47 protein-coding genes and 1 other RNA gene are annotated in these 48,884 nt (G+C 69.4%); 23 read left to right on the top strand and 25 right to left on the bottom strand.

Annotated features, from left to right (window positions below; genetic code table 11):
- The 3 genes from V7D28_RS02135 to V7D28_RS02125 all read left to right on the top strand — a co-directional run.
- Positions 1–1,457 (top strand): CpaF family protein (locus tag V7D28_RS02135; RefSeq protein ID WP_442957886.1); only part of this gene is annotated, 1,457 nt, incomplete at its 5' end.
- Between the two features lie 8 nt (positions 1,458–1,465).
- Entirely contained in the window at positions 1,466–2,440 is a 975-nt protein-coding gene (locus tag V7D28_RS02130) for a type II secretion system F family protein (RefSeq protein ID WP_333585706.1), read from the top strand.
- Positions 2,441–2,448: 8 nt separating this feature from the next.
- Positions 2,449–3,432: a type II secretion system F family protein gene (locus V7D28_RS02125; RefSeq protein WP_333585703.1), complete on the top strand. Its 984-nt coding sequence runs from the start codon at positions 2,449–2,451 to the stop codon at positions 3,430–3,432.
- 46 nt (positions 3,433–3,478) lie between these two features.
- On the opposite strand, the gene V7D28_RS02120 is transcribed toward V7D28_RS02125, so the two are convergent.
- Positions 3,479–4,288 carry a tetratricopeptide repeat protein gene (locus V7D28_RS02120; RefSeq protein ID WP_333585702.1) on the bottom strand — a complete coding sequence of 270 codons (810 nt, stop codon included), beginning with the start codon at positions 4,286–4,288 and terminating at the stop codon, positions 3,479–3,481.
- Positions 4,289–4,371: 83 nt separating this feature from the next.
- Here V7D28_RS02120 and V7D28_RS02115 point away from each other — a divergent pair, with 83 nt between their 5' ends.
- Both V7D28_RS02115 and V7D28_RS02110 read left to right on the top strand, forming a co-directional pair.
- Positions 4,372–5,748 carry a leucyl aminopeptidase family protein gene (locus V7D28_RS02115; RefSeq protein ID WP_333585701.1) on the top strand — a complete coding sequence of 459 codons (1,377 nt, stop codon included), beginning with the start codon at positions 4,372–4,374 and terminating at the stop codon, positions 5,746–5,748.
- The gene (locus V7D28_RS02110) at positions 5,745–6,578 is read left to right on the top strand and encodes a C40 family peptidase (RefSeq protein WP_333585700.1); all 834 of its coding nucleotides are present in this window, start codon (positions 5,745–5,747) and stop codon (positions 6,576–6,578) included. The genes V7D28_RS02115 and V7D28_RS02110 overlap by 4 nt, the downstream gene beginning before the upstream one ends.
- An 85-nt stretch (positions 6,579–6,663) precedes the next feature.
- On the opposite strand, the gene V7D28_RS02105 is transcribed toward V7D28_RS02110, so the two are convergent.
- Positions 6,664–7,305: a c-type cytochrome gene (locus V7D28_RS02105; protein WP_333585699.1), complete on the bottom strand. Its 642-nt coding sequence runs from the start codon at positions 7,303–7,305 to the stop codon at positions 6,664–6,666.
- A 159-nt stretch (positions 7,306–7,464) separates the two neighbouring features.
- Here V7D28_RS02105 and V7D28_RS02100 point away from each other — a divergent pair, with 159 nt between their 5' ends.
- Positions 7,465–8,202, top strand: a complete 738-nt coding sequence (locus V7D28_RS02100) for a 3-deoxy-manno-octulosonate cytidylyltransferase (RefSeq protein ID WP_333585698.1) — start codon at positions 7,465–7,467, stop codon at positions 8,200–8,202.
- Positions 8,199–9,044 (top strand): prephenate dehydratase, encoded by an 846-nt coding sequence (locus V7D28_RS02095; protein WP_333585697.1) that lies wholly within the window; start codon positions 8,199–8,201, stop codon positions 9,042–9,044. Before V7D28_RS02100 ends, V7D28_RS02095 begins: the two co-directional genes overlap by 4 nt.
- 21 nt (positions 9,045–9,065) lie before the next feature.
- On the opposite strand, the gene nudC is transcribed toward V7D28_RS02095, so the two are convergent.
- On the bottom strand, positions 9,066–9,992 hold the full coding sequence (nudC, locus tag V7D28_RS02090; RefSeq protein WP_333585696.1) for an NAD(+) diphosphatase: 927 nt from the start codon (positions 9,990–9,992) through the stop codon (positions 9,066–9,068).
- A gap of 60 nt (positions 9,993–10,052) precedes the next feature.
- Between nudC and ffs the strand changes: the two genes are divergently transcribed.
- The 6 genes from ffs (at position 10,053) to def (ending at position 14,817) form a co-directional block, all read left to right on the top strand.
- An RNA gene (gene ffs, locus V7D28_RS02085) (signal recognition particle sRNA small type) lies at positions 10,053–10,151 on the top strand.
- Between the two features lie 17 nt (positions 10,152–10,168).
- Positions 10,169–11,971 (top strand): DNA polymerase III subunit gamma/tau, encoded by a 1,803-nt coding sequence (locus tag V7D28_RS02080; RefSeq protein ID WP_333585695.1) that lies wholly within the window; start codon positions 10,169–10,171, stop codon positions 11,969–11,971.
- Positions 11,972–11,973: 2 nt separating this feature from the next.
- Positions 11,974–12,309: a YbaB/EbfC family nucleoid-associated protein gene (locus V7D28_RS02075; RefSeq protein WP_333585705.1), complete on the top strand. Its 336-nt coding sequence runs from the start codon at positions 11,974–11,976 to the stop codon at positions 12,307–12,309.
- Between the two features lie 9 nt (positions 12,310–12,318).
- Entirely contained in the window at positions 12,319–12,921 is a 603-nt protein-coding gene (gene recR, locus V7D28_RS02070) for a recombination mediator RecR (protein ID WP_333585694.1), read from the top strand.
- A gap of 55 nt (positions 12,922–12,976) precedes the next feature.
- Positions 12,977–14,275 carry a DNA recombination protein RmuC gene (gene rmuC / locus V7D28_RS02065; protein ID WP_333585693.1) on the top strand — a complete coding sequence of 433 codons (1,299 nt, stop codon included), beginning with the start codon at positions 12,977–12,979 and terminating at the stop codon, positions 14,273–14,275.
- 32 nt (positions 14,276–14,307) lie between these two features.
- The gene (def, locus tag V7D28_RS02060; RefSeq protein ID WP_333585704.1) at positions 14,308–14,817 is read left to right on the top strand and encodes a peptide deformylase; all 510 of its coding nucleotides are present in this window, start codon (positions 14,308–14,310) and stop codon (positions 14,815–14,817) included.
- Positions 14,818–14,924: 107 nt separating this feature from the next.
- Here the strand turns inward: def and V7D28_RS02055 are convergent, their stop codons facing one another.
- The gene (locus V7D28_RS02055; protein WP_333585692.1) at positions 14,925–15,191 is read right to left on the bottom strand and encodes a hypothetical protein; all 267 of its coding nucleotides are present in this window, start codon (positions 15,189–15,191) and stop codon (positions 14,925–14,927) included.
- 123 nt (positions 15,192–15,314) lie between these two features.
- Between V7D28_RS02055 and fmt the strand changes: the two genes are divergently transcribed.
- Positions 15,315–16,241, top strand: coding sequence for a methionyl-tRNA formyltransferase (gene fmt, locus V7D28_RS02050; RefSeq protein ID WP_333585691.1), 927 nt, complete (start codon positions 15,315–15,317; stop codon positions 16,239–16,241).
- Complete coding sequence (truA, locus tag V7D28_RS02045; RefSeq protein ID WP_333585690.1) at positions 16,241–17,011, top strand: tRNA pseudouridine(38-40) synthase TruA; 771 nt, start codon at positions 16,241–16,243, stop codon at positions 17,009–17,011. Before fmt ends, truA begins: the two co-directional genes overlap by 1 nt.
- Here truA and dapE read toward each other — a convergent pair.
- A complete protein-coding gene (gene dapE / locus V7D28_RS02040; RefSeq protein WP_333585689.1) occupies positions 16,975–18,141 on the bottom strand; it encodes a succinyl-diaminopimelate desuccinylase in 1,167 nt (388 codons plus the stop codon). The genes truA and dapE overlap by 37 nt on opposite strands.
- Before the next feature lie 336 nt (positions 18,142–18,477).
- On the opposite strand from dapE, the gene V7D28_RS02035 reads away from it, so the two are divergent.
- Positions 18,478–18,933, top strand: a complete 456-nt coding sequence (locus tag V7D28_RS02035; RefSeq protein ID WP_333585688.1) for a hypothetical protein — start codon at positions 18,478–18,480, stop codon at positions 18,931–18,933.
- 67 nt (positions 18,934–19,000) lie between these two features.
- On the opposite strand, the gene V7D28_RS02030 is transcribed toward V7D28_RS02035, so the two are convergent.
- The 14 genes from V7D28_RS02030 to V7D28_RS01965 all read right to left on the bottom strand — a co-directional run bounded on the left by V7D28_RS02030 (position 19,001) and on the right by V7D28_RS01965 (position 31,390).
- Entirely contained in the window at positions 19,001–19,375 is a 375-nt protein-coding gene (locus V7D28_RS02030; protein WP_333585687.1) for a hypothetical protein, read from the bottom strand.
- Between the two features lie 406 nt (positions 19,376–19,781).
- On the bottom strand, positions 19,782–20,621 hold the full coding sequence (gene dapD, locus V7D28_RS02025) for a 2,3,4,5-tetrahydropyridine-2,6-dicarboxylate N-succinyltransferase (RefSeq protein WP_333585686.1): 840 nt from the start codon (positions 20,619–20,621) through the stop codon (positions 19,782–19,784).
- On the bottom strand, positions 20,621–21,283 hold the full coding sequence (locus tag V7D28_RS02020; RefSeq protein WP_333585685.1) for a pyrimidine 5'-nucleotidase: 663 nt from the start codon (positions 21,281–21,283) through the stop codon (positions 20,621–20,623). The genes dapD and V7D28_RS02020 overlap by 1 nt, the downstream gene beginning before the upstream one ends.
- Complete coding sequence (argB, locus tag V7D28_RS02015) at positions 21,280–22,194, bottom strand: acetylglutamate kinase (RefSeq protein ID WP_333585684.1); 915 nt, start codon at positions 22,192–22,194, stop codon at positions 21,280–21,282. The genes V7D28_RS02020 and argB overlap by 4 nt, the downstream gene beginning before the upstream one ends.
- Before the next feature lie 83 nt (positions 22,195–22,277).
- Positions 22,278–22,937, bottom strand: a complete 660-nt coding sequence (gene yihA / locus V7D28_RS02010; protein WP_333585683.1) for a ribosome biogenesis GTP-binding protein YihA/YsxC — start codon at positions 22,935–22,937, stop codon at positions 22,278–22,280.
- Positions 22,934–24,733 carry a membrane protein insertase YidC gene (gene yidC, locus V7D28_RS02005; RefSeq protein ID WP_333585682.1) on the bottom strand — a complete coding sequence of 600 codons (1,800 nt, stop codon included), beginning with the start codon at positions 24,731–24,733 and terminating at the stop codon, positions 22,934–22,936. Before yidC ends, yihA begins: the two co-directional genes overlap by 4 nt.
- A gap of 12 nt (positions 24,734–24,745) precedes the next feature.
- On the bottom strand, positions 24,746–25,144 hold the full coding sequence (rnpA, locus tag V7D28_RS02000) for a ribonuclease P protein component (RefSeq protein WP_333585681.1): 399 nt from the start codon (positions 25,142–25,144) through the stop codon (positions 24,746–24,748).
- Between the two features lie 32 nt (positions 25,145–25,176).
- Positions 25,177–25,311, bottom strand: coding sequence for a 50S ribosomal protein L34 (rpmH, locus tag V7D28_RS01995; protein WP_333585680.1), 135 nt, complete (start codon positions 25,309–25,311; stop codon positions 25,177–25,179).
- A gap of 86 nt (positions 25,312–25,397) precedes the next feature.
- Positions 25,398–26,147, bottom strand: coding sequence for a type I methionyl aminopeptidase (gene map, locus V7D28_RS01990; RefSeq protein WP_333585679.1), 750 nt, complete (start codon positions 26,145–26,147; stop codon positions 25,398–25,400).
- A 17-nt stretch (positions 26,148–26,164) separates the two neighbouring features.
- Positions 26,165–27,148, bottom strand: coding sequence for an NADPH:quinone oxidoreductase family protein (locus V7D28_RS01985; protein WP_333585678.1), 984 nt, complete (start codon positions 27,146–27,148; stop codon positions 26,165–26,167).
- 50 nt (positions 27,149–27,198) lie between these two features.
- Positions 27,199–27,819: a TetR/AcrR family transcriptional regulator gene (locus V7D28_RS01980; protein WP_333585677.1), complete on the bottom strand. Its 621-nt coding sequence runs from the start codon at positions 27,817–27,819 to the stop codon at positions 27,199–27,201.
- Between the two features lie 101 nt (positions 27,820–27,920).
- Positions 27,921–28,313 (bottom strand): hypothetical protein, encoded by a 393-nt coding sequence (locus V7D28_RS01975; protein ID WP_333585676.1) that lies wholly within the window; start codon positions 28,311–28,313, stop codon positions 27,921–27,923.
- A 55-nt stretch (positions 28,314–28,368) separates the two neighbouring features.
- Positions 28,369–29,286 (bottom strand): SDR family oxidoreductase, encoded by a 918-nt coding sequence (locus tag V7D28_RS01970; RefSeq protein ID WP_333585675.1) that lies wholly within the window; start codon positions 29,284–29,286, stop codon positions 28,369–28,371.
- A gap of 151 nt (positions 29,287–29,437) precedes the next feature.
- Positions 29,438–31,390, bottom strand: coding sequence for a methyl-accepting chemotaxis protein (locus tag V7D28_RS01965; RefSeq protein ID WP_333585674.1), 1,953 nt, complete (start codon positions 31,388–31,390; stop codon positions 29,438–29,440).
- A 263-nt stretch (positions 31,391–31,653) separates the two neighbouring features.
- Between V7D28_RS01965 and V7D28_RS01960 the strand changes: the two genes are divergently transcribed.
- Positions 31,654–31,959, top strand: coding sequence for a hypothetical protein (locus V7D28_RS01960; RefSeq protein WP_333585673.1), 306 nt, complete (start codon positions 31,654–31,656; stop codon positions 31,957–31,959).
- Positions 31,960–32,074: 115 nt separating this feature from the next.
- Here the strand turns inward: V7D28_RS01960 and V7D28_RS01955 are convergent, their stop codons facing one another.
- Both V7D28_RS01955 and V7D28_RS01950 read right to left on the bottom strand, forming a co-directional pair.
- Positions 32,075–32,866, bottom strand: a complete 792-nt coding sequence (locus V7D28_RS01955; protein WP_333585672.1) for a DUF72 domain-containing protein — start codon at positions 32,864–32,866, stop codon at positions 32,075–32,077.
- A gap of 19 nt (positions 32,867–32,885) precedes the next feature.
- Positions 32,886–34,556 (bottom strand): M28 family metallopeptidase, encoded by a 1,671-nt coding sequence (locus V7D28_RS01950; protein WP_333585671.1) that lies wholly within the window; start codon positions 34,554–34,556, stop codon positions 32,886–32,888.
- A gap of 225 nt (positions 34,557–34,781) precedes the next feature.
- On the opposite strand from V7D28_RS01950, the gene V7D28_RS01945 reads away from it, so the two are divergent.
- Genes V7D28_RS01945 through V7D28_RS01935 form a run of 3 tightly spaced genes read left to right on the top strand, consistent with a single transcriptional unit; the run spans position 34,782 to position 40,520 of the window.
- Positions 34,782–36,227 carry an efflux transporter outer membrane subunit gene (locus V7D28_RS01945; protein WP_333585670.1) on the top strand — a complete coding sequence of 482 codons (1,446 nt, stop codon included), beginning with the start codon at positions 34,782–34,784 and terminating at the stop codon, positions 36,225–36,227.
- A 10-nt stretch (positions 36,228–36,237) separates the two neighbouring features.
- Positions 36,238–37,404 carry an efflux RND transporter periplasmic adaptor subunit gene (locus V7D28_RS01940; protein WP_333585669.1) on the top strand — a complete coding sequence of 389 codons (1,167 nt, stop codon included), beginning with the start codon at positions 36,238–36,240 and terminating at the stop codon, positions 37,402–37,404.
- Complete coding sequence (locus tag V7D28_RS01935) at positions 37,401–40,520, top strand: efflux RND transporter permease subunit (protein WP_333585668.1); 3,120 nt, start codon at positions 37,401–37,403, stop codon at positions 40,518–40,520. The genes V7D28_RS01940 and V7D28_RS01935 overlap by 4 nt, the downstream gene beginning before the upstream one ends.
- 79 nt (positions 40,521–40,599) lie before the next feature.
- Here V7D28_RS01935 and V7D28_RS01930 read toward each other — a convergent pair whose 3' ends face one another.
- Both V7D28_RS01930 and V7D28_RS01925 read right to left on the bottom strand, forming a co-directional pair.
- Complete coding sequence (locus V7D28_RS01930) at positions 40,600–41,586, bottom strand: threonine ammonia-lyase (protein WP_333585667.1); 987 nt, start codon at positions 41,584–41,586, stop codon at positions 40,600–40,602.
- Entirely contained in the window at positions 41,583–42,002 is a 420-nt protein-coding gene (locus V7D28_RS01925) for a VOC family protein (RefSeq protein ID WP_333585666.1), read from the bottom strand. The genes V7D28_RS01930 and V7D28_RS01925 overlap by 4 nt, the downstream gene beginning before the upstream one ends.
- 274 nt (positions 42,003–42,276) lie before the next feature.
- Between V7D28_RS01925 and V7D28_RS01920 the strand changes: the two genes are divergently transcribed.
- The 3 genes from V7D28_RS01920 (at position 42,277) to V7D28_RS01910 (ending at position 46,988) form a co-directional block, all read left to right on the top strand.
- Positions 42,277–43,566 (top strand): adenylosuccinate synthase, encoded by a 1,290-nt coding sequence (locus V7D28_RS01920; protein ID WP_333585665.1) that lies wholly within the window; start codon positions 42,277–42,279, stop codon positions 43,564–43,566.
- A gap of 72 nt (positions 43,567–43,638) precedes the next feature.
- A complete protein-coding gene (locus V7D28_RS01915; RefSeq protein ID WP_333585664.1) occupies positions 43,639–44,460 on the top strand; it encodes a response regulator in 822 nt (273 codons plus the stop codon).
- A gap of 143 nt (positions 44,461–44,603) precedes the next feature.
- Entirely contained in the window at positions 44,604–46,988 is a 2,385-nt protein-coding gene (locus tag V7D28_RS01910) for a TonB-dependent siderophore receptor (protein WP_333585663.1), read from the top strand.
- 75 nt (positions 46,989–47,063) lie between these two features.
- Here V7D28_RS01910 and rpoH read toward each other — a convergent pair whose 3' ends face one another.
- Positions 47,064–47,951: an RNA polymerase sigma factor RpoH gene (gene rpoH / locus V7D28_RS01905; RefSeq protein WP_333585662.1), complete on the bottom strand. Its 888-nt coding sequence runs from the start codon at positions 47,949–47,951 to the stop codon at positions 47,064–47,066.
- A gap of 195 nt (positions 47,952–48,146) precedes the next feature.
- On the bottom strand, positions 48,147–48,884 hold a 738-nt coding region (locus V7D28_RS01900), incomplete at its 5' end, for an RluA family pseudouridine synthase (protein ID WP_333585661.1).

Here is a 48,884-nt window from a genome sequence, read left to right as displayed (position 1 = left end):
CCCCGGCCCCGCCGCCCAAGGCCGCCACGCCCATCGCCACCCGGCCTCAGCGCACCGATCCGCCGCCGCCCACGACCGCCGAGCCGGCCCGTCCGCGCGCCGACGGACCTCGGCCCACCAGCGGCCTGGAGCAGCTGCGCGCCGCCCAGGGGCCGGCCCCGGCCACCCAGGTGGTGCGCGAGCAGTCGGACTACTACCACGCCACCAAGACGGCGATCTTCAACGCGCTGATCAACACCATCGACCTGGCGCAGCTGGCCCAGCTTGACGCCAAGGCCGCCGCCGAAGAGATCCGCGACATCGTCGCCGAGCTGGTGGCGATCAAGAACGTCTCCATGTCGATCTCCGAGCAGGAGACCCTGGTCCAGGACATCATCAATGATGTGCTGGGTTACGGCCCGCTGGAGCCCCTGCTGGCCCGGGACGACATCGCCGACATCATGGTCAACGGCGCCAGCCGCGTGTTCATCGAAGTGGGCGGCAAGGTCCAGCTGACCAATGTGCGCTTCCGCGACAACAACCAGCTGATGAACATCTGCCAGCGGATCGTCAGCCAGGTGGGTCGCCGGGTGGACGAGAGTTCGCCCATCTGCGACGCGCGCCTGCCCGACGGCAGCCGGGTCAACGTCATCGCCCCGCCCCTGGCCCTGGACGGTCCCACGCTCACCATCCGGAAGTTCCGGAAGGACAAGCTGACCATGAAGGACCTGGTGGAATACAATTCCATCACCCCGGAGGGGGCCCGGGTGCTGGGCGTCATCGGCGCCTGCCGGTGCAACATCCTGATCTCCGGGGGCACGGGCTCGGGCAAGACGACTCTGCTCAACACGCTCACCGCCTTCATCGACCCCACCGAGCGGGTGGTCACGTGCGAGGACGCCGCCGAACTGCAGCTGCAGCAGCCGCACGTGGTGCGCCTGGAAACCCGCCCCCCCAATCTGGAGGGCCAGGGCCAGATCACCATGCGCGACCTGGTGAAGAACTGCCTGCGGATGCGGCCCGAACGCATCATCGTCGGCGAAGTGCGCGGGCCTGAGGCCTTCGACCTGCTGCAGGCCATGAACACCGGCCACGACGGCTCCATGGGCACCCTGCACGCCAACAGCCCGCGGGAGGCCGTCAGCCGCCTGGAATCCATGATCACCATGGGCGGCTATGGCCTGCCGTCCAAGACCATCCGCGAGATGATCGTCGGCTCCATCGACGTGATCATCCAGGCCGCCCGCCTGCGTGACGGGTCGCGCCGTATCACCCACGTCACCGAGGTGGTCGGTCTGGAGGGCGACGTGATCATCACCCAGGACCTGATGGTCTATGAGATCACCGGCGAGGACGCCGAGGGCAAGGTGGTGGGCAAGCATCGCTCCACCGGCATCGCCCGGCCACGGTTCTGGGATCGGGCGCGCTATTACGGGCTTGAGCGTGAGCTGGCCGAGGCCCTGGACGCGGCCGAATGAGCGCGACCCTGCTCACCATTCTGGCGGCGGTCCTGGGGTTTGTGACGGTGGCCGGCTTCGGCTTCGCCCTGGCGGGGCAGAATCCGGGCCAGGCCAGGGCCGCCAAGCGCGCCCAGGCGATCATGGGCCGGGAATCCCGGGACGTGCGCAGCCGCCGCACCCAGGCCGGCGCCCAGGACCAGCGCCGCAAGCAGCTCCTCCAGACCCTGAAGGATCAGGAAAAGCAGCAGAAGAAGGCCGCCCTCACCCTGGAGGCGCGTCTCCAGCAGGCGGGCCTGGGGATCACCCCGCGCACCTTCTGGATCGTCAGCGCCGGCGTCGGCGTCACGGTCTTCCTGATGGTCACCCTGGTGGGCCAGGCCGCCTATGTGGCCCTGGGTCTGGCCTTCGCCGCAGGCCTGGGCCTACCCCGCTGGGTGGTGGGCGTTCTGGCTGGGCGACGGCTCAAGAAGTTCATCGAGGCCTTTCCCGACGCCATGGACATCATCGTGCGGGGCATCAAGTCGGGTCTGCCGGTGAATGACAGCCTGCGGGTCATCGGCGCCGAGGCGCCCGAGCCCCTGGCCAGCGAGTTCAAGAGCATGGTGGAGAACACCGGCATGGGCGTCTCCATCGATCAGGCCATCGAGAAGATGTATGAGCGCATGCCCGCCCAGGAGGTGCGCTTTTTCGGCATCGTGCTGGGCATCCAGCAGAAGACTGGCGGCAACCTTGCCGAGGCGCTGGCCAACCTGTCGGCCGTTATCCGCGCCCGCAAGCTGATGCGCGAGAAGATCAAGGCCCTGTCGGGCGAGGCCGTGGCCTCGGCCTTCATCATCGGCTCGCTGCCGCCGGCGGTGGTGGTCATGATCAGCCTGATGGCGCCGGAATACATGTCGCCGCTGTTCACCGATCCCCGGGGCCGCATCATCCTGTTGGGCGGCGCCCTGCTCATGGGCCTGGGCATCTTCGTGATGCGCCGCATGATCAACTTCAAGATCTAGGCTGCGCCATGAACCTCGCGGCCTTCACCGATCCCAACAACCTGCTGGCGGTGTTCGTCGCCGTGGTCACCTTCGCCACCCTGGTGACCCTGGCTGTTCCGCTGATGCGGCGGAACAATCTGGAAGCCCGCCTCAAATCGGTGTCCAGCCGGCGCGAGGAGCTGCGGCGCAAGTCCCGCGAGGCCATCTCCGCCTCCAAGAGCGGCGGCTCCCTGCGCCAGACCGACGAAAGCCTCTACAAGAAGGTGGTGGAGCGCCTGCAGCTCTCGCGCCTGCTGGAAGACCCGCAGGTGGTGGACAAGCTCGCCCAAGCCGGTTTCCGGGGGCCGCGGCCGGTTTCCACCTTCTACTTCTTCCGCTTCGTCCTGCCCTTCGTCTTCGCTGCGGCGGTGGCCTTCTACCTGTTCCTGATCAACGATTTCGGCCTCTCACCCATGAACCGGGTGGCGGCCTGCGTGGCGGGGCTGACGCTGGGCTTCTATGCCCCCAACATCTACATCAGCAATGTCGCCCAGAAGCGGCGGGAGTCCATTGTCGGCGCCTTTCCCGACGCCCTGGACCTGCTGCTGATCTGCGTGGAATCGGGCATGTCCATCGAGGCGGCGATCCAGAAGGTCAGCCAGGAGATCGGCGGCGCCTCCATCGAACTCGCCGAAGAGATGACCCTGCTCCTGGCCGAGCTGTCCTATCTGCCCGAGCGCCGTCAGGCCTATGAGGGCCTGGCCCGGCGGACCAATCATCCCGGCATCAAGTCGGTCTCCACCGCCATGATCCAGGCCGAACGCTATGGCACGCCCCTGGGCTCGGCCCTGCGGGTGATGGCCAAGGAAAACCGCGACCTGCGTCTGGCCGCGGCGGAGAAGAAGGCCGCCCAGCTTCCGGCCAAGCTGACCGTGCCCATGATCGTCTTCTTCCTGCCCGTGCTCTTCCTGGTGATCCTGGGACCTGCGGTCCTGCGGGTCATGGACATGATGGGGCCGGGCGGCTCCTGAGGCGCGCCTGCGTCGCCCGGGCGAGCGGCGAAACTTCCTGCGAAACTCACTGAGCGCGGCTGACCGCGTCCCAGGACCGCCCCGCCCCGGCGGCCGGGGCGTCGGCTGACGCGGCGCGCAGATAGGCCAGGTTGGCCGCCACGGCCTGGGGCGGCAGATCGCGACGGGCCAGGGCCTCGGCCTCATCCAGCCGGCCTTGCAGACCGAGAATCAGGGCCAGGTTCTGCCGGGTGGCCACGCTGGCGTCCGGGCGGCTGGCGGCATGGCGCAGCAGGGCCTCGGCCTCCGCGGTCTGGCCGCGGGCGGCCTGGAAAAGGGCGAGGTTGGACAGGACGGCCGGATTGTCCGGCGCCAGCTGCACGGCGCGCCGGTGGGCGCTCAGGGCCTCGGCGTCCCGGCTGGTTTGCTCATAGGCCATGGCCAGCAGGAAGGGGCCGCGCCAGTCGCCCGGCGCCAGGGCCTGGGCCCGCTCGGCCGGGGCCACGGCGAAGAAGCCTTCGCCTCGGGCCAGATGGGCGCGGGCCAGCTCCAGCAGAACCTCGGTATTGTCCGGCGCGAAGGCCAGCAGCCGCTCGGCCGCCACGGCGGCGTCGGCGGGCTTGCCCATATCGCGCAGAGCCTTGGAGAGCCGCAGGCCCGCCTCCACGTCGGCGGGGTCCAGCTGGGCCTGCCGGGCCCAGAAGGCGGCCCGGGCCAGAGGATCCAGCCGCTCGGCGATGGCGCGCTCCTGGGCGTTGGCCAGGCCTTCGACAGCCGCCGGCGCGGCGCTGCGTCCGCCGAGGCTGAAAGCCCAGGCCGGCAGAGGGGCGAGGATGAGCGCCAGGGCGGTTGCGGCCAGCCACGACTTGCGACACATCAGAAGGAGCCTCCGAGGGTTTGGTCGACCATCGTCCCGGCGCCTTAAAGGAAGCGTTAAGCATAACAGGAAGCGAGCGCCCCATGTCCGACGTCCTCCTCGATTCCGCCCCCGATGCGCCCGCCGTCCGTCTGGTCAGCGAGGCCGAGACGCCCGCAGCGCTCGCCGCCGCCGGCGCCCTGGCCGAAGGCCTTGCCCGCGCGCAGGACTTCCGCGGCAAGCCTGGCCAGGCGCTGCTCGTCCCGGCCGCCGACGGGAGTCACGGCCAGGCCTTGTTCGGGCTGGGGGCGGAGGGCCGGTTCTCCACTCTGCGCGCCCTTGCGGCCCGTCTGCCCCGCGGCCACTGGCGCATCGAGGGACGGCCCGGCGATCTGAGCGCCGATGACGTGGCCCTGGCCTTCGCCCTGGGGAGCTACCGGTTCGACCGCTACAAGAAGAAGCCCGACGAGCGGCCGCGCCTGTGGGTGGAGGGCGCCGATCTGACCCGGGTGAGGGCCATGGCCCATGCCTGCAACCTGGCGCGGGACATGATCAACACCCCGCCCAACGACATGGGGCCGCTGCAGATCGAGACCATCGCCCGGGAGATCGCCGAACAGCACGGGGCCAGCCTCACCGTGGTCGCCGGAGAAGGCCTGCTGGAGGCCAACTATCCGGCCGTCCACGCGGTGGGGCGCGCCGCGGCGCCGGGGCGCGAGCCGCGGATGATCGAGATGGCCTGGGGCCAGGCCGACCATCCCCTGGTGGCGATCATCGGCAAGGGCGTGGTGTTCGACACCGGCGGCCTGGACATCAAGCCCTCGGCCGGCATGCGGCTGATGAAGAAGGACATGGGCGGCGCCGCCCACGCCCTGGCGCTCGCCCGGATGATCATGGCCGCCCGCCTGCCGGTGCGGCTGCTGGTGCTGACGCCCTCGGTGGAGAACGCCATCTCCGGCGACGCCATGCGTCCCGGTGACGTTCTGGACTCCCGCAAGGGCCTGACCATCGAGGTGGGCAATACCGACGCCGAGGGGCGGCTGATCCTGGCCGACGCCCTGACGCGCGCGGAAGAGGCGACGCCGGCCCTGACCATCGACCTGGCCACCCTCACCGGCGCGGCCCGGGTGGCGCTGGGGCCGCAGCTTCCCCCCTTCATGACCGATGATGAGGAACTGGCCGGCCAGATCGCCGCCGCCGCCCTGGCGGTGGAGGACCCCCTGTGGCGGCTGCCCCTCTGGAAGGGCTATGCCGAGGCCCTCGACAGCGACGTGGCCGACCTCAAGAATGATCCCGACGCCTGGGCCCAGGCCGGCGCGGTGACCGCGGGCCTCTTCCTGCAGCGCTTCGCCCCGCCCGGACCCTGGGTCCACCTGGACATCTTCGCCTGGAATCCCAAGGGGCGGCCGGGCTTTCCGGCGGGCGGCGAGGCCATGGCCATCCGCGCCCTCTTCCGCATGATCGAGGCGCGCTTTTCTTGAGTCTCGACAGCCGCATCACCCTGGCGCGACCGGACCTGGCCAGCGCCTCGCTGCAGGGCCTGGTCCGGGCCGAACGCTTCGTCGCCCCGACTCCGTTGGCCTGCGGGGTCGCCGCCACGGCGGTGCGCAAGGCGCCTGACGCCGAGGCCGAACAGGTGGACCAGCTGCTGCTGGGCGAGGCTTTCGACATCATCGAGGAGACGGCGGGTTTCGCCTGGGGGCAGGCCCGGCGCGACGGCTATGTGGGCTATGTCGCCCGCGCCGACCTGGGGGACCGGGCGACGCCGACCCACCGGGTCCGCGCCCTGCGCACCTATGCGTTCGCCGCTCCCAGCATCAAGGCGCCGGCCCTTGGGCCGTTCAGCCTGGGCGGCCTGGTGCGGATCGTCGCCGAAGAGGGCCGTTTCCTGGGCGACGGCGCCGGCCGGTGGTTCGTGGGCGAGCATCTGGCCGAGGTCGGGCGCGGCTTCGCCGCCGACCCCGCCGCAGTGGCCGAGGCCTATCTGGGAGCGGCCTATCTGTGGGGCGGCCGCGAAAGCCTCGGCCTGGATTGCTCAGGCCTGGTGCTTCAGGCCCTGCTCGCCTGCGGGCGAGCCTGCCCGCGCGACACCGACATGCAGGAACAGGCCTTCGCCGAAATCCCGCGTACGGCTCTGCGGCGCGGCGATCTGGTCTTCTGGCGCGGACACGTGGCCATGATGGTGGACGCCGACCAGATCATCCACGCCAACGCCCATCACATGGCCGTGGCGATCGAGCCCCTGGACGCCGCCATCGCCCGCATCGAAGCCGCCGGCTCAGGCCATCCCACCAGCTTCCGCCGGCCCTGAGGAGGCGCACCGACGAAAAAGGCCCGGGGGCGAACCCCCGGGCCTTGATCTTGTCTGCTCGGTCGAACCGTTCGGCGCGTCTGGATCAGACGGCGGCCTCGGGCGCGGGCGCGTCCTCGGCGGGCGCTTCGCCTTCGGCGGCGGCTTCACCCTCGGCCGGTTCGGCGGCGGCCGGTTCGGCCACCGGATTGGGCGCGGGGATGGCGATCTGGCCGCCCTGAGCGTGCAGATAGGCGATGACGTTGATCAGTTCTTCGCGGCGCTTGAGGCCCACGAAGGTCATCTTGGTGCCGTTGATGTAGCGCTGCGGCGCTTCCAGGAAGTGGCCCATCTCTTCGAAGGTCCAGACCGGAGCTTCCGCCGCATGAGCCTGCATGGCCGGCGAGTAGGAATAGCCCGCATGGGCCGCCGGGCGGGCGCCCATGACGCCCCACAGATTGGGACCGGTGCCGTTGGCGCCGCCCTGGGCGATGGTGTGGCAGCTCACGCACTTGGCGAAAGAGGCCTGGCCCGCGGCGATATCGGCCGCCGGGATCACCGTACCCCAGTCGATGGGGGCCTCGGCCTCGGCCGCGCCGCCCGTGGCTTCGGGGACGTCGATGGCGTAGCCCGGCTGCTCGGCCCGATCCGGCGCGAAAACGATCGTGGACGCTTCCCGCAGACCAACGATGGCCAAACCCGTCGCCAGCACCGCGCCGGCGACCTTGTTGAACGTAAGGTCGCTCATAGTTTTAGAATCGGCCCTCTTTCAGGCCGGTCGTGGAAACCGGCATACGCGCGGGAATATCCCCGCCCCTTATTGCGCCCGCGTCTCTTACACGCTACCGGCGCTCGTGCAACCGGCCAGTTCGTCGCTGGCGCCTGGGTTGGACCACGGCGAACTTCCATGAACCCCATTGTTCTGATCCCCGCCCGGATGGCCGCCACGCGCCTGCCGGGGAAGCCCCTGGCCGACATCGAAGGGGAGCCCATGATCGTCCGTGTGCTGCGCCAGGCGCAGGCCGCGGGCGTCGGCCCGGTGGCGGTGGCGGCCGGTGATCCCGAGATCGTGGCCGCGGTGGAGGCCGCGGGCGGCCGCGCCGTGCTCACCGACCCGGACCTGCCGTCCGGCTCCGACCGGACTCTCCGCGCTCTGGACGAACTGGACCCTGGCGGCGCTCACGATATTATCGTGAACCTTCAAGGGGATATCCCCTTTGTAGAGCCCAGCGTGGTGCGCGCCTGCGTCGATCTTCTGGCCCGCGAGCCGGCCTGCGACATCTCCACCATCGTCGTGAGCGAGCGCGAGGCGGCCGAGCGGACCAATCCCGACATCCCCAAGGCCGTGCTGGCCATGGCCGGCGATGGCCGCTCCGGCCGGGCCCTCTATTTCACCCGTTCGGTGCTCTATGGCGAGGGCCCAGTCTGGCTGCATCACGGGGTCTATGCCTATCGGCGCGAGGCCCTGGCGCGCTTCACCGCCGCGCCCCCGTCGCCCCTGGAAATCCGCGAGCGTCTGGAACAGCTCCGGGCCCTGGAGATGGGCATGACCATCTGGGCGGCGGTGATCGATTCGGCGCCGATCTCTGTGGACAACCCCGGCGACCTCGAGCGGGCGCGGGCTTTTGCGAGGGGCTTGAGATGAGCCAGGGACGAATCGCCTTCCAGGGCGAGCTGGGCGCAAACAGCCATGAGGCCTGCGCCACCTACTTCCCCGACTACGCGCCCGTGCCGCATCCCACCTTTGATGAGGCGTTCGAGGCCATCAAGACCGGGGACTGCCAGCTGGGCATGATCCCGGTGGAGAATTCCATCGCCGGCCGGGTGGCCGACGTCCATCACCTGCTGCCCAATTCCGGCCTGAAGATCATCGGCGAGCGGTTCAAGCCGATCCGCTTCCAGCTTATGGCCAATCCCGGGGTGAAGCTGGAGGACGTCCGGACGGTCCAGTCCATGGCCATCGCCATCAGCCAGTGCAAGCGCACCGTCAAGCGGCTGGGTCTGAGGGCCGAGACGGTGGGGGACACCGCCGGCGCCGCGCGCATGCTGGCCCAGTCCCCCGATCCGGCGCGGGCGGCCATCTCGCCGGCCCTGGCCGCCGAGATCTACGGCCTGAACATCCTCCTGCGCGACATCGAAGACGAGCGGCACAACACTACCCGCTTCCTGGTGATGACGGCGGAGGCCGATCCTGAGCCGCCGCCCTTCACCAGCCCCTGCATCACCAGCTTCGTCTTCCGGGTGCGGAATCTGCCGGCCGCCCTCTACAAGGCCCTGGGCGGGTTCGCCACCAACGGGGTGAACATGACCAAGCTGGAGAGCTACATGGAGGACGGCGCCTGGACGGCGACCTTCTTCTACGCCGAGGTCGACGGCCGGCCGGAGGATCGCGGCCTGGCGCTCGCCTTCGAGGAACTGGCCTTCTTCTCCGAGCGGTTCGAAGTGCTGGGCGTCTATCCGGCCGACCCTTTCCGCGCCCGGGTCTGACCGCGTCGGCCCAGGCGAGGGCTAGCCTTCGTCGGCCCAGGCCTTGATCAACTGGTGGGCGATGGCCATTGGGCCGGGGGCGAAGGTCCCGTCTATGCGGCCCTCCAGCAGGTCGCGGGCCTCGGCGCGGGTGAACCAGCGCACCTCCGACAGCTCGGTTTGGTCGGGGGCGGCCTGGTCGTCCTCCACCTCGGCGATCAGGCCGATCATGAGGGACGAGGGATAGGGCCAGGGCTGGGTGGAGTGATAGCGGACGCTGCGGGTCTTCAGCGCCGCCTCTTCGGCCAGTTCCCGGGCGCAGGCCTCTTCGATGGACTCGCCCGGCTCCACGAAGCCGGCCAGGGCCGAAAACATGCCCGCCGGCCAGGCGGCCTGGCGTCCCAGCATGCAGCGGTCCTCCAGGTAGGGCAGCATGATCACCACCGGATCGGTGCGCGGAAAGTGCTCGGCCTTGCAGGCCGGGCACTGGCGCTTCCAGCCGCCGTCCACCACCAGGCTCGGCTCGCCGCAGGCGGCGCAGTGCCGATGGCGGCGGCGCCACTCGAACATGGACTTGGCCGTCGCGGCCATGGCCGCATCGGCCGGCGGCAGGCGCATGGCCACGGCGCGGAGGTCCTCGAAGGCGCCCAGGCCGCGCAGAGGGCCTTCGGCGGGGTCGACGCCGCCTTCGATATCGATGGCGAAGACCGCGGTCTCTTTCCAGAGCCCCATGAACAGCAGCCGTTCGGCGCCCCCGGCCAGCTCATCGGACATGGTGGCCGGCAGATAGGCGATCTGCAGCCCGCCCTCGGGGGTCTTCTCCACCAGGGGGCGGCCGTTCCACAGGGCGATGGCCAGCGATTCGGGCGAGGCCTGCATCTCGGCGAGCCAGGATGCGTCGCCCCGGCGCTCGCTGGCGCGGTCGAGAGGGTTGCCGGCGAAGGTGTTCTGGAAGGCGTTCAGAGGCATGAACGCGGTTCTATCTTCGCCCGAGCTTGCACGCATCCCTTTCCATCGCGATATTGGGGGCGGAGATCGGCGGCGGACGAAGTCCTCGCCAACCCGGTCAGGTCCGGAAGGAAGCAGCCGCAACGAGTTTCGCTTCGGGTCGTCGTCCGGTCTCCACCCGACCCCCAGCTCCGCCGATGTCAGACCAAGACCTCACGCTCGATCCTGATCCGCCCGAGCGTGACCCGAACACGTCGGACATGTTCGGCGAGCCCGCGCCTGCGCCCCCGCCGCCCGCCCCTGAGGCGGGCGAGAGCGCGGCCTATACCGTCATCGCCCGAAAGTACCGGCCGCGGACCTTCGAGGATCTGTTCGGCCAGGAGGCGATGGTGCGCACCCTGCGCAACGCCTTTGCTTCGGGACGGATCGCCCACGCCTTCATGCTCACCGGCGTGCGGGGGGTGGGCAAGACCACCACCGCCCGCCTGCTGGCCCGGGCCCTGAACTACGAATCCGACAGCGTGCACGGCCCGACCCTGGACCTGGCGACGGAAGGGCGACACTGCCGGGCCATCGTCGAGGGCCGGCATATGGACGTGCTGGAGCTGGACGCCGCCAGCCGCACCGGCGTGGGTGACATGCGCGAACTGCTGGACGGCGTGCGCTACGCCCCGGTGGAGGCGCGCTACAAGGTCTACATCATCGACGAAGTGCACATGCTCTCGACGGGTGCGTTCAACGCCCTGCTCAAGACCCTGGAAGAGCCCCCGCCGCACGCCAAGTTCATCTTCGCCACCACCGAGATCCGCAAGGTGCCGGTGACCATCCTGTCGCGCACCCAGCGGTTCGACCTGCGCCGGGTGGAGCCGGAGGTGATCGTCAAGAACCTGGAGATGATCTGCGAGCGCGAGGGCGCCCGGGTCGAGGCCGAGGGGCTGATGCTGATCGCCCGGGCCGCCGAGGGTTCGGTGCGCGACGCCCAGTCCATGCTCGACCAGGCCATCGTCCAGGCGGAGTCCGGCCAGACCGTGGCGGCGGCCTCCATCCGCGACATGCTGGGCCTGGCCGACCGGGCCCAGACCATCACCCTGTTCGAGCAGGTCATGAAGGGCCAGGCCGGCCCCGCCATCGAAACCTTCCGGGGGCTCTACGGCTATGGCGCCGACCCCGCCCAGGTGGTCATGGACCTGCTGGAGCACGCCCATTCGGCCTCGGTGGCCAAGGCCGTGGGGCCGCAGGCCCTGGTCATGCCCAAGGAGCAGGCCGCCCGCCTGACGGCCATTGGCGCGGCCCTGTCGGCCGGGACCTTGTCGCGGGTCTGGCAGATGCTGCTGCGGGCTCACGACGAGGTGCGCCGGGCGCCTGATCCGGCCGCAGCGGTGGACATGGCCCTGGTGCGCCTGGCCTATGCCGCCGACCTGCCCGGCCCCGAGGAGGCGCTCAAGCGCCTGCAAGCCGGCGATGCGCCCTCACCGGCGCCCAGCGGGGGCGGTTCGGCGGGCGGCGGGGCCTCAGCGGCCGGCGGCGGCGCCAGCGCCGTGGCCCGCCAGATGCCCTCGGCCTCGCCCGCGCCCAGCAGCGAACCCCAACTTCGGCGCTTCGAGGACGTCCTGGCCCTCATCGACCAGAAGCGCGACATCTCCCTGAGGCTGGATGTGGAGCGGTTCGTGCGCCCCATCGCCTTCCGGCCAGGCGTCATTGAGTTCGAGCCTGCGCCAGGCGCCCCCAACACCCTCATCCAGCGTCTGGCGGGCCGGCTGCGGGAATGGACCGGCCAGCCCTGGATGATCGTCGCCCAGGGCGGCGGCGGGGCCGAGAGCCTGTGGGAGCAGCAGAAGCGCGAGGAAAAGGAGGCCCGGGGCCGCATCGAGCAGGACCCCTTCGTCCGCGCGGTGATGGAGGCCTTTCCCGGCGCCGAGATTCTCAGCGTCCGCGCCCTGCCGCAACCGGAGGCCCAGGCCCCCGGCGAAGATGAAATCGAGAGCGAAGAGGACGAATGACCATGAAGGACCTTGGCGCCCTGATGAAGCAGGCCCAGGCCATGCAGCAGAAGCTGGCCGACGCCCAGGCGCAGCTGGCCGAGGCCAAGGTGGAGGGCTCCTCCGGCGGCGGCATGGTCAAGCTCACCCTCACGGGCGCCGGCGAACTGGCCGGGGTGATCCTGGACGAAAGCCTGCTGGCGCCGGGCGAGGGCGAGGTGATCTCCGACCTGATCGTGGCCGCCCATGCCGACGCCAAGCGCAAGCTCGACGAGATGCAGGCCAAGGTGATGCGCGAGGCTGCCGGTCCCCTGGCCGGCATGGGCGGGCTGGGCCTGCCTGGCATGCCCAAGTTCTGACGCCGCCCCTTGGCCGCCTCCGCCGGACCTGAGATCGAGCGCCTGATCGCTCTGCTGGCCAAGCTGCCGGGCATGGGACCGCGCTCGGCCAGGCGGGCGACGCTGGCCCTGCTCAAGCGCCGCGAGCAACTCCTGTCGCCCCTGGCCCAGGCCCTGGCCGAGGCCGCCGAACGGGTGAAGACCTGCTCGGTCTGCGGCGCCCTCGACACCCGCGACCCTTGCGCCATCTGCGCCGACCCCGGGCGGGACGGCGGCCTGATCTGCGTGGTGGAGGAGGTGGGCGCCCTGTGGGCCATGGAACGCGGCGGCGCCTTCCGCGGGCGCTATCATGTCCTGGGCGGGCTTTTGTCGGCTCTAGACGGCATCGGCCCTGACGCCCTGCGCATCGGTCCCCTGGTCAGCCGGGCCAGCGCGCCCGAGGTGACCGAGGTGATCCTGGCCCTGCCGGCCACGGTGGACGGTCAGACCACCGCCCACTACCTGGCCGAACGGCTGGCCGGGGCCTCGGTGACCATCACCATGCTGGCCCGAGGCGTGCCGGTGGGGGGCGAACTGGACTGGCTGGACGACGGCACCATCGCCCAGGCCCTGCGCGCCCGGCGGCCGGCCTGAGGTTGCAGCCGCAGGCTGGCTGGCGCGGCGGAGCGATTCCCCCTAGGAACGGACCATGAACCTGGATCCGACATTGATCGCCCTCCTCGCCTGCGCCCTGGCGGCCTTGGGCGGTTTCGCCTGGGCGATCCTGGAGCGCCGCCGCGCCGATCAGGCCCAGGCCGCCTTCTGGGCGCTGCGCGATCGCAGCGCCGACGCCGAGGCCGAGCTGCGGGCGTTCAAGGCACAGGCCGAGGCCCAGGCCGAACTCCTGCGCGCCCAGGCCGCCGAACAGGCGGGACGGGTGGCCGAGGAACTGCTCAAGCGCACCGACGAGACGTTCAAGAACCGCGAGCAGCTGGCCCAGGCGAGGCTCGAGGCGCAGCTGAAGCCCGTGGCCGAGACCCTGCTCAAGTTCCAGGAACAGGTCACCGCCGTGGAGAAGACCCGGGCGGAGGAGACCGGCGGCCTCAAGGCCCAGATCGAACAGCTGATGAAGGCCTCGGCCGCCACCCAGGATGAGGCGCGCAAGCTGTCGGCCGCCCTGCGCCGGGGCGCCGGCGTCCAGGGGCGCTGGGGGGAGCAGACCCTGCGCAATGTGCTGGACGCCGCCGGCCTTGCCCATCGCTACGACTTCGAGGAGCAGGCCCAGACCGACAGCGAGGAGGGACGCCGCCGCCCGGACGTGGTGGTTCGACTGCCCGGCGGCGGGGTCTTCGTCATTGACGCCAAGTGCTCGTTGAACGCCTTTCTGGAGAGCCTGGAGGCGGTGGACGATCAGGCCCGGGACGCCTGCCTGATGCGTCACGCCCAGAGCGTGCGGACCCATATGATCGGCCTGTCGGGCAAGGCCTATTGGGACCAGTTCGACCGCTCGCCGGACTTCGTGGCCATGTTCGTGCCCGGAGATGGGTTCCTGGCCGCGGCCCTGGAGCGCATGCCCGAACTGCTCAGCGAGGCCATGGATCGGCGGGTGATCGTGGTCACCCCCACCACCCTCTTCGCGCTCTGCAAGGCGGTGGTCTATGGCTGGCGGGTGGAGGATCAGGCGGCCAACGCCCGCCAGATCGCCGACCTGGGCCGCGAGCTCTACAAGCGGGTCTCGGTCATGGGCGCCCATGCCGCGGGCGTGGGCCGGGCGCTGGAACAGGCCGTGGGCAAGTACAACCAGTTCGTCGGCTCGCTGGAGAGCCAGGTGCTGACCCAGGCCCGGCGCTTTGCGGAGCTGAAGGTGGACCACGAGGGACGGGAGATGGCCGAGCTGGCGCCGGTGGAGAGCGCCGTGCGGCCGCTTACCAAGCTCCTCCCGGAAGGTCCGTCCGAGCCGGACGGCCTGCCGGACCCGGAGGCCCGAGGCGCCGCGCCGCGACCTTGACGCCCCCCATGGGGGCGCTTACCTCGCATTCCATGGCTATCCGCGAAATCCTGACGGTCCCGAATCCGATCCTGAAACAGGTCTCCCAGCCCGTGGAGGCGGTGGACGACGATCTGCGCGCCCTCATGGATGACATGCTGGAGACCATGTACGACGCGCCGGGCATCGGCCTGGCCGCCATCCAGATCGGCGTGCCCAAGCGGGTGATCGTCATGGACATCTCCGGGCCCGAGGAGGAGCCGCAGCCCCGCTACTTCGTCAATCCGGAGATTCTCTGGGCCTCCGACGACACCGCCCCCTATGAGGAGGGCTGTCTCTCCATTCCGGAGATCTATGACGAGGTGGACCGCCCGGCGCGGGTCAAGCTGCGCTATCTCAACTATCAGGGCGAACCGGTGGAAGAGGACGCCGAAGGGCTGTTCGCGGTCTGCATCCAGCACGAGATGGATCACCTGGAAGGCGTGCTCTTCATCGACCATCTGTCCCGGCTGAAGCGCGATCGCGCCATCGCCAAGGTCAAGAAACACGCCCGCGCGGCGTAAACACCTGCGCCCCCTACCTGAAGGCTGAACGCGACCCGACCGCGTGGTCTGATCGCGGCCTGTGCGGTCTCTGGAGTCGAGGCCGGGCGCAGAGCCCGGCCTCAGCCTCAGTTCGTGGCGTCGTGGGCGGCTTCGCTCATCTCATCGCCGGCCCGTTCCATGGCTTCCCCGGCCTCATGAGCGGCCCGCTCAGCCATGGCGGCGGCGTCGGAGGCCGCCTCCCGAGCCGAGGCCGCAGCTTCGGAGGCCGCCTCGCTCGCCTCGGCGGCGGCGTTGTCCATATTGGCCTCGGCCTCGTTCTGCTCGGCCTGGGTGCAGGCGGCCAGGGTCAGCGCCGCCACGGCGGCGATGGTCGCGGTCAGGGTGTTGCGCATGGATGTCCCTCCTTCGGATCCTGAGGTCTCTGGAACGGCCAAGCTTCTCTACGGTTCCGCTTGAACCGCGTCTTGAAGGTGGGCGACCTAGGCGGGGCGGGCGAGGAGCGCTAAACCGCGCCCATGCGTCTCGCCTTTCTTGGAACTCCGGACTTCGCCGTCGCCGCCCTTTCCCGTCTGGTGGCCGATGGCCATGAGATCGCCTGCGTCTACGCCCAGCCGCCGGCCCCGCGGGGGCGGGGCCAGGTTCTCAGGCCCTCGCCCGTCCATGCCTTCGCCCTGGCGCACGATCTTCCGGTGCGCACGCCGGCCTCCATGCGCGACCCCGCCGAGGTCGAAGCCTTCAAGGCGCTGGACCTGGAGGCCGCCTGCGTGGTGGCCTATGGCCAGACCCTGCCGCGGGAGGTGCTGGAGGCCCCGCGCCTGGGCGCCTTCAACCTTCATGGCTCGCTGCTGCCGCGCTGGCGGGGCGCAGCGCCTATCCAGCGGGCGGTGATGGCCGGCGATCCGGTGACCGGCGTCCAGGTCATGCGCATGACCGAAGGCTTGGACGAAGGCCCCGTCCTGGCCACGGCGACGGTGCGCATCGGCCCCCTGGACACCGCCGGCGACATTCACGATCGGCTGGCCGCCGCGGGCGCAGCCCTGCTGGCCGAAAGCCTGCCCGCCATCGCCGCCGGCGCCCTGCCCGAGGTTCCCCAGGCCGAGACCGGCGTCACCTACGCCAAGAAGATCCGGCCCAGGGAGGCGCGCATCGACTGGACGCGACCCGCCGCCCTGGTGGACGGTCAGATCCGAGGCCTCTCGCCCTTTCCCGGCGCCTGGTTCGAGGCGCCCTCGCCCAAGGGACCGGTCCGGGTCAAGGCCCTGGGGTGCCGGCTTGAGCGCGCCGTGGGCCACCCGGGCGAGGTGCTTGACGACGACCTGCTCATCGCCTGCGGCGAGGGCGCGGTGCGGCTCCTGCGCTTGCAGCGCGAAGGGCGCGGCGCCCAACCGGCGGAGGAGTTCCTGCGCGGCTTTCCCCTGCCGGCAGGATCGCGGCTCGCCTGATGCCCCGCTACAAGCTGACGGTGGAGTATGACGGGCGGCCCTATCGAGGTTTCCAGGCCCAGGAGGGGCTGGCCTCCGTCCAGGGGGCCATAGAGCGGGCGGTGAAGGCCTTCTGCGGCCAGGAACTCCGGCTCCAGGCGGCGGGGCGCACCGACACCGGGGTCCACGCCACGGGCCAGGTCGTGCATGTGGACCTGGACAAGCCCTGGAAGCCCGACGTGGTGCGCGACGCCCTGAACGCGCACCTGATTGAGGACTCCGTGGTCATACTGGCGGCGGAGATTCCCGAAGACCCGCGCTGGCACGCGCGCTTCTCGGCCACCGAGCGACGCTACATCTACCGCATCCTCAACCGCCGGGCGCCCCCGGCCCTGGACCGCGGCCGGGTCTGGCACGTGAAAAAGCCCCTGGACGCCGAGCGTATGCACCGGGCCGCCCAGGCCCTGGTCGGCCACCACGACTTCACGACCTTCCGCGACCTGCAATGCCAGGCCAAGTCGCCGGTGAAGACCCTGGATGTGGCCAGCGTCCGCCGGGAGGGTGAGGAGGTGGTGCTGGAGTTCGCCTCGCGCTCCTTCCTGCACCGGCAGGTCCGCTCCATGACCGGCACGCTCGCCGAGGTGGGCCTGGGGCGCTGGGCGCCTGAGCGGGTGGGCGAGGCCCTGGCGGCGCGGGATCGTCGGGCCTGCGGGCCCGTGGCGCCGGCCGACGGGCTTTACCTCGTGGGCGTCGCCTATGACGAGGCGGTCGAGCCGAACCGTTCGAAATAGCGGGCGATCAGCCGCTCATAGACGGCCTGCAGGTCGCGGATTTCGGCCACGGGGGCGCGCTCGTCCACCGCATGCATGGTCTTGCCCACCAGGCCCAGCTCCACCACCGGGCAGAGGGCGCGGATGAAGCGGGCGTCCGAGGTGCCGCCGGTGGTGGAGAGCTCCGGCGCCTGGCCAGACACGTCGCGCACGGCTTCGACGATCACGTCGGTGAAGTCGCCCGGCTCGGTCAGGAAGGCCTCGCCGCTGATCGCCGGGGTGACGCGGACGGCGCCGTCGAATCCCGCGGCCGCCTTGGCCGCCACGGCCTCAATCCAGGCCGCCAGGGCCGCGCCCGTATGGGCCGGGTTGAAGCGGATGTTCACCCGAGCGCGGGCCGCCGCCGGGATCACGTTCGTGGCGGCGTTGCCCACATCGATGGTGGTGATCTCCAGATTGGACGGCTGGAAGCCGGTATAGCCGTCATCAAGGACGTGGGCGTCCAGGGCGGCCAGGATGCGAACCAGCACCGGCACGGGGTTGGCCGCCCGGTGCGGATAGGCCACATGGCCCTGCCGACCCTCCACCAGGATCTCGGCGTTGATCGAGCCGCGCCGGCCGATCTTGACCATGTCGCCGAAGCGCTCGGCGCTGGTGGGCTCGCCGACGACGCAATGGTCGATGACCTCCCCCTCGGCGGCCAGGGCCTCGACCACCATCTTGGTGCCGTGCGTGGCCACGCCTTCCTCGTCGCCGGTGATGAGGAAGGAGAGGGAGCCCGAGACATCACCGCGTCCCAGCGCGGCGGCGGCGGCGGCGGCGAAGGCCGCGAGCGCGCTCTTCATGTCCACCGCGCCGCGTCCGATCAGCACCTCGTCGATGATCTCGGCGGCGAAGGCGTCCTGGCTCCAGGCTGAAGCGTCGCCCACCGGAACCACATCGGTATGGCCGGCGAAGCAGAGGTTGGGGGAGGTGGTCCCCCAGCGGGCATAGAGGTTCTCGATCTCACCGAAGCGCATGCGGCGGCAGGCGAAGCCCAGGGCGCGCAGCTGGTCTTCCAGCACGTCCATGGCGCCCGCATCGGCGGGGGTGACGGACGGACGCCGGATAAGGTCCTGGGTCAGGCGGACGGGATCGATGGTGTGGCTCATGGCCAAGCACCTAGTGGCCCGGGGCTCTCAAGGCAACGATCGACGTTCCGCCCAAGATGAGATGATTAATCGGCAATAATCATCTCAGTATAAGCAGGTCAAAACTTTGAATAACCTCGATATTGTGGCTCTATTTCTATCGCACAACGGAGATGGAAAATGTTCCTGTCGCGAGCATTCGGAGTTCGAAGCGGTGAAAGGGGTGGCGCTCGGCCGCCCCGTCTATTGAATGACTCGCCGCGCCCGAAGGTCGCCAGCCCTCCGACTCAGTTTGGCAGGCGAGGTTTGCGCCGGCGTGACTTTGGAGCAGATCGAATTTACTTCGCTGTCCGGTCCATGGGCGTGCAAGGGCGCGACCACATTCTGCAGTACGCCTTCGCCGACGATCGGGGAAATGTGGTGATGAGCGCTCTGACACGCAGCGAGGCGCCGGCGGCGATCATGTTCGGCGCGTCCCCGGACGATCTGGCCGCCAGCCCCCTTCCGGCCGAAGCCTTCGAGCCCATGGCGCAGGCCGTGTGTCACGGGGCGACCCTGGTGGCGTTTCAGCGGGTGCTGCAGGGCGGCCTGCTGCCGGCCTCCGGCCTCGCGGCCGCGGCGGGGGTGGAGTGCGCCTGGCGACGGTTCGCCAGGCTGGCGCGGGACAAGGGCCTGCCTGCGCCCAGCGACGGGGTGCTGACCCTTCATGACTGCCTGGCCCTGGCCAATCTGCCGGTCCCGGCCTCGGAAGACGCCGCCCTTCGGGCCCTGGCGATCCGCGATCTATGGTTGTGGATGGAGGCTCAGGGCTGACCCTTCTGGTCAGCCCGCAGCCGGCGGCGCGCGGGTCAGGCACAGGACCTGACGCGGGCCTTGGGGATCAGCCGCGGTCGGTGGGCGTCCGCACAGCTTCCCAGAACAGGGGCTTCAGTTCGGCGAAGAAGGCGTCCAGGCCGTAGCGGTCGCCCAGGGTGAACAGGCCGTCGGCGTCACGGTTGAGATAGCCGTTGGCCGCCAGGATCAGCAGCTTGCGCCGGGCGCTCTCCCGCGGAATGCCGGTGATCTCCGACAGGCTGAGCGCATTCAGGCCGCGCGGCGGGCGCTTGGCGGCGCCTTCGTTGTTGATGGCCGCGGCCAGATCCGACAGCAGGAAGGTCAGATAGAGCACATACTGGTCCAGATCGCCGTCGAACCGGGCGCGGATACGCACCAGGGCCGCAGAAAAGTGACCGCCCCATCGGTAGAAGAACCGCATGGCGTCCTGATCCAGATAGCCCGGCGTGGGCTCTGTCCAGAAACGCGGCTCGGAAGCGACGCCGGACTCTGTGGCTGGAGAGTCCTTAGGCTCTTCCGGGAGTCGTCCAGAAGTTAACGAAAGCATAACCCTAACCTCGCTGCCTGCCGACTCCGGTAGAGCCGTCAAGTTGTCGCTAATATGTGGCGAAGCGGTGGCCAAACTATTCAGCTTACAGGGTCAGCTGAGGGGGAAGACTTTGTTAACCTAGAATAGAGTGGTCGCCGCTTCTGACAATTAGACTAATCTACTCGCCCATAACGGGAAACGAGGCTCGCGCTCAAAATGAGCGGGCGCCCTCTGGATAGGCGTTATGGGCCGGGTTGACCCGGCCCTTGTCGCATAAGGGAGCGCGAGGCGCGGCGGGTCAGTCGCGGAGCAGTTCGTTGACGCTGGTTTTCGACCGGGTTTGGGCGTCCACGGTCTTGACGATCACTGCGCAATAGAGGGACGGCCCCACCCCATGGGGGTCGGGCAGAGAGCCTGGCACCACCACCGAATAGGGCGGCACCTCGCCGCGATGAACCGCGCCGGTCTTGCGATCGACGATCTTGGTGGAGGCGGTGATGAAGACGCCCATGGAGAGCACCGCGCCTTCACGCACGATCACGCCCTCGGCCACCTCGGACCGGGCGCCGATGAAGCAGCCGTCCTCGACGATGGTGGGATTGGCCTGCAGGGGCTCCAGCACGCCGCCGATGCCCGCGCCGCCGGAAATGTGCACATTCTTGCCGATCTGGGCGCACGATCCCACCGTGGCCCAGGTGTCGACCATGGTCCCTTCGTCCACATAGGCGCCGATGTTCACGAAGGAGGGCATCAGGACCACGTTGCGACCCACAAAGGCGCCGCGGCGCACCACGGCGCCCGGCACCGCGCGGAAGCCGGCCGCCTGGAACTGGGGCGCGTCCCAGCCGTCGAACTTGGTGGGGACCTTGTCCCAATAGGGCCCGGGCGGACCGGCGTGCATGACGCCGTTGGGATTGAGGCGGAAGGACAGGAGGATGGCCTGCTTGGCCCACTGATGGACGGTCCACTGGCCGTCCTCACCCCGCTCGGCCACCCGCAGACGGCCTTCGTCCAGCAGGCGCAGGGTTTCGTCCACCGCCGTGCGCACGGGCCCCTTGGTTTCCACCGACACCCCGTCCCGGGCGTCCCAGGCGGCCTCGATCTCGGTCTTCAGGTCGTCGAAGGTCAGGGTGGTCATCAGCGTGTCTCCCTCAGGCGGGCGCGCGTCAGGAACGGCGCCAGCTTTTCTGTGCGGTGTTGGACGAAGGGGGCGGCCGAGGCGGGCGCATGGGCGCCCACCAGGACGGTGGTCATGCCAAGCTCGGCGGCCGGGGCGAGGTTGCGCTCGGAATCCTCGAAAAAGGCCGTGCCCACGCTGTTCAGTCCGTGATCGTCGATCATCTGCCGGAAAGCGGCCGGATCGGGCTTGGGGCGGAAGCCGAACGAATCGATGTGGAAGACGTCGTCGAACAGATGATGCAGGCCCAGATGCGAGAGCACCCGTTCGGCGTGGACGGCGTCGGCGTTGGTGAAGATCAGCCGCCGGCCGGGCAGGCGCTCCAGGGCCGCCAGCATGTGCGGGTCGTGGGCCAGCGCGTCGAGGGACAGATCGTGGAAGAGGGCGTGGAAATCCGCCGGGTCCACCCCGTGATGCTCCATCAGCCCGCGCAGGGTCAGGCCATGTTCGGCCAGATACTGCTTCTGCAGGGCGAAGGCCGGCTCCCGGGCGAGGCCGGTCACCCGCATGACGAAGTCGGTCATGCGCTGTTCCACCTGGCTCATGAAGCCGGACTCGGCCGGATAGAGGGTGTTGTCGAGGTCGAAGAGCCAGGTGTCGATATGGACGAGGTCAGGGCTCATGCGGAAATGAGGGTGCCCGCGCCGTGTTCGGTGAACAGTTCCACCAGCATGGCGTGGGGGCGCCGTCCGTCCAGGATCACCACCGCCTCCACCCCGGACTCCACCGCATTGATGGCGGTCTCCAGCTTGGGGATCATGCCGCCGGTGGCGACCCCTGAGGCGATCGCCTCCCGGGCCTGGGCGACGCTCATCTCGCGGATGAGTTCGCCGTTGGCGTCCAGCACGCCCTTCACATCGGTGAGCAACAGCATCCGCTTGGCCCGCAGGGCGCCGGCCAGGGCGCCGGCCACGGTGTCGGCGTTGATGTTGTAGGTCTGGCCGTCCTGGGAGACGCCGATGGGCGCCACCACCGGCACATAGTCCTCGTCGGCGTAGATCAGGGCTTCCAGCAGTTTGGGATCCACCTGGGTGGGTTCGCCCACAAAGCCCAGATCCACGGTCTGCTCGATCTGGCTGTCGGGGTCCTTGCGGGTCCGCACCGCCTTTTCCACGGTGATCAGCCGGGCGTCCTTGCCCGAAAGGCCCACCCCGCGCACATCGGCCTCGGCGCCGGCCAGGGTGATCCAGTTGGCGATTTCCTTGTTGATGGCGCCGGACAGGACCATCTCGGCCACCTCCATGGTGGCCGCGTCGGTGACCCGCAGGCCGTCCACGAAGCTCGACTTCACGCCGGCCTTGTCCAGCATGCGCGAAATCTGCGGCCCGCCGCCGTGGACCACCACGGGGTGGACGCCCAGCATCTTCAGCAGGACGGCGTCGGCGGCGAACAGGCGCGCCACCGATTCCTCGCCCATGGCGTGGCCGCCATATTTGATCACCACGGTTTCGCGGTCGTAGTGCTGGATGAAGGGCAGGGCCTCGGCCAGGGTCTTGGCGGTGGCCCAGCCTTCTTCTTCGGGCAGGTCGGTCACGTGGCGCAGGCTCCCTCGAAACTGAGCGCTCCGATAGCCGACCGCGCCGGCCCTGTCACGGGCGGGCGGCGCCCGGGCTTCGCTCAGATTGCCTCGATCTCGCAGGCCGCGGCGATCTCGGCGCGCAGTTCGGCCAGGCCCAGGCCTTTTTCGGACGAGGTGGCGATCACGCGGGGAAAGGCGGCCGGCCGCTTGCGGATGGCGTTCAGGGTCCGCTCGCGCACCGCTTCGACCTCGGAGGGCTTCAGCTTGTCGGCCTTGGTCAGCACGATCTGATAGGAGACCGCGGCGGTGTCGAAGGCGTCCATGGGCTCGGCGTCCACCGCCTTCAGACCGTGGCGGGCGTCGATGAGCAGATAGGCGCGCTTCAGATTGGGCCGCCCGCGCAGATAGTCCCGGCCCAGGTTCTGGAACTTCTTCACCTCGGTCTTGGAGGCCCGCGCCCAGCCATAGCCCGGCAGGTCCACCAGACGCAGTCGGTCGTCCAGGACGAAGAAGTTCACCTCCCGGGTTCGCCCCGGCTCATTGGAGGCCCGCGCCAGGTGCTTCTGCCCCACCAGGGCGTTGATCAGCGAGGACTTACCCACATTGGACCGCCCGGCGAAGGCCACCTCGGGCAGGTCTGGCGCGGGCAGGCCGTCGATGGCCACGGCCCCCATCATGAACTCCGCCTTGCGGGCGAAGAGGATGCGGGCCTGCTCCAGGCGTTCGGCGTCGAACAGGTCGGGGGAGGGCGTGCTCACCCGGCGGCCTTCTTGCCGCCCAGCCGGGCCAGGAGGCTGTCGATGGGGTTATCCACCTGGAAGCGGCGCATGATGATGTACTGCTGGATGATGGTGAGCACGTTGTTCCAGGTCCAGTAGATCAGCAGGCCCGCGGCGAAAGGGGCCATGATGAAGGTGAACATGATCGGCATCAGCTGGAAGATGCGCTGCTGAATGGGATCGGTGGCCGGCGGGTTCATGGCCGTGGTCAGCCACATGGTGAAGCCGTAGAGCAGCGGCAGCACCCCCAGATGCAGAGGGCCGTTCAGGATGCCGCCGATCAGCGGCGCCGCGGCCGGGTTCCACGGGATCAGGCCGAACAGGTTGAACACCGTCGTCGGATCGCGGGACGACAGATCCTGGATCCAGCCATAGAAGGGCGCGTGACGCATCTCGATGGTGACGGTCAGCACCTTATAGAGGGCGTAGAAGACCGGAATCTGCAGCAGCATGGGCAGGCAGCCGGTCAGCGGATTGATCTTCTCCCGCTGATACAGGGCCAGAAGCTCCTGTTGCTGCTTGGCAGGGTCTTCCTTGTACTTCTTGCGCAACTCTTCGACCTGGGGCTGCACCTTCTTCATCTTGGTGAGCGACTCGTAGCTCTTGTTGGCCAGGGGGAAGAAGATGAGCTTCACCACCACGGTCAGGGCCAGGATCGCCAGGCCCACATTGCCGATGTGCTGATAGATGAAGTGCAGGAAGCTGAAGAGCGGTCGGGTCAGGAACCAGAAGTTCCCCCAGTCCACGGCCGAATCCAGCCGCGGAATGTTCAGGTCGGTCTCATAGGCCTTGAGCACCGGCACGGTCTTGGCGCCGGCGAAGAAGCGGGTGGTCTCGGTGATCTGCCGGCCGGGGGCGATGGTGCGCGCCTGACCCACATAGTTGGCCTCGAAGATCTCCGTGCCTGCGGCCCGCGTCACGCGGAACTCGCCCTTGATGGCTTCGTCCTGGTTGGGGATGAGGGCCGCCAGCCAGTACTTGTCGGTGATGCCCAGCCAGCCGCCCTGGGAGGAGACCTCCGGGCCGCCGTCCTCGGCCCACTTCTTGTACTTCACCAGGCGCAGTTCCTCGCCCAGCCAGCCGATGGCGCCTTCATGGACGATCTGGTTGCGGCCCAGGTCCTTGGGCACGCCCTGGCGCTGGACCGAGGCGTAGGGGGCCACGGTGGCGGCCGCCGCGCTGGTGTTGGCCACCGTGTCGGTCACGGTGAACATGTAGCGGTCGTCCACCTCGATGCGCCGGGTGAAGGTCAGGCCTTCGCCATTGTCGTAGGTCAGGGTCACCGGGGCGCCCGGCGCCAGACGCTCGCCGTCCGACAGGGTCCAGCGGGTCTCCGGGGTGGGCAGGCCGGGCAGGTTGGCCCCGGTCCAGCCGAACTCGGCGAACCAGGCGAACTCCGCGCCTTCGGGGCGCAGCAGCTCCACGGCGGGCGACCCCGCCTCCACGTCGACGCGATAATTGTTGAGGAACAGGTCGTCGATGCGGGCGCCGCGCAGGGCGATGGAGCCGGTCAGGGAGGGCGTGGCCACCGGCACGCGGGCGGTTCGCGCGACGATGTCGGCCCGGTCGGCCAACTGGGCGGGACCCGATGGCAGGGCCGGGTCGCGGCCCACGGGATTGGTCCCCGGCGCCACCGGCGCCTCGGCGGCGGCGCGCTCAGCCTCCACCTGCCTGCGCTTGGCCGCCGGCTCCAGGACAAGGAACTGGTAGGCCAGCAGGATCAGCATCGCGCTGACCACGAAGATGATCGTGTTGCGGGAGTTGTCGTTCTGCATGGAGACGCGCGCTCAGGCGGGAGGAGAGGGGGAGGTCGCAGACGCTGTCGCCTGCCGCTCGCTTTCGGTCGCGAGGCTTATCAGCGCGCTTTTCACATCGTCAAGCAAACGCGCCCACGGACGGGTGGGCGCGCCGCTGCGAGCGATGAGCACATAGTCGCAGCCAGGGGCTCCGAATTGCGGAATGAGCTGCTGAGCGGCGGCCCGCAGACGGCGCTTGGCCCGGTTGCGGACCACCGCCCCGCCGATCTTTCGGGTGGCGGTGAAGCCCACGCGGACGCCCGCATCGTCGTCTCCGCGCCGCCGCATCTGAACGACCACGGCGCCGCGCGCAAACGAAGACGCCCGCGCCGCAGCCAGAAAATCCGGCCGCTTGCGCAGGCGTTCGATCTTGAAGGGGGCGTCGGTCACGCCGACACCTCGCATGTCCCGGGCGAAAGCCCTTAGGCGGTCAGGCGCTTACGGCCCTTGGCGCGGCGGCGTTGAACCACCTTTTGGCCGTTCTTGGTGGCCATGCGCGCGCGGAAGCCGTGACGGCGCTTACGCACGAGTCGGGACGGCTGATATGTCCGCTTCACGGTGAGGCTCCAGGTCAGAAAAACGAGCCGCGGTGGATACTGGAAAGGCCGGGGGGCGTCAACCGCTCGGCGCCGATTATCTCGCCTCAGTTCGCCAGGGTCAGGATGATCGGCCCGTTCCGTGTGGCCACCAGGCTGTGTTCATACTGCACGGCCGGTCCGCCCCCGGTGGGCCGCAGGGTCCAGCCGTCGTCCAGTTCGTCCACCCAGTCCTCGCCCAGGGTCAGGAAGGGCTCGATGGTGAAGACCAGTCCTTCGGTGATCAGCCGCCGGTCCTGGGGCTCATACCAGGTGGGCAGGCTTTCGGGCTCCTCGTGCAGGGCGCCGCCGACCCCGTGGCTGGCCAGATTGCGGATCAGGCCATAGCCGTTCTTCTGGGCGAAGCCCTCGATGGACCGGCCGATGGCGTTGAGCGGGGCGCCGGGCCGAACGGCCCGGATGCCGCTCCACATGGCCCGGCGGCCGTCCCGGCAAAGGCGCTCGATCCGCTTGGCGACCGGCGGAACGGCGAAGCTCGCCCCGGTGTCGCCGAAATAGCCGTCCTTCTCGGCCGAGACGTCGATGTTCACCAGGTCTCCGGCCCGGATCACCCGATCCCCCGGAATGCCGTGGGCCACATCGGGTCCGACCGAAATGCAGGTCGCCCCGGGAAAGCCGTAGGTGAGCTCGGGTGCGGGCCGGGCGCCCTCGCTTTCCAGCAGGGCGCGGCCGATATCGTCCAACTCCCGGGTGGTCATGCCGGGCTCCAGGGCCTTGCCCATGGCCTCCAGGGTGCGCGCCACGATCCGGCCGATGACCCGCAGCTTCTCCAGGTCGTCTTCACTGTTGATGGTCATGCGGCTTCCTTCGGGATTCAGAGATCGGGACGGATGATCGCCTTTCCGACCACCTTGCGGTCGGCGAGGCTGTCGAAGGCCGCGCGCCATTCGGCCAGGGGATATTCGGCGTGCACCCGCGGCGTCACCAGCCCCTCCCGCGCCAGCCGCCAGATGGCCTCGTGGTTCTCCCGGCCGCGGTCGGGGAAGCGGCGGCCATACTCGCCGGCGCGAACCCCCATCACCGAGATCCCCTTGATCAGGGCGATGTTCACCGGCAGCACCGGATGGCGTCCGGAGGTGAAGCCGATGGAGAGAATGCGCCCGTCGAAGGCCATGCAGCGCAGGCTCTCGTCAAAGACGTCCCCGCCCACCGGGTCATAGACGATGTCGGCGCCATGGCCGCCGGTGATGGTCTTGACCGCCTCCCGGAAGCCCTCGGTGACGTTCACCGTGGCGTGGGGCGCGTAGGCTTCGCGCACCACGGCCAGCTTGGCGTCCGAGGCCGAGGCCGCGATCACCTTGCAGCCCAGGTGTCGGGCCAGGTCCACGGCGGCCAGTCCCACCCCTCCCGCGGCTCCATGCACCAGGACCCAGTCCCCCGCCTGGGCCTGGGCGCGCCGCACCAGGGCCACATAGGCGGTGAGATAGGCGGTGGCGAAGCCGGCGGCCTCGGAAAAGCTCATGCGGTCGGGCTTGGGCCGCAGGCCTGCGGCCGGGGTGATCGCATACTCCGAAAACCCGCCCAGCCGGGCCCCGCCCACCACGGCCTGGCCCGGCGCGAAGCTCGTGACCTCGGAGCCCACGGCATCCACCTCGCCGGCGATCTCCAGGCCGGGAATGAAGGGCAGGGGCGGCTTGTGCTGATATTCCCCGCGGGTCTGCAGCAGGTCGGGAAAGTTCACCGCGGCCGCCCGGACCCGGACCCGCACCTCGGCCGGGCCGGGTTCCGGCGTGGGCACATCGCGCAGGGCGCAGCCCGCATAGTCGGCGGCCAGTTCTTCGACCAGGAGGGCGCGCATGGGCGTCTCTTTCTTCAGAGGGGCCGCGGCCGCCCAAAGGGTCGCCGCTCTCAGGCCCCGGCCCGCGGCAGGCCCTTGAGGCCCGACATGATGAGGGCGGTGGAAAACTCCGTGGCGCCTTCCACGTCCACGGGGCGGCGGTTCAGCATCTGGTCGCCCACCTCGCGGGCGATGGCGATGCAGGCGCCGGCCAGATAGTCGGCGTCGGCGGCAGGCGCCCCGCCGCGGGCGATCTCGTCGAGGATGGCGGCGCGCACCTCGTGGAACACCGCCTCCATTTCGGGGGTCTGGCCATGCACATAAAGGTGCTCGCCCGCCGGGCGTCGGTCGGCCCAGTTCTGGTGCTCGTCGGCCAGGAAGCGGAAATAGGCTTCAAGGGCCGCGCGGACGAAGCTCTCGAAGTCGGTGTTCTCGGTTCTCAGAGCCTTGAGTATGGGGGCGAAACGCTTGGCGCCGTCGTCGGCGAGGGCGGCGAACACCTCCTCCTTCGACTTGAAATAATTATAGAAGGTGCCGGCGGCGAGACCCGTGCGCCGGATGATGTCGCGCACCGTGCAAGGCTCGTAGCCCAGTTCCCCGAACACCTCGCGGGCGGCGTCCAGAATGGCGGTGCGATTCTGGACCTTGGTCCGGGCCCGTTTACCGGTCGAGAGAAGGGCGACCTGAGACATGCGACTCCATACGCAAACCTGACGGGCGTCATTCTAGAGGCAGGGATGGCCGAGCGCCACCGCTCTGTGTCCGGACAGCCGTGCGCCTGGGGGTCGAGCCCTTATCTTGAGCAGCCCAGCCGGCATTGGCCCCAGCCCTGGGCGCACTCATCGGCCTCTTCGCCGGCCAGGCAGAAATAGTAGGTCTGGGCGCAATCCAGGCGGCACCGGTCGGCGACCTGGGCCGGACGCATGAGCAGGCTCTGCGTCCGCGGGGCGGCGCTCAGGGCTGACGGCGCCGCGGGGTCCGACGCTGGCCGCAGCAGGGGCGCAGGCCCCTCCGGATCGGCCGCCGGCGCCGGGGCGGGCGCCCCCAGGCCCTGGCCGCGCAGGCCAAGCTCGCCGGCGCCGGGGCGCTCCAGGCGCAGGCGGCCGGCCTCCTGGGCCTGGACCGCGCCCCCCAGGACCAGCAAGACGGCGAGGATGAGGCCTGAGCAGATCCCGGAGCGAACCATGAGCCAGAGCCTCAGGCGCCAGCCGTTAAGTCCTGGTTAACCCTGTTGGCCCGGCTCACACGGTGCGCTGGGCGCGGTCCTTGGCGTTGGTCTGCGAAATCGCCGCCCGGGCGGCCTGCCATTCGGCGTCGCCCCAGGCCCGCAGCCGCGCGAAGTTGCCCCCCGTGGCCTGCCAGGCGGCGCCGTCGATGGTGATGGTCTGGCCGTTCACATAGGCCGAGAGGGGGTGCAGCAGATAGACCGCCAGATTGGCCAGTTCCCGCATCTCGCCCACCCGGCCCATGGGGTTGCCGCTCATATCGCCATAGGCCCCGCCGCTCTGCTCCTGCGCGTTGGGGTTCAGCCGCGCGCTCATGCCTTCGGTGGGGAAGGGACCAGGCGCGATATTGTTGAAGCGGATTCCATAGGAGCCCCACTCCACCGCCAGGGACTGGCTCATGGCCGCGATGCCGGCCTTGGACATGGCCGACGGCACCGTGTAGGGGCCGCCGTTCCAGATCCAGGTCACCAGGATTGAGACTACCGAAGCCTTGCGACCTTCGGCGATCCAGCGTTTGCCGCAGCCCTGGGTGACGAAGAAGGCGCCCCGGAAGACAATGTTTGAGATGGCGTCGAAGCCCCGGGGGGAGAGGTCTTCGGTGCGGCTGATGAAATTGCCGGCCGCATTATTGACCAGACCGGTCAAGGCGCCCCCGTCGGCCCAGATCTGGTCGAGCATGGCCTCGATCGCCTCAGGCACGCGGATGTCGCAGGCCAGGCCCACGCACCGGCCTCCATGGGCCTCCATCAGCTCTCGGGCGGTCTCCTCCACCACCCCGCCGCGCCGCCCGCAGATATAGACATCGGCGCCCAGCATCAGGCAGGCCTCGGCCATCACCTTGCCCAGGCCTGTGCCGCCGCCGGTGATCAGGATCCGTTCGCCCTGCATCAGGCCGGGGCGGAACATCAGGTCTTCCATTGCAAGTTCGGCCACGGGTCGTCCTCCTGGGTTCTTGTTGCTTCCCAAGAGTGCGCCGCCATGCCGCGGCGGAGGTCAAGTCTGCGGGGCGGGAGTCCGAACGCAAGAACGGCGCGCGACCCTGGCCGCGCGCCGTCCCTGTCACCTCAAGTCTTTGAATCAGGTTCTAGAACTCTTCCCAGCCCTCCGGGTCGGCGCTGGGCCGCATGGCCAGCGCCGTGGCCCCCTGGCTGACCGGCGCGGCGGCCGCGCGGGCGGCGGGCCGGGCGGCGGGCCTGGCCGGGGCGGCCTGGGACCTCTGGGGCGCGCGGCGCTCGTGGGCGGCGCTCACCTGGAAGCGGGCCACCAGGCGGGCCAGCTCCCGCGCCTCGTCGGCCAGGACCCGGCTGGCGGCGGTGGACTGCTCCACCATGGCCGCATTCTGCTGGGTCACATGGTCCATCTCGTTGACCGCGGTGTTCACCTGGGCGAGGCCCAGGGCTTCCTCCTTGGCCGAGGCCGCGATCTCGGTGACCAGGCCGTTGATCTCGGTCACCTGGGCCACGATCCGTTCCAGGGACTTGCCGGTCTCGCCCACCAGATCGACCCCCTGGGCCACCTGGTCGGTGGAGGCGCTGATCAGAGCCTTGATTTCCTTGGCCGCCTCGGCGGAGCGCTGGGCCAGCGCCCGCACCTCGGAGGCGACCACGGCGAAGCCGCGGCCCGCTTCGCCGGCCCGGGCAGCCTCCACCCCGGCGTTGAGCGCCAGCAGATTGGTCTGGAAGGCGATCTCGTCGATGACCCCGATGATCTGGCCGATCTGCTGGGAGGACTGCTCGATCTGGCCCATGGCCGAAACGGCGCGGCGCACCACCTCGCCTGAACGCTCGGCGTCGGCCCGGGCCGAGGTGACCGCCTCGCGGCCGCGATCGGCCCCGTCGGAGGTCTTCTGGACCGTGGCGGTGATCTCATCGAGCGCCGCGGCGGTCTCTTCCAGGGTCGCGGCCTGGTGCTCGGTGCGGCGCGACAGGTCGTCAGCGCTGCTGGAGATTTCCGTGGCCCCGGATGTGATGGCGCTGGTGGTGGCCGAAATGGCGCTCATCGCCTCTTCCAGCTTGGCCACGGCGGCGTTGAAGTCGTCGCGCAGCTTCTGGTACTCGCCGGGGAAGTTGGTCTCCAGGCGGTAGGTCAGATCGCCGTCGGCGAGCCGGTCCAGAGCCTGCGCCAGGGCGCCGACCACGCTGGCCTGCTCCTCGGCCACGGCGGCGGCGGCCTCGGCGCTCTGGCGGCGGGTTTCCTCGGCCGCGGCCCGCGTGGATTCCTGCTCAACCCGCAGGCGCTCCATCTGGATCTGGTTATCCCGGAACACGGTGAGGGAGCGGACGATGGCGCCCAGCTCGTCCTTGCGGGCCAGGGCGTCCAGATTGACCTCGTTGTCGCCGCGAGCCAGCTGCTCGGTGGCGCCGGCGATCTGTTGCACCGACCGGCGGGTCGTCAGGACCGAGAGGGCGGCGATGGCGCCGGCGGCCAGCAGGGTCAGCAGAACGGCGCCGATGGTCAGGTTGCGCGCCGTGGCCGCCTTGGCCTCCATGGCGGCGGCCCGCTCATCGGTATAGGCCTGGGTGGCGGCGACGATGCCGCGCAGATTGGCGGCCATCTCGGCGTATTGCGCCTCGAACGGCGCGGCGAAGCCGGCGGCGGTGGTGAAGTCCACCGAGAGCATGGCCACGATGATGTCCAGGGCCTCGTGAGTCTCCTTCAGGTCGGCCACGAGGGTGTCGAAGGCCGCGTGCTGAGAGGCCGGCGCGGCGGCCTTGGCCTCTTCGGCCTCGGCGCTGATCGCCTCCACCTCGGCCAGCATGGCCTGGGCGCGGGACTCGATCTGATCGGTCTCGATTCCCGCCGCCTGGTTGGTGAGCAGGAGATAGAGCTCCCCATGCACATTATTGATGCGCGCTGAAATCTGTTGGATGCGCAGGCTGTTGGGCATGTCGGTCTCGACCACCTGCTCCAACGCGCTCGTCTGCGCATTTTGCATGTAGATCGTGCCGCCCGCCAGAACCGCGAGCATCACCAGGGCGAAGGCCGGCGCGACGCCGATCTTCACCATCAAAGGCAGGTCCACCAGCCTGAGCCGCATTAGCCCAATCCCCCAACAATGGCTAACGACCGTGACAATCGGTCGCTCTCATGATGAACCGGAGGTTGCTAACAGAACCTGACCAGAGGTTGCGCGGGCGGGCCCATTCAGCCCAAGGGCCCCCTCATTTCGTGTAACGCAAGGGAAAGAGGCCGCGAAAACAGGGTTGATTTCTGCTCACCATTCTTTCTGCGCGCGCATTAGACAATTTTAACCTGAATCCCCGATGGTCCCCTCACTTCCGTTCTAGAAGGAGTGGGTAGGTGAAAAAGATCATCGCAATGGGTGGGGGCATCTTCGTCAGCCTCGTCCTGGCCAACGCCACCGCGGCGGCCTCTTTTGAAGAAAGCATGGCGCGCTGTCTGACGAAGCACGCCAACATGCGCGACTCGGCGACGGTCATGCTGGAATGCAATGCTGAGGGCGGCAAGCTCTCGGGTTGCAAGGTCCTGCAGGACAGCGCCGCCGGCAAGGGTTTCGACAAGGCCGCGCTCTGCGTCGCCGACGCCCTGCCGATGGGTTCCAAGTCCGGCCAGGTCAAGGTGCCGATGCGGTTCCCCGGCTCCTGATCCTCAAGCGATCAGGACCACCAAGAATCAGTATTCTTGCGATCCGACACCCCTGCGCCTCGTGCGCGGGGGTGTTTTCGCACGTGGGCTGACCCCTGGCGGCCCCAGGCTCGGCTCAGACGCGGCTCATCAGGGCCTGGGCCGCGGCCGGGGCGCGGACCTTTCCCTCGCTGATGAAGAAGGCGAACACCTCCCGCGGCGCGGCGGCGGGCGGCGTCGGCCCGACCAGCGGCAGGTCCTGCGGGACCGCCCCTTGCGCATAGGCGTCCAGCCGTCCCGCCCACAGATCGAGATCCTCAGCCCCGTAGCCGGTCTCCACCTCGTCAGAGCCGCACATCAGCCGGGCATAGACGAAGTCGGCCGTGGGGTCGGCGATCAGCGGAAACTCAGCGTGATGGGTCAGGCAGACGGCCACGTTGCGCGCCCGGCACAGCTCCAGAAAGGCGGGATCGGCGAAGCTCTCATGGCGGACCTCCACGGCGTGGCGCAGGGCCAGGCCCTCCTTCTGCGCGGGCAGGAGGTCGAGGAAGGCGGAAAAATCGTCCGGATCGAACCGCTTGGTCGCCATGAACTGCCAGAGGATGGGGCCCAGACGGTTCCCCAGCTCCACCAGTCCCTGGTCCAGGAACTTGGTGATCGACTCCCCGGCCTGCGCCAGCACCTTGCGATTGGTGCAGAAGCGCGAAGCCTTGAGGGTGAAGATGAAGCCCTCCGGCGTAGCCGCCGCCCACTTGGCGAAGCTCTCCGGCTTCTGGCTGGAATAGTAGGTGGCGTTGATCTCGATGACCGGGAGGCGGGCGGCGGCATAGGCCAGCTCATCGGCCTGGCGCAGGCCCTTCGGATAGAAGACGCCGCGCCAGGGTTCGAAGGTCCACCCGCCGATCCCGGCGCGCACCCGTCCGGTCATGACCAAGGCCCCGCCCCGTTCAGCGCCGCGCCGCAGCGCTGGCCTCGCGGCGGGCCTTGAACTCCGAGCCGTCCTTCCAGGCCGGCCAGGCCTCGGAATTGGCCAGGTTCAGGCCAAGCGCGTGCAGCATCTCGGCGTCCTGCGCGATGCCGTCCAGATTCCAGTCGGGGCCATACTCGTCGGCCTGCTGATGGTACTTGCGGGCGGAATAGGCCTCGCCCCAGGCCAGACCCGCCGGGATGCCGCCCTCGATCAGGTCCAGGCCCGAGCGGTAGGACACCGCGGGAACTCCGGCCCGCACGAAGGGGAAGTGGTCGGAGCGGAAGAAGCTGCCCGCCTCAGGACGGGGATCGGGGGCGAAGCGGCGGCCCCGCTCGGCGCCCATGGCGATCAGCATGTCCTGCAGGTCCGAGGCGGCGTCGCCGGCGGTGGAGAAGTCCCGCGCCGGTCCGGCGGGCGAGGGGGCGTCCAGGTTCAGGATCGCCACCGTGGTCTCCAGGGGATAGAGCGGCGCCGAGGCGTAGTACTCCGAGCCCAGCAGGCCCTTCTCCTCGGCGGTCACCAGCAGGAAATTCACGCTGCGCTCCGGCGCCGGGCCTTGCGCGAAGGCCCGGGCGATCTCCAGCACCGCGGCCACGCCGGCGGCGTTGTCCACCGCGCCATTATAGATGGTGTCGCCGCTCGCGTCGGGAGCCCCCACCCCCAGATGGTCCCAATGGGAGGTGTAGATCACCCGCTCCTGCGGCCGCCGCGTCCCGGTGATCTCGCCCACCACATTGCGGGTGATCACCTGCTGCTGATCCACGTCGAAGCTGGTGGAGAGGGTGACGCCCTCCAGCGCGCGGGGCCGGAAACCGCGCTTCTGGGCCTCAGCCTTGAGGGTTTCGAAGTCCAGGCCGGCGGCGGCGACCAGATCGACCGCCAGGTCCCGCTGAACCCAGCCCTCCAGGGCCGTATGGGCGGCGGCCGGGTCGGGCCGGACGATGTCGAGAATCTCATTGGTGTTGGAATTGGCCACGGTCGCCCAGCCATAGGAGGCCGGCGCGGTCTCGTGGATCACCAGCAGGCCGAGCGCCCCCTGACGGGCCGCCTCCTCGTACTTGTAGGTCCAGCGGCCATAATAGGTCATGGCCTTGCCGCCGAAGTCGCCCTCGCCGCTCTCGAAATCGGGGTCGTTCACAAGGACCAGGGCGATCTTGCCCCGCATGTCCAGGCCGGCGAAGTCGTTCCAGTCGCGCTCGGGGGCCACGACGCCATAGCCGGCGAAGACCAGGGGCGCATCGGCGATGCGGATCTCCCGCTGGCCATTGGCCGAGGCCCGGATGGCGATCTCCTGGCCCTGGGTCAGGACGACGGTCTTGCCGCCGGCCGCGTAGCTGGCCGCGATCGGCCCCTTGATCTCGAACCGCGACAGGGGAACGTCCTGGGTCCAGGCGCGCACGCCGTCCTTCAGATCCCCGGCGGGGGCGACCCCTGCGGCGGCCAGTTGCTCTGAAAGATAGGCGATGACCTTTTCCTCGGCGGGCGTCGCGGGGGCGCGGCCCTCGAAGGCGTCCGAGGCCAGCACCTCCACATGGGCGCCGATGCGCGGGGCGGAGATCTCTGCGCCGGCCGGGCCGGCCAGCAAGGCCAATGAAACAGCGGCGGAAAGAGCCAGGCCGCCGACGCTCGACAACAGAAGGGGTTTCATAGGGGCCTCGACGCAAGGGGGGTCCGACGGGCCGCGAACCTAACGCTGGCCGTGCGCTTTCGCCACAGGCCTTGTGACCTCTGTGACAGGGGGCTTGCGTGAATGTATCGGCCCTGCAATCGAAGCGTCGTGAAGCTGTGGTCTTGGAGCGTCGGCTGTCAGGCCGCACAGTTGCGACCGAACAGCGATCTCCGTGATTCGCGGCACGAGGCCTCCAGGGACCGCATGCGCCTGAGCTCCCCCTTCGCCCTTCTGGCCTATGTCGCCCTGGCGGGCCTGAGCCTCGCCGGCTGCGCCGGGCCGCGTGCGGCCCAGGTGGAGTTGCCGCAGCTCTATCCCCAAGGCGCCCTAGGCGGCCCGGAGGCCGAAGCCCTGGACGCCTGGTGGCGGCTGTTCGACGACCCGACCCTCACCGCCCTGGTGGAAGAGGCGCTGGAGCGCAATCCCGACGCCCAGAGCGCCAGCGCCAGGCTGCGCGAGGCCCAGGCCACCGCGGCGAGCGCGCTCACGGCCTTCCTGCCCCAGGGCCAGCTCACCGGTTCGGCTCGCCGCACCGAGACCGAGCAGATCGACGGGGATGAGATCAACTTCCCGGGGCTCTCCACCTCCGGGACCAGCGAGACCTATCAGGCCAATTTCAATGTGAGCTGGGAGCTGGACCTGTTCGGTCGGTTCTTCGCCGCCCGGCGCGGCGCCCAGGGCGACATGGCCGCGGCCCGCTTCGCCTATGAGGGCGCGCGCGCCAGCCTGGCCGCCAATGTGGCCGACACCTACTTCCAGGTGCGCGGAACGGCCATCCAGCTGGCCGACGCCGAGGAGACCGCGCGCATCCAGACCGCCCTGCTGCAGCTCGCCGAGCGCCGTACGGCCCTGGGGCTCGCCGCGGCCTCGGAAAGCGATCGGGTGGCCGGGGAGCTGGCCCAGGCCCGCGGCCAGGTGGAAAGCCTGTCGGCCGAACTCCAGGCTCAGCAGCGCACCCTGATGGTGCTGGTGGGGCGCGGCACAGCGCCGCTGGAGGCGATGGCGACCCCCAGCCTGGCCTCGCCGCCGCCGGTTCCCATCACCCTGCCTGGCGACCTTCTCGCCCGCCGCCCCGACGTCCGCGAGGCCGAGGCGCGGATCAGCTCGGCCGCCGGACGGCTGGCCTATGCGCAGCTGGCCTTCTTCCCGACCTTCACGTTGACGCCTGGCCTGGGCCTGTCGCGCAACGACCAGCCGGGCTATTCGGCCACCACCCAGAACTGGAGCATCGGGGCCAATGTGTCCCAGCCGGTGCTCAACATTCCCCGCCTGCTGCTGGACCTTCGCGCTCAGGACGCCCGCACCGAGCAGGCGGTGATCGCCTATGAAAAGGTGGTTCAGACCGCCTATGCCGAGGCCGAGAGCGCCCTGGTTCGCCTGGGCGCCGATCGCCGGCGGGTCGCCCTGCTGGACGACGGCGCCCGCCGCGCCGAACGGGCCTATGAGGCCGCGCGCACCGGCTATGGGGCGGGCCTCACCGATCTTCAGACCGCGCTCGGCGCCGAACAGTCCTGGCGCGCGGCCAGGTCCCAGCTCACGGCCGCCCAGGTGCAGAGCCAGCGGCGGACCGTCCAGGCCTTCAAGGCCCTGGGCGGCGGCTGGCCGTCCCAGACGCTGCCGCCCCGTTCCACCCCCGTCGAAGCCCGTTGAGGCCGTTGGCATGATGCGAAACTCGTCTCTCTCCGTCGCCCTGCGCCGAGGGCTCCAGGTCGCGGCCTTTGGGGCCGGCCTGCTGGCCCTGGCCGCCTGCGGTGATCAGCCGGAGGCGGAGTCGCCGGAGGCTCTGGCTCGTGCGGTGACGGTCGTTCCCGTGGCCAACCGGTCTCTCACCGGCTCGCTGAGCGCCGCCGGCCCCCTGGTCCCGCGGGAGGCGGCCGCCGTGACGCCGGAGATTTCCGGCTATCGGGTGGCCGAGGTGCTGGTGGAGGCCGGCGCCTATGTGCGTCGCGGCCAGCCCCTGGCGCGTCTCGACGGAACCCTGCTGCAAGGTCAGATCGCCCAGCAGGAGGCGGCGCTGGCCCAGGCCGAGGTGCAGGCCGAACAGGCCGAGCGCCAGGCCGCCCGGGTCGATGGCCTCCAGGGCCAGGGCGTGCTCTCCGAAGAGCAGATCGAGCAGCGACAGTTCCAGGCCCGCTCGGCCCGCGCCCAGGCCCGCGCCCAGGCTGCGGGTCTGCAGGACCTCCGCGCCCGGCAGGCCAGGCTCGCCGTCACCGCGCCGGTGTCCGGCCTTGTCCTGGAGCGCAATGTCCGCCCCGGCGACGCCGCGGCGGCCGGCGGCGCCACCCCCTGGTTCGTCATCGCCCGGGACGGGCTGATCGAGCTTCAGGCCCAGGTCTCCGACGCTGAACTGGCCCGCATCCGTCCTGGCCAGTCCGTCCAGGTCCAGCTGCAGAGCGGCGAGGTGGTCCAGGGCTCGGTCCGCCTGGTCAGCCCCCAGGTGGACACCCAGACCCAGCTCGGCCGGGTGTGGATCGCCCTGCCGTCGCGGCCCAGCATCCGGGCCGGCGGGTTCGCCCGCGCAAACTTCGCCGCCGTGGGTGAGGGCGTGCGCACCGTTCCCGAAGCCGCCGTGCGCTACGACGCCGACGGCGCCAGTGTCATGGTGGTGGACGCCAACAACCAGGTCCGTCGCGTCCGCGTCCGCACCGGCGCCCGGGGCGATGGGCTGGTCGAACTTCTGGAAGGCCCGGAGGTGGGCGTGCGCGTCGTGGCCAGCGCCGGCAGCTTCCTGCTGGACGGCGACTTCGTGCGTCCGCGCGAGGCGGGCGCGGCTGAGCCGACACCCGCCGCCGCGGCTCCCGTCGCCAAGACAGGTCCCGCCCGATGAGCGAGGCCCGCCCCCTCGGCATTTCCAACTGGGCGATCCGCAACCCCGTCCCTGTGGCGGTGCTGTTCCTCGCCCTGACCCTGGCGGGGCTGGTGGCCTATACGGGCTTGCCGGTGAAGCTCTTCCCGGACGTACAGTTCCCCGCCGTCTCGGTGACCGTGACACAAAGCGGCGCGGCGCCTGGCGAGATGGAGACCCAGATCACCCGGCCGGTGGAAGACGCCCTGGCGGGCATCCCGGGGGTGAACAACATCCACTCGAACGTGACCCTGGGCGCCTCGGTGACCACGGTCGAGTTCGTGATGGGAACCGATCTGCAGAAGGCCACGGACGACGTCCGCGCCCGGATCGACCAGACCCGGGCCGTGCTGCCGCGGGAGATCGACGAGCCCACGGTCCAGCGGATCGAGCTCGATTCCCAGCCCATCCTCAACTACGCGGTTTCGGCCGAGGGCATGTCCCAGGTGGAGCTCTCCTGGTTCGTGGAGGACACGGTGGCCCGGGCGCTGCAGGCCGAGGACGGCGTGGCCCAGGTGGTGCGGATCGGCGGCGTCACCCGCGAGATCAATGTCATCCTCGATCCTGACCGGCTGGCGGCCCGCGGCCTGACCGCCGCCCAGGTGAACAACGCCTTGCGCGGGTTTGATCTCGACGCCCCCGGCGGTCGCGTGGCCATCGGCGGCCAGGAGCAGACCCTGCGCATCCTGGGCGCGGTGGACACCATCGAAGCCCTGCGCGAGCTGACCATCCCCACCGGCCAGGGGCGGTTCGTCCGGCTCACCGACATCGCCGAGGTGGGGGACGGCTCGTCCGAAGTCCGCGGCTTCGCCCGACTGAACGGCCAGCCGGTCATCGGCTTCTCGCTCATGAAGACCCGCGACTCCAGCGATGTGGAGGTGGAGGACCGGGCCCTGGCGGCCATGCAGCGCCTGGAGGCGCAGTACGAAGGGGTCCGCTTCACCAAGATCTTCTCGTCGGTGGACGAGACCCGGGCCAGCTTCACCGCCACCCAGCACGTCCTGATGGAAGGCATGCTGCTGGCGGCCCTGGTGGTTTTCGTCTTCCTGCGGGACTGGCGCTCCACCCTGATCGCGGCGGTGGCCATGCCTCTGTCGCTGATCCCCACCTTCCTGGTCATGAACTGGCTGGGCTTCTCCCTCAATGTGGTGACCCTGCTGGGCCTGACCCTGGTGATCGGCATCCTGGTGGATGACGCCATCGTCGAGGTGGAGAATATCGAGAAGCGGGTGGCCACGGGGGTGCGCCCCTACCGCGCGGCCATGGAGGGCGCCGACGCCATCGGTCTGGCGGTGGTGGCCACCACCGCGGCCATCGTCGTGGTCTTCGCGCCGGTCTCCTTCATGACCGGCATGGCCGGTCAGTTCTTCAAGGAGTTCGGCCTCACCGTCTCGGTGGCGGTCATGTTCTCCCTGCTGGTGGCGCGCCTGCTGACGCCGCTCATGGCGGCCTATCTGCTGAAGCCCAGCGTCCACCCCACCCCGCGCAAGCCGTTCAAGGGACCCTATCGCCGGGTGTTGGAATGGGCCCTCGACCACCGGATCGCCGCCTGCGTCGCCGGCGGCGTGCTGTTCATCGCCTCGGTGGCCCTGGGGCCGCTTCTGCCCACAGGCTTCCAGCCGGCGGGCGACCCCGACTATCTGCGGGTCAATATCCAGGGTCCGCCCGGCGCGACGGCGGCGCACATGGACCGCGTCGCCCGGCAGATCAACAACGTGTTCCAGGATCGCCCGGAGGTGACCGGCGTCTTCGTCCAGATCGGCTCCACCGCCGCTGGCGGTGGTCCGGGCTCGCTCGGCAGCGGCGGGGGCGGGGACCTGCGCAGCGGGTCGGCCACTATCCTGCTCGAGGACAAGCGCAAGCTCAGCGGCGCTGACATCCGTCGGGAGATGCGCCAGGCCCTGCGCGAAATCCCTGACGCTCGCGTGAGTTTCCTGGATTCCGAAGGCGGGGCCGGCCTGCAGATCGTCCTCACCGGCAATGATCCCGAGGCCCTCAACGACGCGGCCCTGGAGCTGGAGCGCCAGATGCGCACCGTCTCGGTGATCGCCGAGCCGCGGCCCTCGGTGCCGCCCATCGGGCCCGAAGTGGTCATCCGGCCGCGCGCGGCCGAGGCCGCCCGCTTGGGCGTCAGCGTCGACCAGATCGCCGCCATCGCCCGGGTGGCCACGGTGGGCGACATCGACGCCAATGTGGCCAAGCTCACCGACGGCGAGCGCCGTCTGCCCATCCGCATCCGCCTGCCGGCCGACGCCCGTGGCGACCTGGAGGCCATCAAGGCCCTGCGCCTGCCCACCGCCTCGGGCGGGGTGACCACGCTGGGCGCCGTGGCCGATGTGGAGTTCCAGGCCGGCCCGGCCCGCATCCAGCGCCTGAACCGGCAACGCCAGCTCACCGTCCAGGCGGAGCTGAACGGCGTGGAGCTCGGGGTGGCCAACCAGGCGGTCCAGCGCCTGCCGATCATGCAGAACCTTCCCGAGGGGGTGGCGCCGGCCGACACCGGACAACTTGAGGCCATGCGCGAGCTCTTCGCCTCCATGGGCATGGCCCTCTTCGCCGGCATCTCCATGATCTATGGCGTGCTGGTCCTGCTGTTCCGCAGCTTCTTCAAGCCGGTGGTGATCCTCTCGGCCCTGCCCCTGGCGGTGGGCGGCGCCTTTCTGGGACTGCTGATCTTCCAGCTCTCCCTGTCCGTGCCCTCGATGATCGGCTTCCTCATGCTCATGGGGCTGGCGGCCAAGAACTCGATCCTCCTGGTGGAGTACGCCATCGAGCGCGAGCGGGAGGGCATGTCCCAGCGCGACGCCATCGTCGACGCCTGTCGCGAGCGGGCGCGGCCCATCGTGATGACCACGGTGGCCATGGCCGCGGGCATGCTGCCCACCGCCCTGGCCCTTCAGGACGGGGCGGAGTTCCGCCAGCCCATGGGCGTGGCGGTGATCGGCGGCCTCATCACCTCCACCGTGCTGTCCCTCGTGCTGGTGCCGGTGGTCTATGAGTTCGTGGACGACTTCGAACGCTGGCTGAAGCCCAAGCTCGGCCGCTTCGTCACTCCGCGGGAGGCGCCGGAGGACGCCGTTCCGGTGGACCGGCTTTAGAGCGCGTTCCGATCCGTGGGAACCGGCCATCGGATCGAAACGCGCTCAAGTCTCTGAGTTCAGAACCCGATGCGCCACCTCACGAGGCGGCGGGCTCGGCCAGGATCTGGGCGAGCAGGGCGGGATCGATATTGCCGCCCGACAGGATGACGGCGACCACGGCGCCTGGGCGAAGGCTGATCTTGCCCGCCAGAAGGGCCGCCAGCCCCGCCGCGCCGCCGGGCTCCACGACCAGCTTGAGGTCCAGGGCCGCGCACCGCACGGCGCGGGCCACCTCGGCGTCGTCGACCACCGCGACGCCCGCCATGTGCGCCTGCAGGATGGGGAAGGTGATCTCCCCGGGGAAGGGCGATTCCAGCGAATCGCACAGGGTCCGGCCCTGCGGCTTCAGAACCTGGCGCGCGCCGGCGGCCAGGGACTGGCGGGTGTCGTCGAAGCCCTTGGGTTCGACCCCCCAGATCGCGGTGGCGGGCGAGCGCGCCTTTACCGCCGTGGCGACGCCTGCGGCCAGGCCGCCGCCGCTCACGGGGACGACGACAGCGTCCAGGCTCAGGCCCAGGGCGGCCGCCTGGGCCGCCAGCTCCAGCCCCGCTGTGCCCTGGCCGGCGATGATGTGCGGGTCGTCGAAGGCCGGGACGATGATCGCCCCGCGGGCCTGGGCCAGTTCGGCGGCGATGGCTTCGCGGCTCTCGGTCAGACGGTCATAGAAGCGCACCTCGGCGCCGTAGCCGCGTGTAGCGGCCACCTTCACCTGGGGGGCGTCGCTCGGCATGACGATCACGGCGGGCATGTCCAGCAGGCGGGCCGCCAGGGCCACCCCCTGGGCGTGATTGCCGGAGGAGAACGCCACCACCCCGGCCTGACGTTCCGCCGGCGAGAGCTGCACCAGCCGGTTATAGGCGCCGCGGAACTTGAACGCGCCCACCCGCTGCAGGGTCTCGGCCTTGAACAGCACGGTCAGCCCCAGACGCTCGTCCAGGGCCGGGTTGCGCAACAGCGGCGTCTCCAGGGCCTGGCCAGCCAGGCGGGCGGCGGCGGCCTCGATATCCGTCAGGGTCACGCTCATCGGGCGAAGACCATGGCGTCGTCGGCGAAGGCCTTGAACTCCAGCGCGTTGCCGCTGGGATCGAGGAAGAACAGGGTGGCCTGTTCGCCCGGCTGGCCCTGGAACCGGATCTGAGGCGCGATGATGAATTTCACCCCGGCGGCGGTCAGCCGATCGGCCAGGGCCTTCCAGGCGTCCAGCTCCAGGATCACCCCGAAGTGGCGCACCGGCACGTCTTCCCCGTCCACCGCGCTGGTGCGGCGGTGGCCGGCCTCTTCCGGCGACAGGTGGGCGACGATCTGGTGGCCGAAGAAGTCGAAATCCACCCAGTCCGGACTGCTGCGGCCCTCGGCGCAGCCCAGCAGGCCGCCATAAAAGCTGCGCGCCTGGGCCAGATCGTGAACCGGAAAGGCGAGATGAAAACGGGGTCTGGTCATGCGTCAGTGATAGCCCGAGCGTAGCCGCCCTGGCGAGGCCGAGAACCTGCGCCGACCCCATCGCCCTTGCCGGCGCCTATAGACCGAAGTTTCAGGCGCGGAATTTCCCGCCCCCCGCCCCTGGCGGGGGTTGACGATGCCCGCGCGCGACTGTTTTACAGCCCCTGTCGATCCGCCCTTGCGGCCGCGACACCGACAATCGATCAAAATCCTCTCGCCGAGCCCTGTCGAAGGGCGAGACGGATCCGCCTGGCAGGCGGAAGGATCGTATCTCATGGCCAATGTGACGGTGATCGGCGCCCAGTGGGGCGACGAGGGCAAGGGCAAGGTCATCGACTGGCTGGCCAATCGCGCCGAGGTGGTCGTCCGCTTCCAGGGCGGCAACAATGCCGGCCACACCATCGTGGTGGGGGACAAGACCTACAAGCTCTCCCTGCTGCCGTCCGGGGTCATCCAGGGCAAGCTGTCCATCATCGGCAATGGCGTGGTGGTCGATGTCTGGTCCCTGCTGGACGAGATTGAGCGCGCCCAGGGCCAGGGCCTGTCCATCAGCCCCGATAATCTGGTGGTGGCGGAGAACGCCACCCTCGTCCTGCCCCTGCACCGGGATCTGGACGGGGCGCGGGAGGCCCGCGCCGGCGCGGGCAAGATCGGCACCACCGGCCGCGGCGTGGGTCCGGCCTATGAAGACAAGGTGGGCCGTCGCGCCATCCGTTTCGCCGACTTGGCCGACCGGGAGGCCCTGCAGGTGAAGATCGAGCGCCTGCTGGCCCACCACGGCGCCCTGCGGGCTGGCCTAGGTCTGCCCGAAATCACCCCGGCCGAGGTCCTGGCCCAGCTGGAGGCTGTGGCGCCGAAGATTCTGCCCTATGTGAAGCCGGCCTGGCGGGTGCTGGGCGACGCCATCAAGGACGGGCAGCGGGTCCTGTTCGAGGGCGCGCAGGCCACCCTGCTGGACGTGGACCACGGCACCTATCCCTATGTGACTTCATCCAACACGGTGGCCGGCCAGGCCGCGGCGGGGGCCGGCGTCGGCCCTACCGCCGGCGGTTATGTGCTGGGCATCGTCAAGGCCTACACCACTCGGGTGGGCGAGGGCCCCTTCCCCACCGAGCTGCACGACGAGACCGGCCGCCTGCTGGGCGAGCGGGGTCATGAGTTCGGCACGGTCACCGGACGGCCCCGGCGCTGCGGCTGGTTCGATGCGGTCCTGGTTCGCCAGTCTGTGGCGGTGGGCGGCATTCAGGGCGTGGTCCTGACCAAGCTCGACATTCTCGACGGCTTCCCCAAGCTGAAGGTCTGCGTCGGCTACCGGCTGAACGGTCGCACGGTGGACTATCTGCCCGCGGGTCTGCGCGATCAGGCGGGCCTGGAGCCCATCTACGAAGAGATGGACGGCTGGAGCGAAAGCACCCGCGGCGCCCGCAGCTGGAAGGACCTGCCGGCCAATGCGATCAAGTATGTCCGGCGGATCGAGGAGCTGATCGGCGCGCCGGCCGTGCTCCTGTCCACCAGCCCCGACCGGGATGACATCGTCATGATGCTCGACCCCTTCCAGGGCTAAGGGGCCCCGCGTCGTAAGCGGTTCTTTTACGCCCCCCTGCCAGGGTGCTCAGGCACCCGGGGAGCGGCGAGCTTGTTCAAGGACGATCGGAAGCTGATTGAGCGCATGGCTCCGGCCATGCAGCGCGTTCTGGTGGTGGACCCCTCCGCCGCCGGGGCGCGCATGCTGGCCGATCTGCTGCGCAGCCTGACCCATTGCCACATCTGGGTCGCCCCCACGGCCGGCAAGGCCATCGACCTGATGAAGGCCGTCGATCCCCAGATCATCTTCATCGACCACACCGGTCGTGGCGGGGTGGACGGCATTGAGTTCACCCGGCGCCTGCGCCGCGGCGACGCGCTTTGCCGCCAGGCGCCGGTGATCATGATCCTGACCGAACCCACGGCGGCCACCGTGCTGGGCGCCCGCGACGCAGGCGTGCATGAGTTCCTGCGCAAGCCCTTTGCCATCGCCGACCTGCTCAAACGCCTGGAGGCGGTGATCCTGCGGCCCCGGGACTGGGTGGAGGCGGTGACCTATGTCGGCCCCGACCGGAGGCGCTTCAATTCCGGCGACTATTCCGGCCCGCTCAAGCGACGTTCCGACTCCCGCGCCACGCCGGAAAAGGCGCGCATCACCCAGGCCCTGAAGATCCTCAAGTCCGCCGCCGGCGCCCTCGACAGCGATCCCACCCAGGCCTATCGCGCCATGCAGGCCCAAGGCGCGGAGCTCCAGCAGGTGGCCATCAAGACCGGCGACCTGGAACTGACCAGCGCGGCCGCCGACCTGCAGCGCTATCTGGCCACGGTGGTCGATCCCAAGCGCCTGGACCCGGCCGAGGTCGCCTTCCATGTGGCCGCCCTGCAGCTCTTCATGCCCGATGAGGGCGGCCAGGGTCGCAAGCGAGTCGCGTAGGAGCCCCCGTCCGCCCGTTAAGGTTGTGACGCAGAAGTTTCAGAAAAGCTTCACTCGCCGCGCAAGTCCCGCGCCCGTTCAACGGGTAATCCCCCACATTCTGTAGGGTCGCGCGGCGGCCGCTGTTCTCGGGGGGATTCACCATGGCTCATCATCATCTCTTGGGCGCCAGCCTGCTGGCGATCGCGCTTGCCTGGTCGGGCGCCGCGGCGTCACAAGAGGACGAGGCCACGGTGGGGGAACTGACGGTCATCGCCAATGACCGCGCGGGTCTGATCGAGCGTCAGCCCACCGACACTGTCTTCGGGATCGACAAGCCGCTGATCGAAACGGCGCGCTCGGCCAGCTTCGCCAGCGACGTGACCCTGGAGCGTTACGGCATCGAGACGGTGGACGACCTGGTGGCGGTCTCGCCCGGCGCCTTCACCGCCAGCTTTTATAATGTGCCCGGTTCGGTGGCCGTCCGCGGCACCCTGGCCGAGATCTATTTCCGCGGGTTCAAGCGCATCGAGAACCGCGGTACCTATCCCACCCTCCTGAGCGCGGTGCAGCAGGTGGAGATCGTGCGCGGCCCGCCCACCGCCTATCAGGGTCCCGGCAAGGTGGGCGGCTTCCTGAACTTCGTGCCCAAGACCGCCCAAGTGGAAGGCGCCTTCCTGACTGCGCCCACCGGCCAGGTCGAGGTGACGGTCGGCAGCTATGACAAGAAGAATCTCAGCGCCCAGATCGGCCTGCCCGCCAGCTTCGGCGCCGTCGACGGAGGCGTCTATCTCTATGGGGAGCTGGAGGATTCCAAGAGCTTCTACCGGGGGATATCGCCCAAGCACCAGCTGCTGCAGATGTCCTCGGACTTCTCCACCGCCGAGGGCTATTTCGTCGCCTTCGGGGGCATGTACTACAATTCAGAGGGCTATGTTCAGACGCCCGGCTGGAACCGCCTGACCCAGGAACTGGTGGACAGCCAGACCTATATCCGCGGCCGTGACACCAACATCGTCGATCTGGACGGCAATGGCCGCCTGACGCCCAACGAGATCGGCGCCAGCCTGATCAAGGGCTATAACGGCGTGGCCACGCCCTCCATCGATCAGCGTTTCGTCCTCGACACCGGGGTGGGGCGCTCGAAGATCAGTCCGCGGGACGTGTTCATCTCCGAGCGCGACTTTTCCGACACCGAGACCCAGACCTATTATTTCGACATCGGCCGCCGGTTCGGAGACGGCCAGGTGGTCAAGGCCCAGCTCTTCTACGACCAGCTGAAGAACCAGCGGTTCGTCTCCTACGGCTTCCCGGCCGACTATGACACCTGGGTGGCCGAGGCGCGTCTCTCCCATTCGGGGCAGTTCGCCACCGCCGGCCGCGAGCTGGTGGTCAACACCGTCGCCGGCCTCTCCTGGCGCACCTTCGAGGGCGAACGCAAGGAAAGCACCGCCTGGGTGGCGCTGGACCGCCGCGACATCCTCACCGGCGCCCAGCCCAACGACATCATCGATGATCCCTTCTCGGTGGAGCCGGGGGGCATCAACATGCCCTGGAACCTGCACAACATCTCCAAGTGGCACGACCGCGGGGCCTTCGCCGTGGCCGACGTGATGATCTATGACCGCCTCAACCTGGTGCTCAGCGGCCGTCTGGACGACTACGACGTCAAGTCGCAGGACATCGGCAGCCAGGCCTCGGCGGCCAACCGCCTGGGCTTCAATCGCGGCAAGGGCAAGGGAACCTACAGCCTCAGCGCCAGCTATCGCGCGCCCCTCGGCCTGATGCCCTATGTCACCTATGCCGAAACCGCCGCCCTGGAGGTCAGCCAGGCCGGCGACATCAATCCCGGCCAGATCCCCAACGGCTCCTGGCTATCGGATTCGGATCTGCGTGAGGTGGGCCTGAAGGGCCAATGGCTGGACGGGGCCCTGGTGGCCTCCCTTTCGGCCTATCGTCAAACCCGGACGCGACTGAACTCGGTCAGCATGACGGTGGTGGGCCACCGCTCCAAGGGGCTGGAGCTTGAGGCGCGCTGGGTGGTCAACCCGAACTTCAGCCTCAGCTTCAGCGGCAACAACCAGCAGACCATCGTCAAGGGGCCGAATACGGGCTTCTACTACATCCCCTCCTATGTGGCCCGCACCCCGGGCGAGCTGGGCTTCGGCGGCGGCTATGCGGTCTTCTCCTACGCCACCTTCCCTTCGCGGGCGGTGGACTATGAGGAAAGCACCGTGCCCGACACGGTGGCCGCCCTCTACGCCACCTACACCACCGACGAGATGAGCTGGGGACAGGCCGGCCTCACCGCCGGGGTGAAGTATGTCAGCGAAACCTCAGGCACCGTCCCCGGCGCGGTGGTCTATCCTGACTATGCGACGGTGACGGCGGCGGCCTATGTGGCCCGGGGACCTTGGATGGCCAGGCTCAATATCGATAACCTGTTCGACAAGCTCTACTTCACGCCGGTGGCCGATGTTTACGCCAATGTCGCCGTGCTGCCGGGCGCTGGTCGCCAGTGGCGCCTGACGGTTCAGCGGAGCTTCTAGAGCGCGGACAAGATGAAAGAAGGCCGGCCCCTTAGGGACCGGCCTCCGAACGTCCTGGGGTGCGGTCGACCGGGGTCAGGCGGCCACCAGATTGCGCTCCTCGGCCGCGGCCTGCATGGACTTCTGCAGCTTTTCGAAGGCGCGCACCTCGATCTGGCGCACCCGCTCGCGGCTGACCCCGTACTGGCCGGCCAGTTCCTCCAGCGTCGTCGGGTCGTCCTTCAGGCGCCGCTCAGTGAGGATGTGGCGCTCGCGCTCGCTGAGCTCGGCCATGGCCTCCTCGAGCAGCCCCATGCGCAGGGACCTCTCCTCGTTCTCGGCCACGACGCTCTCCTGGCTGGGGGAGTCGTCATCGGCCAACCAGTCCTGCCATTCGCTCTCGGAGTCCGAACGCAGCGGGGCGTTCAGCGAGGCGTCCGGCCCCGACAGGCGCCGGTTCATGGAGATGACTTCCTCGTCCAGCACGCCGAGCTTGGTGGCGATCTGGCGCACCTGTTCGGGGCGCAGGTCGCCTTCCTCGAAGGCGCTGATCTGGCTCTTGGCCTTGCGCAGGTTGAAGAACAGCTTCTTCTGGGCCGCGGTGGTGCCCATCTTCACCAGGCTCCACGAGCGCAGGATGTATTCCTGGATCGAGGCGCGGATCCACCACATGGCGTAGGTGGCCAGGCGGAACCCCTTGTCGGGGTCGAACTTCTTCACCGCCTGCATCAGGCCCACATTGCCCTCGGAGATCACTTCCCCGATGGGCAGGCCATAGCCGCGATAGCCCATGGCGATCTTGGCCACCAGACGCAGGTGGCTGGTGACGAGCTTATGCGCGGCCTCGGAGTCTTCGTGCTCCTGCCAGGCCTTGGCGAGCATGAACTCCTCGTCCTTGGCCAGCATGGGAAACTTGCGGATTTCGCTGAGATACCGGCTCAAGCCGCCTTCCGGCGACATGACGGCGAGCGTGTTCGCGGCCATGACAATCCCCTTTTCGTGCGGATCACCGGACCATCGCGCCTGGCGCGCGCGGACACCTCCGCCCCCTTCGAACTTCCCAAATAGGTATGGGTTTCGCCGGGCGGAAGACCGTCGGGGAGGAGACGGTCCGAAAAATCCGACTTCTGAACTCAGGTATTTCTATTCGCCGAACAGGGCGCAAACAAGGCGCCCGCCTCAGAGGGCCGCCAGCGCGCGCTCCAGGGCCGCCATGTCGGCGGGCAGGGGGCTTTCGAAGCGCAGGGTTTCGCCCGTCACCGGGTGAACAAAGCCCAGCACCGCGGCGTGCAGGGCCTGTCGCTCAAGGCCCGCCTGCGCCATGGCCTCGCGCACCGGGGCGGCCGGGCTGCCCGAGCCATAGACCGGGTCCCCCAGGCAGGGGGCGCCGCGGGAGGCCAGGTGCACGCGGATCTGGTGCGTGCGACCGGTCTCCAGCCGGCAGGCCACCCAGGCCGCGCTCGGCCGCTCGGCGGGGCCATAAGCCTGGCGGGTCTCATAGTGAGTCACCGCCTCCCGGCCGCCGGACTTCAGCACCGCCATCTTCTTGCGGTCGTGGGTGGAGCGGCCCAGTCGCGTCTCGATGGTCCCCTTTCGCGGCTCCGGCGCGCCGCGGGTGAGGGCCACATAGAGGCGGTCGATGTCGTGGGCGGCGAAGAGCGCGCTCAGGCCCTGATGGGCGAGGTCGTTCTTGGCGCAGACGAGGACGCCAGACGTGTCCTTGTCGATCCGGTGGACGATCCCCGGACGCGCCACCCCGCCCACGCCGGAGAGCGAGGCGCCGCAATGGTGCAGCAGGGCGTTGACCAGGGTTCCGTCCGGCGTGCCCGGCGCCGGATGCACCGCCATGCCGGCGGCCTTGTCCACCACGATCAGGTGGGCGTCCTCGAAGAGGATGCTCAAGGGCAGGGCCTGGGG

It is taken from the genome of Phenylobacterium sp. (assembly GCF_036723115.1).
Classification (GTDB): Bacteria; Pseudomonadota; Alphaproteobacteria; order Caulobacterales; family Caulobacteraceae; genus Phenylobacterium.
Note: the sequence above shows the minus strand (reverse complement) of the source record. Positions and strands in the feature narration are given on the sequence as shown.

Bases quoted from the DNA above. Each gene is read 5' to 3' on its own strand.
- V7D28_RS02125 (WP_333585703.1), top strand. From the start codon at position 2,449: ATGAACCTCGCGGCCTTCACCGATCCCAACAACCTGCTGGCGGTGTTC.
- V7D28_RS02120 (WP_333585702.1), bottom strand. From the start codon at position 4,288: ATGTGTCGCAAGTCGTGGCTGGCCGCAACCGCCCTGGCGCTCATCCTC.
- V7D28_RS02115 (WP_333585701.1), top strand. From the start codon at position 4,372: ATGTCCGACGTCCTCCTCGATTCCGCCCCCGATGCGCCCGCCGTCCGT.
- V7D28_RS02105 (WP_333585699.1), bottom strand. From the start codon at position 7,305: ATGAGCGACCTTACGTTCAACAAGGTCGCCGGCGCGGTGCTGGCGACG.
- V7D28_RS02100 (WP_333585698.1), top strand. From the start codon at position 7,465: ATGAACCCCATTGTTCTGATCCCCGCCCGGATGGCCGCCACGCGCCTG.
- V7D28_RS02095 (WP_333585697.1), top strand. From the start codon at position 8,199: ATGAGCCAGGGACGAATCGCCTTCCAGGGCGAGCTGGGCGCAAACAGC.
- nudC (WP_333585696.1), bottom strand. From the start codon at position 9,992: ATGCCTCTGAACGCCTTCCAGAACACCTTCGCCGGCAACCCTCTCGAC.
- V7D28_RS02080 (WP_333585695.1), top strand. From the start codon at position 10,169: ATGTCAGACCAAGACCTCACGCTCGATCCTGATCCGCCCGAGCGTGAC.
- V7D28_RS02075 (WP_333585705.1), top strand. From the start codon at position 11,974: ATGAAGGACCTTGGCGCCCTGATGAAGCAGGCCCAGGCCATGCAGCAG.
- rmuC (WP_333585693.1), top strand. From the start codon at position 12,977: ATGAACCTGGATCCGACATTGATCGCCCTCCTCGCCTGCGCCCTGGCG.
- def (WP_333585704.1), top strand. From the start codon at position 14,308: ATGGCTATCCGCGAAATCCTGACGGTCCCGAATCCGATCCTGAAACAG.
- V7D28_RS02055 (WP_333585692.1), bottom strand. From the start codon at position 15,191: ATGCGCAACACCCTGACCGCGACCATCGCCGCCGTGGCGGCGCTGACC.
- fmt (WP_333585691.1), top strand. From the start codon at position 15,315: ATGCGTCTCGCCTTTCTTGGAACTCCGGACTTCGCCGTCGCCGCCCTT.
- truA (WP_333585690.1), top strand. From the start codon at position 16,241: ATGCCCCGCTACAAGCTGACGGTGGAGTATGACGGGCGGCCCTATCGA.
- dapE (WP_333585689.1), bottom strand. From the start codon at position 18,141: ATGAGCCACACCATCGATCCCGTCCGCCTGACCCAGGACCTTATCCGG.
- V7D28_RS02035 (WP_333585688.1), top strand. From the start codon at position 18,478: ATGGGCGTGCAAGGGCGCGACCACATTCTGCAGTACGCCTTCGCCGAC.
- V7D28_RS02030 (WP_333585687.1), bottom strand. From the start codon at position 19,375: ATGCGGTTCTTCTACCGATGGGGCGGTCACTTTTCTGCGGCCCTGGTG.
- dapD (WP_333585686.1), bottom strand. From the start codon at position 20,621: ATGACCACCCTGACCTTCGACGACCTGAAGACCGAGATCGAGGCCGCC.
- V7D28_RS02020 (WP_333585685.1), bottom strand. From the start codon at position 21,283: ATGAGCCCTGACCTCGTCCATATCGACACCTGGCTCTTCGACCTCGAC.
- yidC (WP_333585682.1), bottom strand. From the start codon at position 24,733: ATGCAGAACGACAACTCCCGCAACACGATCATCTTCGTGGTCAGCGCG.
- map (WP_333585679.1), bottom strand. From the start codon at position 26,147: ATGACCATCAACAGTGAAGACGACCTGGAGAAGCTGCGGGTCATCGGC.
- V7D28_RS01985 (WP_333585678.1), bottom strand. From the start codon at position 27,148: ATGCGCGCCCTCCTGGTCGAAGAACTGGCCGCCGACTATGCGGGCTGC.
- V7D28_RS01980 (WP_333585677.1), bottom strand. From the start codon at position 27,819: ATGTCTCAGGTCGCCCTTCTCTCGACCGGTAAACGGGCCCGGACCAAG.
- V7D28_RS01975 (WP_333585676.1), bottom strand. From the start codon at position 28,313: ATGGTTCGCTCCGGGATCTGCTCAGGCCTCATCCTCGCCGTCTTGCTG.
- V7D28_RS01965 (WP_333585674.1), bottom strand. From the start codon at position 31,390: ATGCGGCTCAGGCTGGTGGACCTGCCTTTGATGGTGAAGATCGGCGTC.
- V7D28_RS01955 (WP_333585672.1), bottom strand. From the start codon at position 32,866: ATGACCGGACGGGTGCGCGCCGGGATCGGCGGGTGGACCTTCGAACCC.
- V7D28_RS01950 (WP_333585671.1), bottom strand. From the start codon at position 34,556: ATGAAACCCCTTCTGTTGTCGAGCGTCGGCGGCCTGGCTCTTTCCGCC.
- V7D28_RS01945 (WP_333585670.1), top strand. From the start codon at position 34,782: ATGCGCCTGAGCTCCCCCTTCGCCCTTCTGGCCTATGTCGCCCTGGCG.
- V7D28_RS01940 (WP_333585669.1), top strand. From the start codon at position 36,238: ATGATGCGAAACTCGTCTCTCTCCGTCGCCCTGCGCCGAGGGCTCCAG.
- V7D28_RS01935 (WP_333585668.1), top strand. From the start codon at position 37,401: ATGAGCGAGGCCCGCCCCCTCGGCATTTCCAACTGGGCGATCCGCAAC.
- V7D28_RS01930 (WP_333585667.1), bottom strand. From the start codon at position 41,586: ATGAGCGTGACCCTGACGGATATCGAGGCCGCCGCCGCCCGCCTGGCT.
- V7D28_RS01925 (WP_333585666.1), bottom strand. From the start codon at position 42,002: ATGACCAGACCCCGTTTTCATCTCGCCTTTCCGGTTCACGATCTGGCC.
- V7D28_RS01920 (WP_333585665.1), top strand. From the start codon at position 42,277: ATGGCCAATGTGACGGTGATCGGCGCCCAGTGGGGCGACGAGGGCAAG.
- V7D28_RS01910 (WP_333585663.1), top strand. From the start codon at position 44,604: ATGGCTCATCATCATCTCTTGGGCGCCAGCCTGCTGGCGATCGCGCTT.
- rpoH (WP_333585662.1), bottom strand. From the start codon at position 47,951: ATGGCCGCGAACACGCTCGCCGTCATGTCGCCGGAAGGCGGCTTGAGC.